Source organism: Micromonospora sp. NPDC050417, from assembly GCF_044458865.1.
Taxonomy (GTDB): domain Bacteria; phylum Actinomycetota; class Actinomycetes; order Mycobacteriales; family Micromonosporaceae; genus Micromonospora_G.
Map to the genome: position 1 here is coordinate 98,461 of NZ_JBITIH010000010.1, position 57,489 is coordinate 155,949.

General features: G+C 70.7%; 51 protein-coding genes, 2 pseudogenes and 1 riboswitch (1 of these 54 only partly in view). Of the genes and pseudogenes, 23 read left to right on the forward strand and 30 right to left on the reverse strand.

What is annotated here, in order from left to right:
* Positions 1-460, reverse strand: a 460-nt coding sequence (locus ACIBF5_RS15140) for a helix-turn-helix domain-containing protein (RefSeq protein ID WP_396811856.1), incomplete at its 3' end; no start/stop codon positions are given.
* Between the two features lie 122 nt (positions 461-582).
* Here ACIBF5_RS15140 and ACIBF5_RS15145 point away from each other — a divergent pair.
* Complete coding sequence (locus tag ACIBF5_RS15145) at positions 583-1,374, forward strand: alpha/beta fold hydrolase (protein ID WP_396812095.1); 792 nt, start codon at positions 583-585, stop codon at positions 1,372-1,374.
* Between the two features lie 61 nt (positions 1,375-1,435).
* Here ACIBF5_RS15145 and ACIBF5_RS15150 read toward each other — a convergent pair whose 3' ends face one another.
* The 4 genes from ACIBF5_RS15150 to ACIBF5_RS15165 form a co-directional block, all read right to left on the reverse strand.
* On the reverse strand, positions 1,436-2,392 hold the full coding sequence (locus ACIBF5_RS15150) for an asparaginase (protein ID WP_396811858.1): 957 nt from the start codon (positions 2,390-2,392) through the stop codon (positions 1,436-1,438).
* 46 nt (positions 2,393-2,438) lie between these two features.
* On the reverse strand, positions 2,439-3,278 hold the full coding sequence (locus ACIBF5_RS15155; RefSeq protein ID WP_396811860.1) for a 3-keto-5-aminohexanoate cleavage protein: 840 nt from the start codon (positions 3,276-3,278) through the stop codon (positions 2,439-2,441).
* An 83-nt stretch (positions 3,279-3,361) separates the two neighbouring features.
* Positions 3,362-4,474, reverse strand: coding sequence for a YgfZ/GcvT domain-containing protein (locus ACIBF5_RS15160; RefSeq protein ID WP_396811862.1), 1,113 nt, complete (start codon positions 4,472-4,474; stop codon positions 3,362-3,364).
* Between the two features lie 18 nt (positions 4,475-4,492).
* A complete protein-coding gene (locus tag ACIBF5_RS15165) occupies positions 4,493-4,918 on the reverse strand; it encodes a Fur family transcriptional regulator (RefSeq protein WP_396811864.1) in 426 nt (141 codons plus the stop codon).
* Positions 4,919-5,013: 95 nt separating this feature from the next.
* On the opposite strand from ACIBF5_RS15165, the gene ACIBF5_RS15170 reads away from it, so the two are divergent.
* The gene (locus ACIBF5_RS15170) at positions 5,014-5,871 is read left to right on the forward strand and encodes an aminotransferase class IV (protein ID WP_396811866.1); all 858 of its coding nucleotides are present in this window, start codon (positions 5,014-5,016) and stop codon (positions 5,869-5,871) included.
* 22 nt (positions 5,872-5,893) lie between these two features.
* Here ACIBF5_RS15170 and ACIBF5_RS15175 read toward each other — a convergent pair whose 3' ends face one another.
* Both ACIBF5_RS15175 and mtfM read right to left on the reverse strand, forming a co-directional pair.
* Positions 5,894-6,469 (reverse strand): FABP family protein, encoded by a 576-nt coding sequence (locus ACIBF5_RS15175; RefSeq protein WP_121162199.1) that lies wholly within the window; start codon positions 6,467-6,469, stop codon positions 5,894-5,896.
* Between the two features lie 29 nt (positions 6,470-6,498).
* Complete coding sequence (gene mtfM, locus ACIBF5_RS15180) at positions 6,499-6,603, reverse strand: small membrane protein MtfM (RefSeq protein WP_269476287.1); 105 nt, start codon at positions 6,601-6,603, stop codon at positions 6,499-6,501.
* 14 nt (positions 6,604-6,617) lie between these two features.
* On the opposite strand from mtfM, the gene ACIBF5_RS15185 reads away from it, so the two are divergent.
* Positions 6,618-6,992 carry a DsrE family protein gene (locus ACIBF5_RS15185; protein WP_396811868.1) on the forward strand — a complete coding sequence of 125 codons (375 nt, stop codon included), beginning with the start codon at positions 6,618-6,620 and terminating at the stop codon, positions 6,990-6,992.
* Positions 6,993-7,034: 42 nt separating this feature from the next.
* Here ACIBF5_RS15185 and ACIBF5_RS15190 read toward each other — a convergent pair whose 3' ends face one another.
* The 4 genes from ACIBF5_RS15190 to ACIBF5_RS15205 all read right to left on the reverse strand — a co-directional run bounded on the left by ACIBF5_RS15190 (position 7,035) and on the right by ACIBF5_RS15205 (position 9,856).
* On the reverse strand, positions 7,035-7,547 hold the full coding sequence (locus ACIBF5_RS15190; protein WP_396811871.1) for a GNAT family N-acetyltransferase: 513 nt from the start codon (positions 7,545-7,547) through the stop codon (positions 7,035-7,037).
* A gap of 4 nt (positions 7,548-7,551) precedes the next feature.
* Positions 7,552-8,361, reverse strand: coding sequence for an inositol monophosphatase family protein (locus ACIBF5_RS15195; protein ID WP_396811873.1), 810 nt, complete (start codon positions 8,359-8,361; stop codon positions 7,552-7,554).
* A gap of 86 nt (positions 8,362-8,447) precedes the next feature.
* A complete protein-coding gene (locus ACIBF5_RS15200) occupies positions 8,448-9,323 on the reverse strand; it encodes a hypothetical protein (protein ID WP_396811875.1) in 876 nt (291 codons plus the stop codon).
* A 50-nt stretch (positions 9,324-9,373) separates the two neighbouring features.
* Complete coding sequence (locus ACIBF5_RS15205) at positions 9,374-9,856, reverse strand: winged helix-turn-helix domain-containing protein (protein WP_396811877.1); 483 nt, start codon at positions 9,854-9,856, stop codon at positions 9,374-9,376.
* Positions 9,857-10,178: 322 nt separating this feature from the next.
* Here ACIBF5_RS15205 and ACIBF5_RS15210 point away from each other — a divergent pair, with 322 nt between their 5' ends.
* Positions 10,179-14,303 carry a S8 family serine peptidase gene (locus tag ACIBF5_RS15210; protein WP_396811880.1) on the forward strand — a complete coding sequence of 1,375 codons (4,125 nt, stop codon included), beginning with the start codon at positions 10,179-10,181 and terminating at the stop codon, positions 14,301-14,303.
* A gap of 117 nt (positions 14,304-14,420) precedes the next feature.
* Here the strand turns inward: ACIBF5_RS15210 and ACIBF5_RS15215 are convergent, their stop codons facing one another.
* Entirely contained in the window at positions 14,421-14,855 is a 435-nt protein-coding gene (locus ACIBF5_RS15215) for a winged helix-turn-helix domain-containing protein (protein WP_396812098.1), read from the reverse strand.
* A gap of 352 nt (positions 14,856-15,207) precedes the next feature.
* On the opposite strand from ACIBF5_RS15215, the gene ACIBF5_RS15220 reads away from it, so the two are divergent.
* Complete coding sequence (locus tag ACIBF5_RS15220; protein WP_396811882.1) at positions 15,208-19,602, forward strand: S8 family serine peptidase; 4,395 nt, start codon at positions 15,208-15,210, stop codon at positions 19,600-19,602.
* A gap of 82 nt (positions 19,603-19,684) precedes the next feature.
* Here the strand turns inward: ACIBF5_RS15220 and ACIBF5_RS15225 are convergent, their stop codons facing one another.
* From ACIBF5_RS15225 to ACIBF5_RS15255, 7 genes are all read right to left on the reverse strand, one after another.
* A complete protein-coding gene (locus tag ACIBF5_RS15225) occupies positions 19,685-20,542 on the reverse strand; it encodes an SRPBCC family protein (protein WP_396811884.1) in 858 nt (285 codons plus the stop codon).
* The gene (locus ACIBF5_RS15230; protein ID WP_396811886.1) at positions 20,535-21,092 is read right to left on the reverse strand and encodes a helix-turn-helix domain-containing protein; all 558 of its coding nucleotides are present in this window, start codon (positions 21,090-21,092) and stop codon (positions 20,535-20,537) included. Before ACIBF5_RS15230 ends, ACIBF5_RS15225 begins: the two co-directional genes overlap by 8 nt.
* Before the next feature lie 144 nt (positions 21,093-21,236).
* Positions 21,237-21,557 (reverse strand): DUF1416 domain-containing protein, encoded by a 321-nt coding sequence (locus tag ACIBF5_RS15235; RefSeq protein ID WP_396811888.1) that lies wholly within the window; start codon positions 21,555-21,557, stop codon positions 21,237-21,239.
* Between the two features lie 3 nt (positions 21,558-21,560).
* A complete protein-coding gene (locus ACIBF5_RS15240) occupies positions 21,561-22,409 on the reverse strand; it encodes a sulfurtransferase (protein ID WP_396811890.1) in 849 nt (282 codons plus the stop codon).
* Between the two features lie 166 nt (positions 22,410-22,575).
* The gene (locus tag ACIBF5_RS15245) at positions 22,576-22,653 is read right to left on the reverse strand and encodes an Ms5788A family Cys-rich leader peptide (RefSeq protein ID WP_331214547.1); all 78 of its coding nucleotides are present in this window, start codon (positions 22,651-22,653) and stop codon (positions 22,576-22,578) included.
* Positions 22,654-22,736: 83 nt separating this feature from the next.
* Positions 22,737-23,513: a DUF2993 domain-containing protein gene (locus tag ACIBF5_RS15250; RefSeq protein WP_396812100.1), complete on the reverse strand. Its 777-nt coding sequence runs from the start codon at positions 23,511-23,513 to the stop codon at positions 22,737-22,739.
* Between the two features lie 227 nt (positions 23,514-23,740).
* Positions 23,741-24,844: a hypothetical protein gene (locus ACIBF5_RS15255; RefSeq protein ID WP_396811892.1), complete on the reverse strand. Its 1,104-nt coding sequence runs from the start codon at positions 24,842-24,844 to the stop codon at positions 23,741-23,743.
* Positions 24,845-25,104: 260 nt separating this feature from the next.
* On the opposite strand from ACIBF5_RS15255, the gene ACIBF5_RS15260 reads away from it, so the two are divergent.
* From ACIBF5_RS15260 to pstB, 7 genes are all read left to right on the forward strand, one after another.
* A complete protein-coding gene (locus ACIBF5_RS15260; protein ID WP_396811894.1) occupies positions 25,105-25,827 on the forward strand; it encodes a winged-helix domain-containing protein in 723 nt (240 codons plus the stop codon).
* A 191-nt stretch (positions 25,828-26,018) separates the two neighbouring features.
* On the forward strand, positions 26,019-27,074 hold the full coding sequence (locus tag ACIBF5_RS15265) for a polysaccharide deacetylase family protein (RefSeq protein ID WP_396811896.1): 1,056 nt from the start codon (positions 26,019-26,021) through the stop codon (positions 27,072-27,074).
* Between the two features lie 108 nt (positions 27,075-27,182).
* Complete coding sequence (mshD, locus tag ACIBF5_RS15270) at positions 27,183-28,157, forward strand: mycothiol synthase (protein ID WP_396811898.1); 975 nt, start codon at positions 27,183-27,185, stop codon at positions 28,155-28,157.
* 212 nt (positions 28,158-28,369) lie between these two features.
* A complete protein-coding gene (pstS, locus tag ACIBF5_RS15275; protein ID WP_396811899.1) occupies positions 28,370-29,473 on the forward strand; it encodes a phosphate ABC transporter substrate-binding protein PstS in 1,104 nt (367 codons plus the stop codon).
* Positions 29,474-29,517: 44 nt separating this feature from the next.
* Entirely contained in the window at positions 29,518-30,618 is a 1,101-nt protein-coding gene (gene pstC / locus ACIBF5_RS15280; RefSeq protein ID WP_396811901.1) for a phosphate ABC transporter permease subunit PstC, read from the forward strand.
* A 35-nt stretch (positions 30,619-30,653) separates the two neighbouring features.
* Positions 30,654-31,697: a phosphate ABC transporter permease PstA gene (pstA, locus tag ACIBF5_RS15285; RefSeq protein WP_396812102.1), complete on the forward strand. Its 1,044-nt coding sequence runs from the start codon at positions 30,654-30,656 to the stop codon at positions 31,695-31,697.
* Positions 31,698-31,717: 20 nt separating this feature from the next.
* Entirely contained in the window at positions 31,718-32,494 is a 777-nt protein-coding gene (pstB, locus tag ACIBF5_RS15290) for a phosphate ABC transporter ATP-binding protein PstB (RefSeq protein WP_396811903.1), read from the forward strand.
* An 87-nt stretch (positions 32,495-32,581) separates the two neighbouring features.
* Here the strand turns inward: pstB and ACIBF5_RS15295 are convergent, their stop codons facing one another.
* The gene (locus tag ACIBF5_RS15295; protein ID WP_396811905.1) at positions 32,582-33,493 is read right to left on the reverse strand and encodes an NUDIX hydrolase; all 912 of its coding nucleotides are present in this window, start codon (positions 33,491-33,493) and stop codon (positions 32,582-32,584) included.
* Positions 33,494-33,570: 77 nt separating this feature from the next.
* Here ACIBF5_RS15295 and ACIBF5_RS15300 point away from each other — a divergent pair, with 77 nt between their 5' ends.
* Positions 33,571-34,539: a Gfo/Idh/MocA family protein gene (locus ACIBF5_RS15300; RefSeq protein WP_396811907.1), complete on the forward strand. Its 969-nt coding sequence runs from the start codon at positions 33,571-33,573 to the stop codon at positions 34,537-34,539.
* A gap of 78 nt (positions 34,540-34,617) precedes the next feature.
* Here ACIBF5_RS15300 and ACIBF5_RS15305 read toward each other — a convergent pair whose 3' ends face one another.
* The 3 genes from ACIBF5_RS15305 to ACIBF5_RS15315 form a co-directional block, all read right to left on the reverse strand.
* Entirely contained in the window at positions 34,618-35,631 is a 1,014-nt protein-coding gene (locus tag ACIBF5_RS15305) for an anion permease (protein WP_396811909.1), read from the reverse strand.
* Positions 35,632-35,707: 76 nt separating this feature from the next.
* The gene (locus ACIBF5_RS15310) at positions 35,708-36,334 is read right to left on the reverse strand and encodes a DUF47 domain-containing protein (RefSeq protein WP_121157402.1); all 627 of its coding nucleotides are present in this window, start codon (positions 36,332-36,334) and stop codon (positions 35,708-35,710) included.
* A 156-nt stretch (positions 36,335-36,490) separates the two neighbouring features.
* Positions 36,491-37,423, reverse strand: a complete 933-nt coding sequence (locus ACIBF5_RS15315) for a PPK2 family polyphosphate kinase (protein ID WP_396811911.1) — start codon at positions 37,421-37,423, stop codon at positions 36,491-36,493.
* Positions 37,424-37,582: 159 nt separating this feature from the next.
* Here ACIBF5_RS15315 and sigJ point away from each other — a divergent pair, with 159 nt between their 5' ends.
* Positions 37,583-38,593: an RNA polymerase sigma factor SigJ gene (gene sigJ, locus ACIBF5_RS15320; protein WP_396811913.1), complete on the forward strand. Its 1,011-nt coding sequence runs from the start codon at positions 37,583-37,585 to the stop codon at positions 38,591-38,593.
* An 11-nt stretch (positions 38,594-38,604) separates the two neighbouring features.
* Here sigJ and ACIBF5_RS15325 read toward each other — a convergent pair whose 3' ends face one another.
* On the reverse strand, positions 38,605-39,108 hold the full coding sequence (locus ACIBF5_RS15325; protein ID WP_396811915.1) for a DUF402 domain-containing protein: 504 nt from the start codon (positions 39,106-39,108) through the stop codon (positions 38,605-38,607).
* 278 nt (positions 39,109-39,386) lie between these two features.
* Between ACIBF5_RS15325 and ACIBF5_RS15330 the strand changes: the two genes are divergently transcribed.
* Positions 39,387-41,480 (forward strand): ATP-dependent DNA helicase, encoded by a 2,094-nt coding sequence (locus tag ACIBF5_RS15330; protein WP_396812104.1) that lies wholly within the window; start codon positions 39,387-39,389, stop codon positions 41,478-41,480.
* 3 nt (positions 41,481-41,483) lie between these two features.
* Here the strand turns inward: ACIBF5_RS15330 and ACIBF5_RS15335 are convergent, their stop codons facing one another.
* Positions 41,484-42,788, reverse strand: a complete 1,305-nt coding sequence (locus tag ACIBF5_RS15335) for an AI-2E family transporter (protein ID WP_396811917.1) — start codon at positions 42,786-42,788, stop codon at positions 41,484-41,486.
* A gap of 196 nt (positions 42,789-42,984) precedes the next feature.
* Here ACIBF5_RS15335 and ACIBF5_RS15340 point away from each other — a divergent pair, with 196 nt between their 5' ends.
* Complete coding sequence (locus ACIBF5_RS15340; protein WP_396811919.1) at positions 42,985-43,323, forward strand: GroES family chaperonin; 339 nt, start codon at positions 42,985-42,987, stop codon at positions 43,321-43,323.
* On the opposite strand, the gene ACIBF5_RS15345 is transcribed toward ACIBF5_RS15340, so the two are convergent.
* Entirely contained in the window at positions 43,314-44,900 is a 1,587-nt protein-coding gene (locus tag ACIBF5_RS15345) for a PrsW family intramembrane metalloprotease (RefSeq protein WP_396811921.1), read from the reverse strand. The genes ACIBF5_RS15340 and ACIBF5_RS15345 overlap by 10 nt on opposite strands.
* 129 nt (positions 44,901-45,029) lie before the next feature.
* Positions 45,030-45,147, forward strand: a riboswitch (SAM riboswitch).
* A gap of 45 nt (positions 45,148-45,192) precedes the next feature.
* Here ACIBF5_RS15345 and ACIBF5_RS15350 point away from each other — a divergent pair.
* The gene (locus tag ACIBF5_RS15350) at positions 45,193-46,464 is read left to right on the forward strand and encodes an aminotransferase class V-fold PLP-dependent enzyme (protein WP_396811923.1); all 1,272 of its coding nucleotides are present in this window, start codon (positions 45,193-45,195) and stop codon (positions 46,462-46,464) included.
* A 14-nt stretch (positions 46,465-46,478) separates the two neighbouring features.
* Here the strand turns inward: ACIBF5_RS15350 and ACIBF5_RS15355 are convergent, their stop codons facing one another.
* Positions 46,479-47,684 (reverse strand): aromatic acid exporter family protein, encoded by a 1,206-nt coding sequence (locus ACIBF5_RS15355; protein ID WP_396811924.1) that lies wholly within the window; start codon positions 47,682-47,684, stop codon positions 46,479-46,481.
* A 75-nt stretch (positions 47,685-47,759) separates the two neighbouring features.
* Here ACIBF5_RS15355 and ACIBF5_RS15360 point away from each other — a divergent pair, with 75 nt between their 5' ends.
* Complete coding sequence (locus tag ACIBF5_RS15360) at positions 47,760-48,479, forward strand: metal-dependent phosphohydrolase (protein ID WP_396811926.1); 720 nt, start codon at positions 47,760-47,762, stop codon at positions 48,477-48,479.
* On the opposite strand, the gene ACIBF5_RS15365 is transcribed toward ACIBF5_RS15360, so the two are convergent.
* Entirely contained in the window at positions 48,450-48,713 is a 264-nt protein-coding gene (locus ACIBF5_RS15365; RefSeq protein WP_396811928.1) for a DUF4031 domain-containing protein, read from the reverse strand. The genes ACIBF5_RS15360 and ACIBF5_RS15365 overlap by 30 nt on opposite strands.
* 36 nt (positions 48,714-48,749) lie before the next feature.
* Between ACIBF5_RS15365 and ACIBF5_RS15370 the strand changes: the two genes are divergently transcribed.
* Positions 48,750-50,147, forward strand: a complete 1,398-nt coding sequence (locus ACIBF5_RS15370) for an FAD-binding oxidoreductase (protein ID WP_396811929.1) — start codon at positions 48,750-48,752, stop codon at positions 50,145-50,147.
* A gap of 114 nt (positions 50,148-50,261) precedes the next feature.
* On the opposite strand, the gene ACIBF5_RS15375 is transcribed toward ACIBF5_RS15370, so the two are convergent.
* The gene (locus ACIBF5_RS15375) at positions 50,262-52,076 is read right to left on the reverse strand and encodes a glycerol-3-phosphate dehydrogenase/oxidase (RefSeq protein WP_396812106.1); all 1,815 of its coding nucleotides are present in this window, start codon (positions 52,074-52,076) and stop codon (positions 50,262-50,264) included.
* Positions 52,077-52,154: 78 nt separating this feature from the next.
* Here ACIBF5_RS15375 and ACIBF5_RS15380 point away from each other — a divergent pair, with 78 nt between their 5' ends.
* From ACIBF5_RS15380 to ACIBF5_RS15395, 4 genes and pseudogenes are all read left to right on the forward strand, one after another.
* Positions 52,155-54,617 carry a S8 family serine peptidase gene (locus ACIBF5_RS15380; RefSeq protein ID WP_396811931.1) on the forward strand — a complete coding sequence of 821 codons (2,463 nt, stop codon included), beginning with the start codon at positions 52,155-52,157 and terminating at the stop codon, positions 54,615-54,617.
* A gap of 218 nt (positions 54,618-54,835) precedes the next feature.
* Positions 54,836-55,081: pseudogene (locus ACIBF5_RS15385) on the forward strand (GNAT family N-acetyltransferase); the annotation flags it as partial.
* A 45-nt stretch (positions 55,082-55,126) separates the two neighbouring features.
* Positions 55,127-55,861 (forward strand): annotated as a pseudogene (locus ACIBF5_RS15390) (hypothetical protein); the annotation flags it as partial.
* Positions 55,862-55,963: 102 nt separating this feature from the next.
* A complete protein-coding gene (locus ACIBF5_RS15395) occupies positions 55,964-56,212 on the forward strand; it encodes a hypothetical protein (protein ID WP_396811933.1) in 249 nt (82 codons plus the stop codon).
* Between the two features lie 78 nt (positions 56,213-56,290).
* Here the strand turns inward: ACIBF5_RS15395 and groL are convergent, their stop codons facing one another.
* Positions 56,291-57,489, reverse strand: the 3' portion of a protein-coding gene (gene groL / locus ACIBF5_RS15400; protein ID WP_396811936.1) for a chaperonin GroEL. Its footprint extends 424 nt past the window's final position; the window shows 1,199 of its 1,623 coding nt (coding positions 425-1,623); its start codon lies off the right edge, out of view; the stop codon is at positions 56,291-56,293.

The window sequence follows — 57,489 nt, forward strand, 5'->3', positions numbered from 1 at the left end:
GCGTGGTGGTCGCGGGCTCCGCCGGCGTGGTGGTCGCGGGCTCCGCCGGCGTGGTGGTCGCGGGCTCCGCCGGCGTGGTGGTCGCGGGCTCCGCCGGTGTGGTGGTCTCGGCGAGGCGGGCGTTCTCTCGCCGGAACGTCTCGTAGATCTGGCTCAGCGACTGCTTCTGCGGCATGGTCAGGTCGGGGTCGGCCGCGATCGAGGCGAGCACCCCGTGCCCTTCCTTGTCGTCGAGCAGCCCGGCCCGCAGATACATGACCGGCGTCGACACCCGTAGGGCGCTGGCGAGTTGCTGGAGAACCTCCGCACTCGGCTTGCGCAGTCCACGTTCGATCTGGCTCAGGTAGGGGTTGCTCACCCCGGCCTGGTCGGCGAGCTGCCGCAGCGAGATCTTCGCGTTGCGGCGCAGGTCGCGGATGAACCCACCGACGTCGCGGGGCAGGTCCTTGGGGTTCGCCATGTCCTCGACGGTAGTTCGCGGCGCTAGCTCTTGCAAGCAAAACGCTAACAACAGTTAGCGAGGTCTCATCCCGGCCCGCTTTGCGCCCCAGGGGGCGAAGTGCGTAGCTTCCTCTGGTGCCGATGATCGAACTGAACGGGACCGCACTGGCCTACGACGACCTGGGTGACGGAAGCAGCGTCGTACTGCTGCACGCCGGCATCGCCGACCGCCGCATGTGGCGGCACCAGATAGCCGTCCTCGCCCAACACCACCGGGTCATCAGCCTGGACCTACGCGGGTACGGCGACTCCGAACTGTCCGAGCAGTCCTTCGCCCACCACGACGACGTGGTCAGTCTGCTCGACGCACTGGGCATCGAACGGGCCGCCCTGGTCGGCTGCTCGTTCGGCGGCGCGGTGGCGATCGACACCGCGCTCGCCCACCCGGACCGGGTCACGGCGCTCGCCCTCTTCGGCTCGGCGGTCTCCGGATACGAGTGGTCCGACGAAACCAACGAACTCTGGGAAAGCCTCGTCGGCGAGGTCGATGACGAGGACTTCGACGCGGCAGCCGAGGCCGAGGTGCGGTTCTGGGTCGTGGGCCCGTCTCGCCAGCCAGCCGATGTGGACCCCGCGCTGCGCGAACTCGCTCAGGAGATGGACCGCCGGGCACTCACGGCCGAGGCGGCGCTCGGCAACGTCGAGGTACGCGAACTCGACCCGCCCGCGATCGAACGGCTCGCCGAACTCCGGGTGCCGGTGCTGGTCGGGGCAGGTGCGGCCGACGTACCGGACATCCCCCGACTGGCGGACACGATCGCCGCCCAGGTGCCAGGGGCAGTCCGGCTGCCGGACGTACCCGACGCCGGACACCTGCTCCCGCTGGAACGCCCGGCCCCGGTCAACGACGCCCTGCTGCGCTTCCTCCCCTGAGAACACGTAAGGAAGGGTCCCTTGTTAACGCATAGCGTTAACAAGGGACCCTTCCTTACGTTCAGAGGGGGCGGATGGCGCCGACCGGGACGCCGCCACCGAGCAGCGGCACATCGGCCAGGTCGTCCAGCACGGGGGCGGACACGCCCAGCTTGCGCAGCGCCGTGACCAGCACCGGCATCCGCGCGCGGGCGGCCCCGTCGTCGATCTTGAGCGCCACCGCGCCGACCCCGGGCAGGGCGACGACCAGCACGCCCTCCGCCCCGACCTTGGAGAGCAATCCGGGCACCCCGGTCATCAGCAGGTTGTCCTCGGCCCCGGTGCCGGAAACCAGGTCGGGATGGGCCCGCATCGCGTCGGCGACGGTCCGCTCCACCGAACCCGGCGCCCCCGAGACAAGACGCAGGAATGCGCCGGCCAGCCCGGTCAGCGAGACCCCGAGCACCGGGGCGCCACAGCCGTCGACCCCGGTCGCCGCCACCGGCTCACCGGTGAAATCCTCGATCGCCGTACGCAGCCGCTGCTGCAACGGGTGCTCGGGCCGCCAGTACCCGTCCACCGGCCAGCCGGCGGCGAGACAGGTCAGCAGCATCCCGGTGTGCTTGCCGGAGCAGTTCATCAGGATCCGGGCCGGCCCGCCACCAGCCCGGTAGACCTCCGCCCGCGCCGCCTCACTGACCGGCAGGTCGGGAGGGCAGCGCAGAGCCGAGGCGGTGAGGCCACCGCTGCGCAACATGGCCTCGACCCGGGCCACGTGGAAGTCCTCGCCGTAGTGGCTGCCACAGACCAGTGCCAGGTCGGCCGCGTCGACCAGCCGCAGACCGGAACGGAGCATCCCGATCGCCTGCATCGGCTTGCTCGACGAACGCGGGAAGATCGGCGAACGTACGTCACCCACCGAGGAGAAGACCGCGCCGTCCGAGTCGAGGAGTACCACCGAACCCCGGTGTGTTCCCTCGACGAAACCGGACCGGACCACCTCGGCGAGCGGCTCGCCGCCCGCGTAGCTCTGTGTCATGATCCCAGAACTTAGCGAGTGGCCCAACCGCTGCCTTAAGGAGCCCTCAGGAACGAGGCGGAAGCCTCAGCAGCTCACGTACGTCCGCACTCGTCATCGGGGGGCGCTGAGCAAGTTGGGCGAAGCCGACGGCACGCGCCACCAGTTGCATGTTCGACTCCACCGGCCGGCCCTTGGCGTACGTGACGGTGTCCTCCATGCCGACCCGGAGGTGACCACCGGCGGAGAGGGAGGCGAGCATCACCGGGATCGTGCTGCGCCCGATGCCGGTGGCGGAGAACGTGGTCCCCTCCGGTAGGTCGCGCAGCGACTGACGGCACGCGACCAACGCCTCGGTGGTGCCCGGCATGCCGCCCGGCACCCCCATCACGAAGTCGACGTGCACGTGACCGCCGGCGGGCAGGCCGTACTTGTCGAGCAGCCGGCCCAGGGTGGTGAGCTGGCCCAAATCGAAGATCTCGTACTCGGGGGCGATGCCGCGCTCCTGCATCCGGGTGTGCAGCTCGACGACGAAGTCCCACCGGTTCAGAAACACGTCGTCGCCGAAGTTGACCGTCCCCATGGTGCAGGAAGCCATCTCCGGACCGGCGTCGAGCACGGCCAACCGGTCCGCCGCCGGGTCGGTCACCGCCCCACCGGTGGAGAGTTGCACGACCAGGTCGGTGTTCTCCCGTAGCGCGGCGACGGTCTCGCGCAGCCGCCCCTGGTCGAGCGTGGGCCGGGCCTGATCGTCACGGATGTGTACGTGGATCACGGCCGCGCCGAGTGCCTCGCACTCCTTCGCGGTCCGTACCAGCTCGTCCAGGGTCACCGGCAGTGCCGGGACCTCGGACTTGGTCGATTCGGCCCCGGTCGGGGCCACCGTGATCAACGTCCCTGTCGTCATGCCGGCGATCCTAACCAGGCCGTCCGTTACCCCCGCCACACCAATCGTGCCCCGCCCGTCGACGCGCCGGTGACGCGGATCGTTCAGGAGGGGTCGATCGCGGCGGCGACCCCGTCGACGACCAACTGGGCGTCGTCGGGCACGTTGCGCTTGAGCACTGCCAACGCGACCGGTCCCAGTTCGAAGTGGCGGACCGCCGTACCGACGAAACCGACCTCCCGGTCGCCGTTGCTCACCGGGGTGCCGACGGCCGGAAGCTGGTCGGAGCCGAGCCCGTCCAGGTGCAGCAGCACCAGCCGGCGCGGCGGCCGACCCAGGTTGTGCACCCGGGCGACCGTCTCCTGCCCCCGGTAGCAGCCCTTGTCCAGGTGCACGGCCGGGGCGATCAGGTCCACCTCCGCCGGGATGGTGCGGTGGTCGGTCTCGAAACCGACCCGGGGCAGCCGGGCAGCGACCCGGACCGCCTCGTACGCCCAGAGCCCGGCCAACGGCACCCCGGCGTCGGTCAGCTCAGCCACCACCCGGTCCAGTTCGGCGCGGGGCACCAGCAGGTCGACACCGAGTTCCACCCGCCGCGCCCAGCCGCCGCCCGGCAGCGGGCGTACGTCGTACCGCGTGGTCGGTCGGGGTGGCAGATCCCCGCCGGCGAACTTCGGACCCGGCACCGGCAGCGCGTCCGGCGCGTCGAGCCCGGTGACGCCGAGCGTGCCGACCGCGTCGGCGGCGCGCGGACCGACCAGGGAGAGAACGGCCCAGTCGGCGGTCGCGTCACGCGGGTCGACCCGGGTGAAGAAACGCATCTTCTCCAGGTACGTGAGTAGCCCGGCAGTGTCCCGGGGCTCGGTGTCGAGCCAGGTGGTCTCGCCGTCCTCGGCGACCATCGCGTGCTGCTCGATGTGTCCGTGCGGCGAGAGGACCAACAGTTCGCTGCCCTGCCCCGCGCGGAGGTCGGCCAGGTGCTGGGTGGTCAGGGTGTGCAGCCAACTGGCTCGTTCGACCCCGGGGACCGCGATCACACCACGGTGGGAGCGGTCGACGAGGCCCACCTCGCTGACAAGGATCCGCTGTTCCCGCATCGGGTCGCCGTAGTGGGCGGCGACCCCGCGCACGCCGGCCGTCGCGTGTTCCGGCGTCGGCTGGTCCGGCGTCTGCTCGTCCAGCACCTCGACGGCCACCGCACCCGCGATGTCGATCATTTGCTACCCCGCAGTCGACTAGTCCTGCTGTTCCCCGCACTTCCGGCAGAGACCGAAGAGTGCCACGTGCCCGACGTCGACCACGAATCCCCGTTCGCCGGTCAACTGGTCGGCGAGCGGCCGGAGCATCTCCGGGTCGATCTCGTCCACCTCACCGCAGGACCGGCACACCAGATGGACATGCTGGTCCGCACCGGCCGCGTGGTAGGTCGGGGAACCGTGCGACAGGTGCGTATGGGTAACGAGCCCGAGCCGCTCCAACAATTCCAGGGTGCGGTAGATGGTGGTGATGTTCACTCCGGCGGCGATCCCCCGGACCGCCGTGTGCACCTGCTCCGGGGTGGCGTGTCCCAGTTCGAGGACAGCCTCAAGAATCAGTTGCCGCTGCGCCGTCAGGCGCAGCCCACGGGAGCGCAGCATCTCGGCCAGCGATGATTCCGACACCCGTCGATCATAGTTCGCCCGAGCGGGCTCGGCCGACTGCGGCAATCACGGGGAGCGTCTCCCCCTCCCCCCGTACACCGCTACGCTCTGAAATCGTGTCCGGACGCCCGATCGTCGCCGTGCTGGGCCGGGGCGTGGTGCCGGCCGACGAACCGGTCGTGCGCGCCGACGACCGGGGGGTGCTGCACGGCGACGGCCTCTTCGAGACCATGCACGTACGCGGCGGTCGGCCGTGGCTGCGCAACGAACACCTGACCCGGCTCGCCAACGCCGCCGCCGCGGTCGATCTGCTGCTGCCCGACGCCACCGCGCTCGCCGCACTGCTGGACGAGATCTGTGCGCACTGGCCGGCACAGGCCGAGGGGGCACTCCGGCTGGTCTGCACCCGTGGGCCGGAGGAGGGCGGTCCCGCCACCGTCTTCGCCACCCTGTCGGAGGTCGCACCCGCGCTTCGCCTGGCCCGGACCGCCGGCGTCAGCGTCGCCACGCTGCCGCTGGGCGTACCGGCCGGGGCCCGCGCCGGGCTACCCTGGCTGCTCGCCGGGGTCAAGTCCACCTCGTACGGGGTGAGCCTGGCGGCCCGCCGTTGGGCCGCCGCGAACGGGGTCGACGACGTGCTCTGGACCTCGACCGACGGCTACGCCCTGGAGGGGCCGTCGGCCAGCCTGGTCTGGTTGGCCGGCGACACGCTCTGTACGGTGCCGCCCGCCAGCACCGGCATCCTGCCCGGGGTGACCGCCAACTGGCTGCTCGCCCACGCCGGTTCGCTCGGTTGGTCGGCCGAGGAACGCCTGGTGACCCCGGCGGAGCTGCGTGAGGCGGCCTGCGGCGGCGCCTGGTTCACCTCGTCCGTACGCGGCCTGGCGGAGGTGCGGTCGCTGGACGGCATGCCGTTGCCGCCCAGCCCGCACAGCCGAGACCTGCTCGATCTCCTGGGTTTCCCGGCGGCCTGACCTGATCGGGCCGGTGACCTGCTCAGCCGCCGACGCGGATGAGGCGGGCGGAGAGGTGGGGCACCAGGGGCTGGCCGACGGCGGCCATCTCCTGGGCGTAGAGCAGGGCACCCTCGACGATGCCGAAGAGCCGGTGACCGGCGGTGACCTCCTTCGCGGTGGAGGTGCGCACCACCGCGTCGGTGACGAGTTCGAGCCGGGTGCCGGTGACCTTGCCGACGTGCAGTTCCATGATCCCGGTCGGGGTGGTCAGCAGCGCCTCGATCTCGTCGGTCGCCCGCTCCCCGTCCATCACCGGCCGCCACCAGCCCACCTCACGGCCGGCCGGCCGGATCGGGCGGCTCTCCTCGTCGAGCAGCCAGGCCCTCGACTCGTAGCTGAGGAACGGCCGCCCGTCGTGGCTGATCTTGATTTCCTGGGCGTAGTCGAAGTCGTCGACCGTGGGATAGCCGCCGCGTCCACGTCCGCGCCAGAGTCCGACGTACGGGAGCAGGCCGAGCAGGGCCGGGTGCAGGTCCGGACCGACCCGCAGGTCGTACGTCTCCTCGAACGGGTACGGCTCGACCGGCGGCGCGTTCAGCCACGGCGGCGGTGCCATCGGATTGTCCGGGGACGTACTCTCCGCGTTCACCAGCGTCCTCTCGAAATTCGTACCGCCAGATAGACCAGGCCACCGGCAAGCAGGCCGAAGCCCGCGACCAGCAGGCTTACGAACCCAATCTCGGTAACCATGACAAGGTCATCCTATGCTGGCCGGTATGACACGCACTCTGGTCGTCAAGGCCACCGCCGGCTCCGATTCGCCGGAACGGTGCGCCCAGGCGTTCACCGTGGCCGCGACGGCTGTCGCGGCGGGAGTGGACGTGTCGCTCTGGCTCACCGGCGAGTCGAGCTGGTTCGCCCTCCCCGGGCGTGCCGCCGAGTTCGAGTTGCCGCACTCCGCACCCCTGGCCGAACTGCTGCACGTGATCCTGACCAGCGGGCGGGTCACCGTCTGCACCCAGTGCGCGGCCCGGCGGGAGATCGGTGAGACGGACGTGCTGCCCGGCGTACGGATCGCCGGGGCGGCGGCCTTCGTCGAGGAGGCAATGGCCGACGGCGCCCAGGCGCTGGTCTACTGACCCGCCACGGCGACCGGCCCGGTCCGCCACCGGCGTGCCGCCTCACCGGAGCAGGTCCCGCCGCATCGCGGTACGCGGCCAGCGGTCCAGCCCGAGTGCGGTCTCCCGGTCCCGGATCGCCCGCAGGCCGGGCGTCAGTTCGTCGTCGGTGAGGATCCGGAAGCCACACCGTTCGTAGTAGGGCGCGTTCCACGGCACCTCGACGAAGGTGGTGAGGGTCAACGCCGGCATGCCCCGCCTGGCCGCCTCGCCCGCGAGATGCTCCAGCAGCCGCCGGCCCAGGCCACGTCGGGCATGCTCCGGGTGCACCGAGATCTGTTCGACGTGCAGGTTCCCGTCGACCTCCTCGACCAGCACGTACGCGATCGGCCGGTCGGTCTGATCGGCCGTGACCCAGGCCCGACCGTCCTGCTGGTACGGGGTGAGTTCGGCCGGTGTCGGCAGGTCGTTCTCAGCGATCTCCGCCATGTCGAGGTCGTGGAACACTCGGCCGGCGGCGTACTCGATCTCCAACAGCAGGGACAGCTCGCCGATGCGGGCGGGACGGATGCGCATCAGCTCATTCTGCTGGCTTCGAGGCGAACCCGGCCTCCCGCACCAGGGCGAGGACGGCCGGCAGCAACGCCTCGCCAGCGCCGATGGTCGCGCCCGATTCGGCGGTGTGCGGGCTGCCGTCCAGGTCGGCCAGGCGGGCGCCGGCCTCCGCGGCGATGATCACGCCCGCGCTGGTGTCCCAGGGCTTGTTACTGAGCATGACAAAGGCGTCCAGCCGTCCGTGGGCGAGCCAGGCCAGGTCGATCGCGGCGGAGCCGAACATCCGTACGCGCTGGGCCTGTTCGGCGAAGGCGGCGGTGATCGCGAGCCGGTGGGCGTTCCTGCCGGTGGCGTCCTCACCGACGGCGAAGTCCCCGAGCGCGACCAGCGCCTCGCCGAGATCGCTGGTGCGGCTGGCGTGGATCCGCTCGCCGTCGCAGAACGCGCCCTGCCCGAGTGCGGCGGAGTAGCGGTTGCCGAGGAACGGCAGGTCGATCACCCCGAGTACGGAGCGCCGGCGCGCGATCAGCCCGAGCGAGACGGCGCAGAGCGGCGACCCGTGCACGAAGTTGACCGTGCCGTCGACCGGGTCGAGTGACCAGGTGAGTTCGTCACCCCCGCCACTGGTTCCTTCCTCCTCGCCGAGGAAGCCGACCTGCGGCGTACGTTCGGCCAGGAAGGCGCGGAGTTTCCGCTCGATGGCAAAGTCGACCTCGGAGGCCATGTCCCGGTCACCCTTGCCGGTCAGCACACCGGGTCGGAGGGTGCGCATCATGTCGCGGGCGAGGTCGACCGCCTCGTGCGCCACCGTGAGCAGGTCGCCGTACTCCGTCATCCCACACCTCTCCGCACCCTGCGGTCCCCACAGATGATCGAACCACGCCGCCACCGGTCGTCGCTGACGCGGGCCCACGGAGACGGTCAGGGGCAGGGGGTCGTGGTGGAGACACGGGTTCCGGTCTCGGTCAACGTCACCACGACGCCGAGCGAAGCGGTGCGGTAGGCGTAGCTGTCGGGTTGGTCGGTGACGACGGTCGCACCGGGGCCGACGACCGGACCCAGGGTGGCGCCGAGCGGGGTGGTCGGAGTGCCCGGGACGGTCACCCGGGTGGTGCGGGCGACGCCGCCGGACGGACAACGGAGCGTGGGGTTGTCGTCGGCGAACTCGGGTGCCGACAGGCCGAGCGCGGTGAGCACCCGGACGGCCTCGTCGTTGAGCACGATGCCCATGAGGGTGTTGGCGAACTCGACGTCGGGACTGGGCCGGCAGCCGGTCTCGGCGGTGAATTCGACGACGCCGGGATCGGTGACGGCGCCGGAGATGACGACGAACTCGCCAGCGTCTGCGCGCAGCGTGTGCGTGTCGGTCTCCGGGCGGTGCCGTACGCGGGCGTGGTAATCGGCCGGCAGCCGCTCGGCGATCCGGTCGAGCAGGGCCGGCGCGTCGGCTTCGGCGGTACGCAGGGTGAGGATGCCGACCAGGTTGATCCCGTCGCGCATGGGGCTGATCCGGCAGCCCGGCTCCAGTTCCTGCCCGCCGATCTCGGCGACCACCTCCGGTCCGGCGCCGCTGAGCAACCGGCCGAGGGCCCGGTTCACCACCGGCATGGCCGCGACCACGTCACGCTGCTCACGCACGGTGGGCGCGTCGGTCCGGACCGAGACATACGCGACGAGCAGCAACAACACCGCCCAACCGGCCACACCGCCCAGCAGCCGGCGCCGTCGCTTTCCGGCCGGCGGCTCCGGTGCGGGTCGGCTGTCCGGCGGGGGAGGCGGGGCCGTGTCTGTCGTCACGACCGCCATCGTGACACGGAAGCACAGGTCAAAGTACGGCCGCCAGCCGGTCAGAGTGCGGGCAGCAGGCGGTAGCCGACGCCGCGTACGGTCTGCACCTGCGGACCGCCCTCGATCCCGCGCAGCTTGCGGCGCAGTCGTTTGATCGCGGAGTGCAGGATGGCCGTGTCCCCGAGGTAGGCCCCGCCCCAGACGGAGTCGAAGAGCCGCTCGTAGGTCCAGACCATCAGCGGTGGTCCGACCAGCCGCGCGAGCAGCTCCCGCTCCAGTCGGGTCAGCGCCAGCGGCTCACCCCGCCAGGTGACGAGGTGACCGCCGGGGTCGACGAGGAGTTCGCCGATGCTCACCGGCATCGAGGACGGCAGCGTCGTCGGTGAACCGGCATTCTCTGGTGGGAACAGCGTCGCCCGGAGTTCTGCCAGGTCAGCAACGATCAGTACGCGACCGAAGTCGTCGAGCCGACGCAGTACTCTTGCCCGTACGGCCGCGTCCGTGGATACACACACCACGAGTGGCACCTCGGTCTCAGTCAACCCGAATCCTCCCCGTGCATCAGCTCGCACCAGCCAACGCGGTCGCAGCAACGGAGTCAACGGGGTGTGGGCGCCCTCCCCCATTCAATGGGCACCCTCCCAGAAACGTCAAGATGCCTACCTTCAAGCTGAATACTGCCTTAATACTGCCTACCTTTGGTCTTGATCATGGTCAAAACGCCCCTGACCATGTCATCTGGCAGGTGCGGAGTCGCTCTCCAAACTCGACACCCAACCCCGCACCCGCCGGCGGCGCCGGACATACCGGAGCAGCGTGATCGACGCTCCGGGCGAACCGTGGCGTCGCGAAGGTGGAGGAACCATGACACACCGACTGGGACGCCGAGAGGCGAGCCGGTCCAGACTCTGGCGAACACTCGCACTGGTCTCGACCGTCGTCCTCGGCGTGACGGCACAACCGGCGATGGCCACGGCAGCCGGCCCAACCGCTCCGGTCAGCCCCCAGGTGATGACCGAACTGAGCACGACAGGCAGCAGCAGCTTCCTGGTCTACCTTCGCGAACGCGCCCAGTTGGGCGACGCGGCGAAAGTACGGGACGCGGACGCCCGCGCCACCCAGGTCTACCAGCAACTCACCGGCACCGCTGCCCGTACCCAGCGCGGGCTGCTTGACGTGCTGACCAAGCGCAAGGCCCGGTACGAGGCGTTCTGGATCGCCAACGCGATCCAGGTCAAGGGCGACAAGGCGCTGGTCGACGCGATCGCGGCCCGACCCGAGGTGGAGCGGATCGAGCCGGCGCGCACGTACGAACTGGTCGAGCCGAAGTCGACCAAGGCCGCGCCGCAGGACGTGACCGGCGTCGCGTGGGGTCTCACCAACATCGGCGCCCCCCGGGTCTGGTCCGAGTACGCCGACCGGGGCGAGGGCCTCGTCATCGCCAACATCGACTCCGGCGTGCAGTTCGACCACCCGGCGCTGGTCAACTCCTACCGCGGCAACCTCGGCGACGGCACCTTCGACCACAACTACAACTGGTTCGACCCGGCCGGTGTCTGCGCCGAGCAGGCGCCCTGCGACAACCAGGGCCACGGCAGTCACACCATGGGCACGATGGTGGGCGACGACGGTGCCGGCAACCAGGTCGGCGTCGCCCCCGGTGCGAAGTGGATGGCGGCCAAGGGCTGCGAGAGCAGCAGTTGCTCGAACGAGTCGCTGATGGCCGCCGGCCAGTGGATCCTCGCCCCGACCGACCTCAACGGCGAGAACCCCCGGCCGGACCTGCGTCCCGACATCGTGAACAACTCCTGGGGCGGTGACCAGAACGACCTCTGGTACCAGCAGACCATCGCCGCCTGGCGGGCCGCCGGCATCTTCCCCACCTTCGCCGCCGGCAACGACGGCGAGTTCGGCTGCAACACGGCGAACTCCCCCGGCGACAACCCCGGGGCGTACGCGGTCGGCGCGTACGACGTCGACAACAACATCGCCGAGTTCTCCAGCCGAGGACCGTCCCTGGTGGACGGCCAGCCGAACCCGAACATCGCGGCGCCCGGGGTCGACATCATCTCCACCCTCCCCGGCAGCGAGTACGGCATCATGAGCGGCACCTCGATGGCAGCACCGCACCTCTCCGGCGCGGTGGCCCTGGTCTGGTCGGCGGCACCGGTGCTGCGCGGCGACGTGGCCGCCACGGAGAAGCTGCTCGACGAGACCGCGACCGACGTCGAGTCGCTGAGCTGCGGCGGAACCGCGGCCGACAACAACAACTTCGGCGAGGGCAGGCTCGACGTGTTCAAGGCGGTCGAGACCGCGCCACGCGGCCCGGCCACCAAGATCACCGGTGTGGTCAGCGACGCCGGCAGCGGCGCACCGGTCACCGGCGCCTCGGTCCGGGTGGAGGGCCGCACCGCTCTCACCGACCAACTCGGCCACTACACCCTGCCGGTCGTCACCGGAACGTACCCGGTCACCGTCGAGGCGTACGGCTTCGCCAGCAAGAACGCGACGGTGGTCGCCACCGGAAGCACCGTGACCCAGGACTTCGCGTTGTCCGCGCGACCCATGGTGACCCTCTCCGGAAAGGTCACCGACGGCTCCGGCCAGGGCTGGCCGCTCTACGCCCGGATCGAGGTCGCCGGTCGTCCCGGCGGGCCGGTCTTCACCGACCCGGCCACCGGCCGCTACTCGGTCACCGTGCCGAGCGGCGGAACACAGCGGCTCACCACGACCGCCGTCTCCGCCGGCTACCGGAGCGTCTCCACCGAGGTCACGGTGGCGAACCGGGCCAAGACCACGAACATCGCCGTCCCGACGGCGGTCTCCTGCGACCTGCCCGGCTACACCGCCGGCGTCGGCCGGACCGTGCTCTCGGAGGGCTTCGACGGCACCGGCACCCCGGCCGGCTGGTCGGTGGTCAACCGGGCCGACACCGGCTGGGCCTTCGACAATCCGCGCAACCGGCAGAACCTGACCGGCGGCACCGGCGGCTTCGCGATCGCCGACAGCGACGGCTTCGGCTTCGGGCACACCCAGGACACCGACCTGGTCAGCCCGATCCTCGACCTCAGCACGGTCAACGCGCCCGTCCTCCGCTTCGCCAGCGACCTGTACGTGGCCGGCAACGGCGACGCGGCCAGCATCGACGTCTCGACCAACGGTGGCGCCACCTGGGTCGGTGTCGCGATGCAGGAGGTCTCCCGGCGCGGCCCGGCGGCCGAGGAGGTGCCCCTGCCCGCCCTCGCCAACCAGGCGAGCGCGCAGATCCGGTTCCGCTACCGGGGCGACTACTCGTGGTGGTGGCAGCTCGACGACATCCAGGTGGTCGATCGCAGTTGCACCCCGGTCCCCGGTGGTCTGGTCACCGGTTTCACGTCCGACGCCAACACCGGCGCCGGGGTGAACGGGGTCGCGGTCAGCAGTCCGGACCGGCCGGCCGAGCGGGCCGTCTCGGCGGCCACCCCGGAGGACCGCAACGCCCCGGACGGGTTCTACTCGTTCTTCTCCACCCTGGTCGACGGCAAGCACTCCTTCGTGGCGAGCGCGGCGCCGTACCAGGACCGGAAGAAGACCAGCACGATCACCGACGGCGGCACGCGTCGGGTCGACTTCGACCTGAAGATCGGCCGGATCGCGCTGAACACCACCGAGATCAAGAGCACCCAGCCGTACGGCAGCAGCCGTAACGCCGAGGTCACGGTCACCAACACCGGCAGCGCCCCGATCACCGTCGAGGTGCTGGAACGCGACGGCGGCTTCGCCACACTCGCCACCGGCAAGGGTGCCCCGCTGACCGAGTACGCGGTGCCGAAGGTCAGCGCCGGCATGTCGTTCGGCACCGCGAAGCCGTTGACGTCGGTGGGTCGTACCGGGGTGGCGGCGCCCCTGGACGACTCGTGGAGCCGGATCGCGGACATGCCGGCACCGGTGTACGACAACTCAGCCGCCCTGCTCGGTGGCAAGGTCTACTCGGTCGGCGGCGGATCGACGGACCGGGAGGAGAAGCGGGAGGCGTACGTCTACGACCCGGCCACCAACGCCTGGCAGACCCTGCCCGACATGCCACACAGCCGCTACAAGCCGGCCACCGCAGCGGTGAACGGCAAGCTGTACGTCTTCGGTGGCTGGACCACCGAGGGCGAGACGGAGACCACGGTCGACGTCTTCGACCCGGCCACCGGCGGATGGCAGACCCTGCCCGGGGTGACCAACCCGGCAGCGCGGGCGGCGGGCACCGCGTCCGTGGTCGAGGGAAGGGTGTACCTGGTCGGTGGCTGCCTGGACTTCCTCTGTAACGCCAGCGCCGACGTGGTCGCGTTCGACCCGGCGAGCAACACGTTCCGGGTGAAGGCCGCCTACCCGCACGAGATCGCCTGGCAGTCCTGCGGTGCGATCGGGGCCCGGATCTACTGCGCCGGTGGCTTCAACCACGACGCCACCTACACCGCGGGCTACGCGTACGACCCGGACGCCGACAGGTGGAGCCCGATCGCCGACCTGCCGGTCGACCTCTGGGCCTCGCAGTACTCGGTGGCGGGCGGCCGGCTGGTGCTGGCCGGCGGTGTCATCGACGAGGGCCAGACGCTCACCAACCGGACCATCGGCTACGACCCGGCGGCGAACACCTGGCAGGACCTGCCGAACACGCTGGTCCCCCGGGCCCGGGGTGCCGGCGCATGCGGCGGCTTCAAGGTCGGTGGCGCGGAGTTCGCGCCGTTCGCCGGCGCGGAGTCGGAGCGGATGACCGGGCTCGGGCTCTGCGACGAGAGTGGTGAGCTGTCCTGGCTGACCGTCACGCCGAGCCGGTTCACGCTGGCCCCCGGCGCGTCGAAGGCGCTCACGCTGCGGATCAGCGCGACGGCCCCGAACGGTGTCCCCCAGCCGGGCACCTACCAGGCCCAGCTTGCGGTGCGGACGGACACCCCGTACGCCGTGCCGACGCTCGGCGTCACGCTGGACGCGCAGCCCAGGGGCAACCAGGGCCACTAGCCGGCCCGCGCCCGACGCCACAGGTGGCCGTCGCACTCCCCACCGGGTGCGGCGGCCACCGCCGTTTCCGCCGGTGCCGCAACGAGCGGCCGAAGCTCACCCGGTACGGCCGGTGCCTCACCCGGTACGGCCGAAGGCGAGGCGGTAGCCCACACCGCGTACGGTCTGCACCTGCGGGCCGCCGTCGACCGCGCGCAGCTTTCGACGCAGTCGTTTGACCGCCGAGTGCAGGATCGCCGTGTCGCCGAGGTACGCGCCGCCCCAGACCGAGCCGAAGAGCCGCTCGTAGGTCCAGACGCCGACCGGTGGAGTGGCCAGCCGGGCCAGCAACTCCCGTTCCAACCGGGTCAGTGCCAGTGGCTCACCCCGCCAGGTAACCAGGTGACCGCCAGGGTCGACGCTGAGTTCTCCCAGGTTGACCGGCTCCAGCCCGGCGCCCGGCTCTGTGGTCGCGGTGGGAAAGAGCATCGCTCGCAGTTCCGACAGGTCCGCACAGATCACCACGGTGCCGAAGTCGTCGAGTCGACGGACGACCCGTTCCCGTACCGCCACGTCGGTCGAGACGCACACGACGAGCGGAACCTCGTTATTGGACACCCGCACCCTCCCCGTCTGCCGCGTGCGCACAAGCCAAGCCCCTTTGATCGACCGAGTCAACAACGACACTCACCGATGTCCTGAACTCGCACCGCGTCGCCCGCATCTCGACCAGTTACTGCCTGAATACTGGCTGAGAACTTCCATTGATCACTACCGCTATATCACCAGAGCATGACTCCTAGCCGATGTGGGGGCTGCTCTGCGTATCCAACGAAGCCCCCACGCGCGCTACGTGGTGCCGGACAACCCGACGCCACGGCAGGCGCCCCGAACCGATCGGGGCGCCGTCAGTGGGGAGGAAGAGATGTCACACCGACCAGGGAGCCGATCAAGACTTTGGCGGTCATTCGCCATCGTCTCGGCTGTCGTCCTCGGGATCACCGCTCAGCCGGCGCTCGCCGTCGCGGCGCCCGCAGCCGGCGCGGCGGTCGACCCGCAGGTGCTTCGCGAGCTGAGCACCAACGGCAGCACCAACTTCACCGTGTACCTGCGGGAGAAGGCCAACCTCAGCACCGCAGCCTCGATCGGGGACGCGGATGCGCGGGCGGCCAAGGTGTACGAGCAGCTCACCGGCACCGCCACGCGTACCCAGCGCGACCTGCGGGCCGAACTGGACGACCGCAAGGCCAGCTACAAGGCGTTCTGGATCGCCAACGCGCTCCAGGTCGCCTCCGGCAACCAGGCGCTGGTGAACGCCATCGCCGCCCGCCCCGAGGTCGAGCGGATCGCGCCGACCCGGACCTACGAGCTGGTCAAGCCGACCCCGGCCGACCCCGCCGGAGCGGGCACCAACGCCGTGGAGTGGAACATCGAGAACATCCAGGCCCCCCGGGTCTGGAACGAACTCGGTGTACGCGGCGAGACCGTGGTGGTGGCGAACATCGACACCGGCGCCCAGTACGACCACCCGGCCCTGGTCGGCAAGTACCGGGGCAACCTCGGTGGTGGCAACTTCGACCACAACTACAACTTCTTCGACCCGGCCAACATCTGCGCCGGCGACACCCCCTGTGACAACAACGGCCACGGCACCCACACCATGGGCACCATGGTCGGCGACGACGGCGGCGCCAACCAGATCGGCGTCGCCCCCGGTGCGAAGTGGATCGCGGCCAAGGGCTGCGAGACCAACGGCTGCTCCGAGGCCTCGCTGCTCGCCTCCGGTCAGTGGGTCCTCGCGCCGACCGACTCCAACGGCCAGAACCCTCGGCCGGATCTGCGCCCCGACATCGTGAACAACTCCTGGGGCGGCGGCCGCGGTGACTCGTGGTACGAGCAGACCGTGGCGGCGTGGCGGGCGGCGGGGATCTTCCCCAGCTTCTCCGCTGGCAACGACGGCGAGGCCGGCTGCAACAGCACGGAGAACCCCGGCGACTACCCCAACGTGTACGGCGTCGGCTCCTACGACTCCGGCAACAACATCTCCAGCTTCTCCGGTCGGGGCACGTCCTCCATCGACGGCTCGATCAAGCCGAACATCTCGGCTCCGGGCAGCAACGTCCGGTCGAGCATTCCCGGCAACGGCTACTCGTCGTTCAACGGCACCTCGATGGCGGCACCGCACGTCTCCGGCGCGGTAGCGCTGGTCTGGTCGGCGGCACCCGCCCTCCGTGGCGACGTCGCCGCGACCGAGGAGCTGCTCGACGACACGGCCACCAATGTGGAGGCGCTCGCCTGCGGCGGCACCATCGACGACAACAACGTCTTCGGTGAGGGCCGGCTCAACGCGTACGAGGCCGTCTTCAACGCCCCTCGGGGCGGCGCGGGTGAGGTCACCGGCACGGTGACCGAGGCCGACGGCGGCGAGCCGATCGCCAGCGCGACCGTCAGCGCCGGTTCGCGTACCGCCACCACCGGCACCGATGGCAAGTACACCCTGCGGCTGCCGGTCGGCGACGCCACGCTGACCATCGCCGCGTTCGGGTTCCACACCCAGACCGCGACCGTCACGGTGCCGGACGGTACCTCGGTGACGAAGAACTTCGCCCTCGTCGGGGCGCAGTTGGTCACGGTCTCCGGGAAGGTCTCCGACGGCTCCGGCCACGGCTGGCCGCTCTACGCCAAGATCGAGGTGGCCGGTCGGCCCGGCGGGCCGGTCTTCACCGACCCGTTCACCGGCCGCTACTCGTTCACCGTGCCGGGCAACGCCACCTACGCGGTCACCACGACCGCCAAGACCGCCGGCTACGCCCCGGTGACCAGCGAACTCGCCCTCGCGGGAGCGGCGAAGACGCTGGACGTCGCGGTGCCGGTCGCGGCGGCCTGCCAGGCGCCCGGCTACTCGGCCAACCTCGGTGCTCCGCTGCTCTCGGAGAGCTTCGACACCGAGGAGACGCCGGCCGGTTGGTCCCTGGTCAACCGCACCGACGACGGCGGCTGGGAGTTCGACGACCCGGGCAACCGGGGCAACCAGACCGGTGGTTCCGGCAACTTCGCCATCATCGACAGCGACATCCTGGGCGTGGGCAACACCCAGGACGCCGACCTGCGTACCCCGACCCTGAACCTGACCGGGATCGCCGCGCCGGTGTTGAAGTTCAACAGCGACTGGCGGTCGGTCGGCAGTGACAGCGCGGACATCGACGTCTCCACCGACGGCGGTGCCACCTGGGCCAACGTCTGGCACCAGACCGCCAGCCGGCGTGGCCCGCGGGTGGAGGAGATCCCGCTGACCGGGCTCGCCGGGGCGGCCACCGCCCAGGTCCGGTTCCGGTTCAACGGCACCTTCGCCTGGTGGTGGGAGCTCGACAACGTACAGGTCGTCAACCGGATCTGCACCCCGCTCCCGGGTGGCCTGGTGGCCGGCTTCACCACCGACTCCAACACCGGTGCCGCGCTCAACGGCGTCACCGTGACCAGCGGCGACGTCCCGGCGGACAAGGGTGTCTCGGCGGCGACGGCGGACGACCCGAACATCGGTGACGGCTTCTACTCGTTCTTCTCCAGCGTGACCGGGACCCACCCGTTCACCGCCACCAAGGCGCCGTACCGCGCGGTGACGAAGAACATCGCGGTGGCCGCCGACAACGTCAAGCGGGGCGACTTCGCCCTCAAGGCGGGCCGGCTCACGGTCAGCCCGCCGCAGATCGAGTCGCACCAGCCGTACGGCAGCACCCGCAGCGCCAAGGTCACCGTCACCAACACCGGCAACGCGCCGGCCGAGATCGAGGTGCTGGAGCGGGACGGGACGTTCGACCTCCTGTCCCAGCAGGGCGCGGCCCTGAACGAATACAAGGTGAAGGGGCTCAGCACGGCCCAGAACGGGGTCGCGTACGGTCTCGCCGGTAACTCGGCGGCGGCTGCTCCCGCGATCGACCCCGCCTGGACCCGGGTCGCCAACACCCCGGCCGCGGTCTTCGACAACGCCGCCGCCGTGATCGACGGAAAGGTCTACTCCGTCGGTGGCGGCACCTCCAGCGGTAACGAGAGGAAGACCTGGGTCCTGGACCCGGAGACCAATGCGTGGAGCACCCTCGCCGACATGCCGACCGCCCGCTCGAAGGCGTCCGCGGCGGCCGTCGGTGGCAAGCTCTACGTGATCGGTGGCTGGAGCGCCAGCGGCGCCCCGGTCGCTTCGGTCGACGTCTTCGACCCGGCGACGGGTGCCTGGAGCACCGTGGCCGGCGCCACCAACCCGGCGCCGCGTGCGGCAGCCGGTACGGCGATCGTCGACGGCAAGGTCTACCTGGTGGGCGGCTGCGCCGACGGCACCTGCACCAGCTCGAAGAACACGGTGATCTTCGACCCGGCCAGCGGCACCTTCAGCACCGGCGCGGACTACCCGATCGCCGTCGGCTGGATGTCCTGTGGCGGCATCGGCGGCGCGGTCTACTGCGGCGGTGGTGCGGCGGGCACGACGACGTTCACCGACGCCTTCGTGTACGACCCGGCCGGCGACGCCTGGTCGGCCCTGCCGGACCTGCCGATCGACCTGTGGGGCGCGCAGTACGCCGCCGCCGGTGGCCTGCTGGTCATCGCCGGTGGTGTGACCGCCAACTCCAGCACCATCACCAACCGGTCGATCGCGTACGACCCGGCCACCGGTGCATGGCAGAACCTGCCGAACGCGGCGTTCACCCGCTACCGGGGTGCCGGCGCGTGTGGTGCGTACAAGGTCGGTGGTTCGCCGAGTTCGTTCGTCGGCTCCGTGGAGACCGAGTACCTCGGTGGCCTTGAGCTCTGTGACGAGTCCGGTGGCGACGTCTCCTGGCTCTCCACCGCTCCGGCGACCCTCACCCTCGCCCCGGGCGCCTCGAAGCAGGTGACGGTCACCCTGACCGCCACCGCGGAGGCCGGCGTCCTCCAGCCCGGTACGTACACCGCCGAGCTGGGCATCGGTTCGGACACCCCGTACCCGGTCGAGGCCGTGTCGGTGGAGATGAACGTGTCTCCGCCGAACGGTTGGGGCAAGGTCCAGGGCACGGTGATCGGCGAGAGCTGCTCCGGCACGGACGTACCGGTCAAGGCGACGATACGGGCGAACCTGAACGGCAACCCGGCCACCGGCTACACCCTCTCCTCCGACTCGGCCGGTGCCTACGGGCTCTGGCTGCCGAAGGGGAAGTACGACCTGATCGTCGCGAAGGACGGCTGGATTCCCGAGGTGCAGCGCATCACCATCTCGGCCGGCTTCGTCTCGACTATCAGCTTCAACCTGGATCCGGTGACGCCCTGCGACACCCGGGTCGGCGGGATCTGATCCCGCCGCACTGACCCGCTGTTGATCCACGGTGGCCGCCGTGCTCTCGCGAGCACGGCGGCCACCGCCTTTTCCTCGCGCCTCAGGCGGTGGGGAGTTCGATGGGGGGCCAGATCGGGGACCAGTCGGACAGCTCGTGGTAGCGGCGCAGCTCGGCGACGCCGCTGAGCCAGCCGAGCCAGCCGCTGTACGGGGGCCGGCTGGTGTCGAACCCGCTCTGCACGAAGGTGAGGCGAGTCCTGCCGTCGGACTCCTCCAACTCCCAGGTGGTGACCCCCGCCTCGGCCCAGTCGATCGACATCCGTCGGTCCGGCTCCAGGTCGATGATCTTCCCGGCGTATCCGTGCTCCAGTTCCAGACCACCCATGGCGAACCGACCGCCGACATGCGGCTCGATCCCGACCGGGTAGCCGAACCAGGTGGTCACCTGATCGGACTCGACCAGCGAGCGGAAGACCGCCGAGGGTTCGGCGCCGATCAGGAACTCCCCACGCAGTTCGGGAGAGGTGAAGTCGACCTTCGAGGTGAGTTCCCGGCCAGCGAGGTGGTCGGCCAGGTTCGCGATCGACAGCGCCCAGTACGTCTGGAGCACACCGCGTACGGTGTTGCCGGCCGTCGCCTCCGCGATCGAGAAGTGGGTCTGGGAGAGGTCCAGCAGGGTCACCTCGTCACTCTCCTCGGTCAGCCGGATCTCCACCGTGGTCTCCTCGCCGTCGAGCAGCCAGGAGAAGCGCAGGGTGTGGTCGTCGAGGTGGAGCAACCGCTGGTGGGGTGCGTCGCCCTCCGGGGTGTAGCGGCCCCAGAACTCGTACCGGTCCGGCAGCTCGACCTCGGCGTGCTCGGCAAGCCAGGTACGCAGTGCGCCAGCGTCGGTCAGCGCCCGGTGGACCTCCTTGCGCGCTGCGGGAATCCGTGCCTGGAGCTGCAACGACTCACTCATGCTCTTCTCCCTTGGGATAACAGGCGACAGCGAGTTTGAACGCGTCACCCTCGGCGCCGCCGTAGCGGCTGAACAGGTCCTGCAACGCCGTCTGCAGGTCGGTCATGAACTGTTGGCGGTGCTCGGCCGGAACCCGGATCTCGCCGGACACGCCGATCGACGGCAGCTCCGGCCTGGTCCGGTCGAGCGCGGCGACGTCGGCCTGGACCTCCTCCGTCAGGTCGAGCAGGTAACCGAGGCTGAGCTCGTCCCGGGTGGCGCGCAGTCCGATCCGGCCGACCAGCCTCGGTGAGAGCCAGTAGGAGCGGGCGGTGGCCTGGTAGATGCCCTCGTGGATGCCACGCACCCGGCGCTCGGCGACCTGGGTCACCAGGCCGGCGTCGACCAGCCGTTTGACGTGGTAGTAGACCCGCTGCGGGGTCTGGTCGAGGCGGGCCCCGACCTCGGTGCAGGTGTCGGGTTCGGCGAGCTGCCGCAGCACCTCGATGCGCTGCGGCTTGAGCAGGGCTTCGGCCTGCTCAAGCTGTTCCAGGTACAGGACTTCTCTCATGGCAAAACTATTTTTTACGTAAAGGAGGAACTTGTCAATCGCCCACGGCGAACCCGTCGACCTGGCGGGAAGATCTGCCGACGGAAAAGCGGATCGCCGCCCAGGCCGGTTGGCCCGAGCGGCGATCCGCTTCGCTGTGCTGGGTCAGGCGACCGTGACGCCGACCTCGTTGACGCCCCGGCCGGCGGTGACGAGGATGTCACCGTTGCCGTGCCGGGACAGTGCCCGCAGGGTCCAGGTGCCCGGCGCGGCGAAGAAACGGAACTGCCCCTCCGGGGAGGTCACCACCTCGGCGGTGAACTCGCCGGTGGAGTCGAGCAGCCGGACGTACGCGCCCGGAACGGCGTCGCCGGAGTCTGCCCGGACGACACCGGTGATGACGGTTTCCCGGTTCAGATCCAGGCCGGCCGGCAGCGGGGCCGACTGGTCAGGAGCCGCGCAACCGGCGGCGGTGGGAGCGGTCATGGCTCAGGCCCTCCCCGGTTCGTCGCCGAGCACGATCGGCACACCGATCAGCGAGCCGTACTCGGTCCAGGAACCGTCGTAGTTCTTGACGTTCTGGTGCCCGAGCAGTTCCTTGAGAACGAACCAGGTGTGCGACGAGCGCTCACCGATCCGGCAGTACGCGACGGTGTCGAGGCTGTCGTCCAACCCGGCATCACCGTAGATCTTGCGCAGCTCGTCGTCGGACTTGAAGGTGCCGTCCTCGTTCGCCGCCTTGGACCACGGGACGTTCACCGCGGTCGGGATGTGGCCGGCCCGCTGGGACTGCTCCTGCGGCAGGTGCGCCGGGGCGAGCAGGCGTCCGGCGTACTCGTCGGGGGACCGGACGTCGACCAGGTTCTTGACCCCGATGGCGGCGACCGCCTCGTCGCGGAAGGCACGGATGCTCAGGTCCGGTTCCTCCGCCACGTACTGGGTGGCGGGGCGGATGACCTGGTCCGAAACGAGCGGCCGGCCGTCCAGCTCCCACTTCTTGCGACCGCCGTCGAGCAGCTTCACGTCGCGGTGGCCGTAGAGCTTGAAGTACCAGTACGCGTACGCCGCGAACCAGTTGTTGTTGCCGCCGTAGAGCACGACGATGTCGTCGTTGGCGACGCCCCGCTCGGAGAGGAGCGCCTCGAACTGGGACTTGTTCACCGCGTCGCGGCGCACCGGGTCCTGCAGGTCCTTGCGCCAGTCCAGCTTGATCGCTCCGGCGATGTGGCCGCCGTCGTAGGCGGTGGTGTCCTCGTCGACTTCGACGAAGACCACGCCCGGGGTGTCGAGGTTCTTCTCGGCCCAGTCGGCCGAGACGAGTGCGGTGTCGCGACTCATCAGATCACTCCAAGGTCTTGGATGATGGATTGGTGAGCCTGCGCGGGTATCGAAGGATTTCGTCGCACCACGCGCGGGACCCATAGCGAGAGGATCACGGGTTTGTGCGACGGCGCCGCTGCCGGGCGTGGGGAAAATCAGAGGGTACGCAAAAGCAGCTCCGCCGTCAGATGACGGAGCGACACAGGCAGGTGGCCACGCGGCACAGGTCGACCGCGCGCCGTTTGGTGAGGAGCGTCCCCATGGGCTGGGAGCTTACCAGCCGGAGATAAACGCGTCACCAGTCAACCACGATCCGGGATCGCACCGAGCAGGCCCGACCAGCGGTCAGTTGATCGGTACGTCCTTCGCGGTGGCCCGGACGGACAGCCCCTGAGGCAGTGGCCGGACCTCCTGCACCTGAAGGTTGAACGGCAACTCCGGCAGTGGCAGCCGGATCGCGATCTGGCGGACGTACTCCTGTACGGCCAGGCGCGCCACCGGGATGTCGGGCAGGCCCTGCACGTCCAGGTCGCTGAAGCTGAGCGCCACCTCGGCACCCTCGACCTTGAGGTTCGCGGCGCCGGCGACCGTGAACGCCTGGCCCAGCACCTCGACCGGGGCGGTCACCATCAGCTTGCCGCCGTCCTCCTTGAGCTGGAGACCGGGCTGATTGATCAGCTTCAGCACGCTGTCGTACGCGATGGTCGCGGTCCCGTCGACGGTGCCGGCCGTGACCCGCCCCTGCCCGGTACGGAGCGTGTTGATCGACGCGCTGATGTCCTGCGCGTCGATGTGCAACTCCGGCAGGCGTACGGTCTCGGCGTTGGCGACCGGCGCCTCCACGTCACGGAGCACGACCACGATCGACTGGTAGTTGCCGGCGATCACCTGGCTCAGGAACGGGAACCCGTGGACGCTCACGTCCGGCGGGCCGGCCTTGATCCCCTCGCGGGTGATCTCCTGACTGATTCTGGTACCGATCTCCCGCTCGGCGAAGCCGACCGCGTACCGGTCGGCCACGACAAGGCCGACGAGCAGCACCAACAGCAGGATCAGCAGGCCGATGAGCAGTTTGCGGCCACGCCGACGCGGACGCTCGCCCGTCCGGTGCGATCGGGGCAACCGCCGGGGGTAGCCCTCGTCCTGTGCCGGATAACTGTCTGCCACGCCACCCGCCTTCGCCTACCGGACCGGCGGTGCCACCGATCGGGGAACCGTTACGTACCCGGCCCGCGCGAACCTCAACCCGGGCGAGGACATGATCCCCTACGCCCGATTTTCCCGCCCTCCTCCCTCCCTCGGCGGATCACGCCGAAGAAAGGAGGAACCACCTAGAAGGGAACAAAGAGCTACAGGAAGAAAACGCTCATCGCGTACGCGGCCGGCGCGGCCAGGGCGAATCCGCCGAGCGGACCCTGCATGTGCCGGGCCACCCACATGGTCGGCGGCTCACCCGCCATCAGTCGACCGGCTTCCGAGTAACCGACACCGAGGTCCGCCAGGACGGCGGCGGTCGCCGCGACCAACCCGACGACCGCACCGCTGGTCGGGGTGAAGCCGACGACGTATCCGCCGATCACACCGCTGGCCAGGGTGCCGAGCATCGCTCCCAGGACCACCCCCGCCGCACCCCGGGGCACCTGTGGCGCCAGCCGGGGCCAGGGCAGTACCGCGTCGGTGAGCCGGGCGACCACGAGCGCCACTCCGCTGCCGCCGAGACAGACGAAGATCGCCTGGGTGCCGATCGGCAGCCGGCTGAGCACGATCAGGCTCGCGAACGCGACCACACCGATCACCACCAGAAGGGTGGCGCCGAGCGACTCGGTCACCTGGGCGCGGTCGGTTCGGCGGACAAGTTGGCCGAGCACGCCGACCACGAACCCGGCCACCGCCACGTAGCCGACCGGCCCGAGTGCCGCGACCTGCGGCAGGATCGCCGCAGCGTCGGCACCGGCGGCGACCGCCACGGCGACCCCGGCGACCAGCGGCAGGGCGGGCGGACGCATCGCCATGGTCCAGGCCAGGATGTAGAGCAGTTGCACTCCGAACACCACGAGCGCGAACGGGATCCGCGCCCCTGGGCCGGAGGTCTGCGCACCGAAGACCAGCCCCAGGCCGAGCAGGCCGGCGAAGCCGGCGATCGCCAGCGCGAGCGGGCGGCGGATCGGGACGGGCTCGAACTCCTCCTCGTCCGACTCGTCGTCGATCTCCGGGTCCAGGCCGCTGCCAGGGACCGGATCGTCGGCACCGCGCTTGCCGCGCAGGCGCCGCCGGCCGGCCTCGGGCTCCCGTTGTTCGTCCGCCGTGACGGGCGGCTCGTCGAAGGGCATGCCGGACGGGCCGGGCGCCGGCGGGTAGCCGCGGTGGGGGCCGGACGGTGGTCCGGCCGGTCCGCCACGGGGCCCGTCGGCCCAGGAATCGCGACCGGTCTCGGGTGACGTCGAGGGGAACACGCACTGATCGTGCCAGATCGGGCCGCTGACGCACGGATTCTGGTTTCGGTCGTGTAAAAACCTCCCCCATTGAGGTTGAGAACACAGCCAAAGAGGCAATCGTCCGGGATCGCCGTCCGTCGGATCCGTTAAGCTCGGTCCTTACCCCGCCCCGTCAGCGACGCCGGGACCGACACCATTAACCAGTGGCTCAAGCCGGCCCTGATCCGGAGCGCCACTGGCCACCGCGCGGCGATGCGCCGCCGGGACGGAGGTGATGTGTGGAGATCCTGTTGCTGGTCACCGCGCGCGCAGGCGAGCCATCGGCCGTGCTGCCCGCCCTCGACCTGCTCCCCCACTCGATTCGCACCGCGCCACGGGACGTCCGCACGCTCGTAGCCGGGCCCAGCCCGGACGCCGTACTGGTGGACGCCCGCTCGGAACTGAGCGAGGCCCGTGCCACCTGTCGCATGCTGCACGCCACCGGTCTGGGAGTACCGCTGGTCGCGGTGGTCACCGAGGCTGGCCTGATCGCGCTCAACGCCGACTGGGGTGTGGACGACGTGATCCTCGCCAGCGCCGGTCCCGCCGAGGTCGAGGCGCGGTTGCGGCTCGCCGTGGGGCGGCTCACCAACGCGATCGCCGGTGCCGGTGGCCAGATCCGGGCCGGCGAGCTGTCGATCGACCCGGACACCTACGCCGCGAAGCTGAAGGGTCGGCCGCTCGACCTCACCTACAAGGAGTTCGAGCTGCTGAAGTTCCTCGCCCAGCACCCCGGTCGGGTCTTCACCCGGGACCAGCTGCTGCGCGAGGTCTGGGGCTACGACTACTTCGGCGGCACCCGTACGGTCGACGTGCACGTACGGCGGCTGCGGGCCAAGCTCGGCTCCGAGTACGAGTCGATGATCGGTACGGTCCGCCAGGTCGGTTACAAGTTCGTCGTACCGCCCTCGTCCCGCTCCCTGCCGGAGTCGGAGCCGGCGGCGGCGACGGTCTCGCTCTGACCCTTCCCGGGCTCCATTCGTTCCTTCCTGTTCCATCTTCGACCGACAAACACCACCCGGTGACCGCCGGGTGGCGTTTGTCGTGCCCATGTCACCATTCCTCCTAAATGGTAGAAACGGTCATTTAAGCGGCATTTAGTACGTACGCTGAGTTCCCAGGTACAGCGGCAAGGGGGACGGCAGTGGCACCGATGCGTGGCCGCGGAGGATCGATCGGCCAAGGCGGACGTCAGCGATCCTTCCTGTCCAACCCGGCCAACCTCTCCCTGATCATGGTCCTCACCCTCGCCGCCGGCTCGATCCTCGGTGGGGTCTACGTCCTCGGCCGCGCGCTCAGCCCATCCGAACAGACGCAGAACCCGCTCAGCGCCTCAGCCCCGCCCGACAGCAGCCCCACCCACGCGTCCGCACCGAGCAACCCAGCCACCGCCTCCCCGTCGGCCACCTCCCCCTCGCCGACCCCGACGGAATCGGCCCGGGAGGCGGCACCCGCCGACGACCGCCCCCGGCTCGCCCTCGAACGGGGCGGCCCGTACGGTGCTCGACTCACCTCCGGCTCGGCCGACGTGGCACTCACCTTCGACGACGGGCCGGACCCGAGCTATACCCAGCAGGTCCTCGACCTACTGGCCGAATACCAGATCAAGGCGACCTTCTGCATGGTCGGCGAACAGGTCGCCGCCCACCCCGACCTGGTACGGGCGATCGCGGCAGCCGGTCACACCCTGTGCAACCACTCCTGGTCACACGACCTGACCCTGGGCAGCCGGTCCCGTACGGCGATCCGGTCCGACCTGTCCCGGACCAACGCCGCCATTCGTGCCGCCGTACCCGGCGCCCGCATCCTCTACTTCCGCCAGCCCGGCGGTGCCTGGACCTCCAACGTCGTCGGCGCCGCCTGGGAACTCGGCATGACCTCACTGCACTGGGCCGTGGATCCACGGGACTGGACGCGGCCGGGTGCCGGCAACATCGCGTCGACCGTCACGGCAGGCGTACGCGCCGGCTCGATCGTGCTCATGCACGACTCCGGCGGCAACCGGCAACAGACCGTGAACGCACTGCACACCATCCTGCCCAACCTGCTGCGCCGGTTCGAACTGTCGTCCCTGCCGACCGGAATGCCCGAGACCAGCGCCGACAACACCGGTGCCACAGAGTCGGGCGAGCCCCGGCTCGACACCTCGGACCGCACGCACGCCCCGTCGGCGACGGCCACCGAACCGACCGGCCCGGCCGTCCGATGACCCGGTCGGACCGGCCGCCCCGGACCGACTCCCGGACGGGTGGTGATGTCGCCCTCGGAACGCGAACGCGATCCGGTCGAGGCGGTAGTGGCGGGATAACGTAGCGAAGTGACCACGGCAGCCCCAGAGGTAACCCGCATCGACCGCCTCGCACCGGGGCAGATCAGCGACATCCTGGCGCTTGTCCGGGCCGCTGACCTGGCCGATGGCGCACACCCTCTCTCTGAGCACGTGATGCTTCGGCTCCGCTCGGAGGATCCCACCCCGGTCGACCACCTCGTCCTGCGCGACCGCACCGGCGTACCGGTCGGATACGCCCAGCTCGACCGGACCGGTGACCCGGCCGGCGCCGAAGCGGAACTGGCCGTACACCCGCAACACCGCCGGCAGGGGCTCGGCCGGGCACTGGTTGACGCCGCAGTCGCCCGCAGCGGCGGCGCCGACCTGCGCATCTGGGCGCACGGCGACCACCCGTCGGCCGCCGCGCTCGCGCTGGACCTGGGCTTCGCCCGCGACCGGGTGCTGTGGCAGTTCCGCCGACCGCTCGGCGGGAGCAGCACCGGGCCGGGCCTGCCGCCGGGTGTCGTACTGCGCGCGTTCCAGCCCGGTCAGGATGACGAGGCGTGGCTCGCGGTGAACCGGCGTGCCTTCGCCGATCATCCCGAACAGGGCCGTTGGACCGCGGCCGACCTGACCGTACGGATGGCTGAGCCGTGGTTCGATCCGGCCGGTTTCCTGCTCGCGGTCGAGGAGTCGACCGGCCGCCTGCTCGGCTTCCACTGGACGAAGGTGCACGCCCAGCCGGGTCCGGCCGACACGCGTGGCGAGCGGGACGCCACCGAACAAGGCGGGATCCACACCAAGCCGATGGGCGAGGTGTACGTCGTCGGGGTCGACCCGAAGGCACACGGCCTCGGCCTCGGCAAGGCGCTGACCTGGGCCGGCCTGCACCACCTAGGTAACCGTGGGTTGACCCGGGTGATGCTCTACGTAGACGAGTCCAACGTCGCGGCGGTGGCCCTCTACACGCGACTCGGCTTCTCCCGGTGGACAACGCACGTCCAGTACCGACGCACCCCATAACAGGCATAGCGAACTCCGGCCCCTCGGTTCACGGAACGGACAACTCGCCCTCAGCTCCGGTCCATCTGACCGGCCGCACCTGTTCACCCTTCGTTCACTCGCGTCCGGCAAACCGGCTACCTGGCACTTCTAACTTGCCTAGTAGCCGGTGGATAGCCGGCTCCCGGGGCAGAGTTCCCGGCGCTCCGTCCATGTGAAGGGAAACCCCTCAGGTGAAGCTCCAGCGGCACGGCATTCTTGCCTGCCTCGCTCTGACTGCGGCACTTGCACTCAGTGCGTGCGGCTCGGACAACAACGAGCCCGCCGAGCCCTCGGCCTCCGGGTCTGCCGCCGCGGCCGAATGCGCCACCGGCACGATCAACGCGCAGGGTTCCTCCGCGCAGAAGAACGCCGTTGCCGAATGGGTCAAGGCCTACCAGCAGCAGTGCACCGGCGTAACCATCAACTACGAACCTTCCGGTTCCGGCGCGGGCATCCAGGCCTTCATCGCCGGCACCGCCGACTTTGCGGGCTCGGACTCGGCGCTCAAGGAAGACGAGCAGCCGAAGGCCGACGCCAAGTGCCCGTCGGGCAAGGCCATCCACCTGCCGATGGTCATCGGCCCGGTGGCGATCGCCTACAACCTGCCCGGTGTTGACGGCCTGCAGCTCAAGCCGGCCACCCTGGCGCAGATCTTCGCCGGCAAGGTCACCAAGTGGGACGACGCCGCGATCAAGGCCGACAACCCGAGCGCGACCCTGCCGTCGACCGCGATCCAGGCCGTGCACCGCTCGGACGAGTCGGGCACGACCGACAACTTCACCGCCTTCCTGAGCAAGACCGCCGAGGCCGACTGGACCTTCGGCAAGGCCAAGGCGTGGAAGGCCCCGGGCGGCACCGGCGCCAAGGGCTCGGACGGCGTCGCCGCCCTGGTCAAGCAGACCGCCGGCACCATCGGCTACGTCGAGCTCTCGTTCGCCGAGAACTCCTCGCTCAGCACTGCCAAGGTCGCCAACGGCGCCGGCGAGTTCGTCGCGCTGAACGCCGAGTCGGCCGGCAAGACCATCGCCAGCGCCGAGGTCACCGGCCAGGGCGACGACCTGAAGCTGTCGATCGACTACAACACCAAGGAGGCCGGGGCCTACCCGATCGTCCTGGTGACCTACGAGATCGTCTGCAACAAGGGCCTCGCGGCTGACAAGCTCGCGCTGGTCAAGGGCTTCCTCGGACACGCGGCCAGCAGCGCCGGTCAGGCCGACCTGGCCGACCTGGGCTACGCCCCGCTGCCGGAGTCGGTCCGCACCAAGGTCGAGGCCGCAGTCAAGAGCATCGCCTGACCCGGTAATCCAGCCCCCGGAAACCACACGGAGCGAGCGAGCAGATGGGTGAAACCCCTCCCCGCTCGGCCGACGCCAGCACCGGCGGATCGGGCGTGACGACGAGTCACGGCCGACCCGCCGGTGCTTCGGCGCAATCGGCCGAGTATCCAGCGATACCGTCCCACCGGGCCTCCCTCGACGGCCCCGGAATGGGCGGCGGCGGCGCGCTTCCCCGGCGCCGGGCGTTCGGTGCCGAACAGGCATTCCGCGTGCTGACCCTGGCCGCGGGCACGATGGTGCTGGTCATCATCGTGGCGATCGCCATCTTCCTGGTCAGCAAGGCGATCCCGGCGCTACAGGCCAACCACGAGAACTTCTTCACGTACAAGAACTGGGCGCCCAACGAGGGCGAGCCGCGTTTCGGCATCGCCGCGCTGGCCTTCGGCACCGTGCTCAGCGCGGTGATCGCGCTGCTGCTCGCGGTACCGGTGGCGCTCGGCATCGCGCTCTACCTCTCGCACTACGCCCACCGGCGGATCGCCACCACGCTGGGCTTCCTCATCGACCTGCTCGCCGCCGTACCCAGCGTGGTCTTCGGTCTCTGGGGACGCGACGTGTTCAGCGGGCCGGTCACCGAGTTCTCCGTGTGGCTCAACAAATACTTCAGCTGGATCCCGCTCTTCGGCGGAGAGGGACCGTTCGGCCGCGCCATCATCCTCGGCTCCCTGGTGCTGGCGATCATGGTGTTGCCGATCGTCACCTCGCTCTCCCGTGAGGTCTTCACCCAGACCCCCACCGCCAACGAGGAGGCCGCCCTCGCCCTGGGCGCCACCAAGTGGGAGATGATCCGCACCTCGGTGCTGCCGTACGGCCGGCCGGGTGTGGTCGCCGCGGTCATGCTCGGGCTGGGCCGCGCGCTCGGCGAGACGATCGCCCTGGCGATGACCCTCGGCGCCGGTTTCGCCATCTCGTTCAACCTGATCCAGTCCGGCGGCAACTCGATCGCGGCCAACATCGCCAACGGATTCAGTGAGTCCAACGACATCGGCCGGGGTGCCCTGATCGCCTCCGGTCTGGTCCTGTTCGCGATCACGCTGGTGGTCAACATGACCGCCCGGGTGATCCTCAACCGCCGCCGCGAGTTCACCGAGGGGGCAGCGTGAGCACATCGACACTGGCCGGCCCCAGCAACACCAGCGTGGACCTGCGCGGCCAGCGGCTGCCGAAATGGGCGCCGGTCGGCATCGCCGTACTCGCACTGGTCCTCGCGGGTGTCGTCGTCTTCGGCGCCGGCATCGGGAACTGGGTGCTGGTAGTCGCCCTCGGCGCCGTGTTCTACCTCGTCGGCCTCTACCTGGCGGCACGTAACGTCGAGGGACGGCGGGCGGCCAACAACCGTGCCTGGAGTGCTCTGATCCACTCCGCGTTCGTACTCGCCGTACTCCCGCTCAGCTCCGTGGTCTGGACGCTGGTCTCCAAGGGAGTCGCGCGGCTGGACGGCAACTTCTTCGGCACGTCGATGAACAACATCGGCGCCCGGGACCCGGAGGGTGGCGCCTACCACGCCATCATCGGCACGCTGGAGCAGGTCGGCATCGCCACCCTGATCACCGTGCCGCTCGGCATCGCCGGTGCGATCTACATCGTCGAGTACGGACGGGGCCGGTTCGCCAACACCATCCGCTTCTTCGTCGACGTGATGACCGGCATCCCATCCATCGTCGCCGGTCTGTTCATCCTCGCGTTCTGGGTGCTGATCGTCTCCCCGCACCTCAGTGCCGACGGTCGGCCGGGCTACTCCGGCTTCGCCGCCGCGCTGGCCCTGAGCGTGCTGATGCTGCCGACCATCGTCCGGTCGACCGAGGAGATGCTCCGGCTGGTGCCGGCGCCGCTGCGTGAGGGTTCGTACGCCCTCGGCATCCCGAAGTGGAAGACGATCCTCAAGATCGTTGTACCGACCGCTCTTCCCGGCATCGTCACGGGCGTGATGCTCGCCATCGCCCGCGCTGCCGGTGAGACCGCGCCGGTGCTACTGGTCGCGGGCGGCACCGCGGCGATCAACTTCAACCCGTTCGAGAACAACCAGTCGTCGCTCTCGCTCTTCGTCTACGGCCAGGCCACCGACTCGGTGAAGTACTCCGCCGACCGGGCCTGGACCGCCGCGCTGACCCTGGTGGCACTCGTGCTGGTCCTCACCATCGCGGCGAAGCTGCTCGCTCGCCGTAGCCAGATCTCCCGATGAACCCCGGAGGAGCAATCACCATGGCAAAGCGTGTCGAGGCGGAGGGCGTCACCGCGTACTACGGGTCGTTCAAGGCGATCGAGAACATCAACCTCACCGTCGAACCGAAGACCGTCACCGCCCTGATCGGGCCGTCGGGCTGCGGCAAGTCGACCTTCCTGCGCTCGATCAACCGCATGCACGAGGTACTGCCGGGTGCCCGGGTCGACGGGAAGCTGACCATCGACGGCCAGGACATCTACGACCACGACGTCGACGTGACCGCGGTACGGCGGATGATCGGGATGGTCTTCCAGCGCCCGAACCCGTTCCCCACCATGTCGATCTTCGACAACGTCGTCGCCGGGCTGAAGCTCAACGGCGTACGGAAGAAGTCGGTGCTGGAGGACGCGGCCGAGAAGGCGCTTCGCTCGGCCAACCTCTGGGACGAGGTGAAGGACCGCCTGGGCAAGCCGGGCGCCGGCCTCTCCGGTGGCCAGCAGCAGCGGCTCTGCATCGCCCGGACGATCGCGGTCGAACCTCAGGTCGTGCTGATGGACGAGCCCTGCTCGGCGCTCGACCCGATCTCCACGCTGGCGATCGAAGATCTGATGTTCAAGCTGAAGGACAGCTACACGATCATCATCGTGACGCACAACATGCAGCAGGCGGCCCGGGTCTCGGACCGTACCGCCTTCTTCTCGATCGAGCAGACCGGTGACCCCGGCCGCCTGATCGAATACGACTACACCCAGAAGATCTTCAGCAACCCGAGCGTCAAGAAGACCGAGGACTACATCACCGGTCGCTTCGGCTGACCGGCAGCGCCCTCAGCGGTCTTCCGGCGACCTGACCTGGTCGCCGGAAGACCGCTTTTTGGTTGTCTGTCACCCGGGACTGGACGGTCAGCGGAGCAGGAACCGCCCGGTGCCGTCCGGGGCCAGTTCCAGTCGGGGCAGCACCGGGGTCGCGACGTCCCGGGCCGACGCGGCGGCCGGCACCCCGGCCAGCGCCCCGCACGCGGCAACCTCGGTCAGCGTGACCCGGGTCGGCGGCAGCATCGCGATCTCGCCGGCGTCGGCGCGGGTCACCGCGTCGGTCGGCCGGATCCACATGGTGTGGTCGGCCTCTCCGCTGACATCGCGGGTCCGCTGCCCCCGGGGCAGCAGGGCGACGAAGAAGTACGTGTCGAAGCGGCGCGGCTCGAACTCCGGGGTGATCCACCGTGCCCAGGGCAGCAGCAGGTCCGCCCGGAGCGTCAACCGGCGCTCGCGCAGCAGGTCGGCGAAGCTGATCCGCCGCTCGACCAGCGCCTGTCTCGCGGCCTCCCAGTCGTCGCCGCTGACATCGCCCACGATCGTCCCGGGGCCCGGCCCGGCGAGCAGCACCCCCGCCTCCTCGAAGACCTCCCGCGCGGCGGCGCAGAGCACCGCCTGGGCGGCCTGCGGCGCCAGCCCCAACCGGTCACCCCAACTGTCGGCGGACGGGCCGGACCAGTCGAGTGGCACCCGCGAGTCGGACGGGTCGACGCCGCCACCGGGGAAGGCGTACATCCCGCCGAAGGTCATCGCGGCGAGCCGGCGGATGACGTACACCTCGAAGTCGGCACCGGCGACGGCCGGGCGGCCGTCCACGGTCACCGCGCCCGACGGCGCAGGCAGCCCAGGGTCCGGCCGGGTCGTGGTGGGTTCCGGACGGAGCAACAGTACGGTCGCGGCCACCCGGGGCGTCGCCGGGACCGCGCCCGTGGCGTAGAACCGGCGGGCATGCTCGACCAGCGGCTCCGGCGCGGCGAACCCACCGCTGTCGATCGTCATGCCGCCGAGCCTAGTGGGAGATCTTGACGGGTGGACGTGCTGGCCGGGACCGATCCGGGCTCGGCTAGCGTGCTGCCATGACACGTTGGGGCATCCTGGCCACGGGCCACATCGCCGCCCGGTTCGTCGAGGACCTGCGGCTGCTACCGGACGCCGAGGTCGTCGCGGTCGGCTCCCGATCCGTAGACGCGGCCCGGCTCTTCGCCGACCACCACGACATCCCCCGAGCTTATGGATCATGGGCGGAACTCGCCGCCGACGACGAGGTGGACGTGGTGTACGTCGCCACCCCGCACGCCGCCCACTTCGACGCCACCATGACCTGCCTCGAAGCCGGTCGGGCGGTGCTCTGCGAGAAGCCGTTCACCCTGGACCTGGCGACCAGCACCACCCTGATCGAGACCGCCCGGGCACGGGACGTCTTCCTGATGGAAGCCATGTGGATGCGCTGCAACCCCACGGTGCTCCGGGTGCTGGACCTGATCGCCGAGGGCGCGATCGGCTCGGTGACCGCCATACAGGCCGCGTTCGGGGTCAGCGGGCCGTTCCCGCCCGAGCACCGGATGCGGGCCAAGTCGCTGGGCGGTGGCGCTCTGCTCGACCTCGGGGTCTACCCGATCAGCCTGGCCCACGTGGTGCTCGGCCGGCCCGACCACGTCCGGTCCTGGGCGAAGATCAGTCCGGAGGGTGTGGACGAGAACACCGGCATCATCTTCGGGTACGACTCCGGCGCGGTCGCGTCGCTCAGCTGCGGCATGGTCGGCGAGACGCCGCTGACCGGGACGATCACCGGCACCACCGGCCGGATCGAACTCTCCACGCCGTTCTTCCGGCCGGCGGGGGCGACCGTGTACCGGGCCGGGGCCGAGCCGGAACTCCTGCCGGCCGAGTTGGTCGGCAACGGCTACCAGTACGAGGCGGCCGAGGTGCAGCGCTGCCTGGCCGCCGGGCTGAAGGAGAGCCCACTGGTGCCGCACGCGGTCACGCTCGACGTGATGGACCTGCTGGACGGCATCCGCACCCAGATCGGCGTCACCTACCCCTGACGTCGGTTGCCCGCCGAACGTTAGGAAGGGCCCCTTCTTATACAGAAAACGATAAGAAGGGGCCCTTCCTTTCGCGGGTCAGAAGAGGGGGCGGACGACGAAGTAGCAGATCCCGGCGATCGCGGCGGCAGCCGGGAAGGTCAGGATCCACGCGGTGACGATGTTGCCGGCTACTCCCCACCGGACCGCGGAGAGCTTCTTGGTCGCCCCGACACCCATGATCGCCGAAGTGATGGTGTGGGTGGTGGAGATCGGCAACCCGAGCCGGGAGGTGGTGAAGAGCACGATGCTCGCCACCGTCTCGGCCGCGAAGCCCTCCGGCGGGCCGAGGTCGATGATCTTCCGGCCGAGGGTACGGATGATCCGCCAGCCGCCCGCGTACGTGCCGAGCGCCAGCACGGTCGCCGAGGTCCAGAAGACCCACTCCGGGATGTGCGTCTTGCTGTCCTGGTAGCCCCCGGCGAAGAGGGCCAGTACCACGATGCCCATGGTCTTGGCGGCGTCCTGCATGCCGTGGCCGATCGACATCGCCATCGCCGAGGCGGTCTGGGCCCAGCGGAAGCCCCGGTTCAGCTTCGCCGGGTTACCCCGTCGGAAGATCCACATCACCGCCAGCATCATCAGCGCGCCGAGCCCGAACCCGACCAGCGGCGAGGCCACCATCGGGACGACCACCTTGATCAGGATGCCGTCCCAGAGCACGGTGCCGCCGACGCCGAAGAGGGTGGCGCAGAGGGTCGCCCCGACCAGCCCACCGAAGAGCGCGTGCGAGGACGACGAGGGGATGCCGAAGTACCAGGTCAGCAGGTTCCAGCAGATGGCGCCGAGCACTCCGGCGAAGACCACGCCGAGGCTGGCGAGTCCGGGTGGCAGCTCGACCAGGCCGTCGCCGACCGTCTTGGCCACGTTGCCGCCGAGGTGGGCACCGATGAAGTTGCCGACGGCCGCCATCGCCAGCGCGACGCGGGGGGTGAGCGCGCGGGTGGAGATGCTGGTCGCGATCGCGTTCGCGGCGTCGTGGAAACCGTTGGTGTAGTCGAAGAACATGGCCACGGCGATCACCGCGAGTACGGCGATGAGTTCCGGGGTCACGCGCTGACCCCAACCCACGTACGGACCATCGGAGGGGGCGCCTGCGGAGGCGCGATGGTTCGTTCGATCACCGGGATCAGGACTCCTTGACCGCGATGGTCTCGACGGTGTTGGCAACATGCTCGAAGGCGTCGCAGGCCGCCTCCAGTTCGTCGGCGACCTCCTTCATCTTCAGCACGGTCAGTGCGTCGTACTCGCCGGAGAAGAGCCGGACCAGCAGCATCCGGTACGCCTGGTCGCCGTCGTTCTCAAGCCGGTTGCACTCGATCCAGTAGTCCTCAAGGTCGCGCATCGACCGGAGCCGGGGCATCGCCTCGGCGGTCAGCCGCGCCTGCTGGTCCAGGACGTTGACCAGCTCGTGCATTTCCCGGGGCAGGGAGGGGAGCTTGGTCAGGCCGTAGAGGTAGAGCAGGTTGCCGACCGCCTCCAGGTGGTCCATCACGTCGTCCAGCAGCGAACCGAGCCGGTAGATGTCCTCCCGGTCGAAGGGCGTGATGAAGGTGGAGTTGATCTTCTTGTACAGCTCGTGGGTGATCTGGTCGCTGTCATGCTCGACCTCGGTGAGTCGCTCGCTCACCGACTGCACGTCGACGCCGGGCAGAGCCAGCTCGTTCAGCAGCTCGGTGCCCCGCACCAGGTTCTGCGCGGCTCTGGTGAAGAGCTCGTAAAAGGCGCCCTCGGTAGGGCGAAAGGAAAACTTCACGGCACGGACCTCGTCGCGTCGTCGGTGGGGGTGGCGGGCGTCAACGGACCTCGAAGCTGGACGTCAGCGGTACCTGCCTTGGGGAATGCTAGGAAACGACAAAATCCCGCAACCGGCGGCCCACCCCTGGCCAGGTCCGATTCACTTTTCGTTTACCTACTGTTCACCTTGGCTCGACGGTGCCGACACCGGAACGTACCGGTCCGGCTGCCGGTCGAGCAGCCGACGCCGCTCCAGATCCAGATCGAAGGTCGGCTCCGGGTAGGTCAACCCCAGCCCCTCGAAGGTCTCCCGCAACAGGTTCGCCACCGCCCAGTCGCGATACCACTTCCGGTTCGCGGGCACCACGAACCACGGCGCCAGCGCCGTGTCACAGCGGGCCAGCACCTCCGCGTACGCGGCCTGGTAGTCGACCCAACGTGCCCGGGTGTCCACGTCCGCCGGCTCGTACTTCCAGTGCTTGTGCGGATCGGCGAGCCGCCGCAGCAGCCGGTCGAGCTGCTCCTCGTACGAGATGTGCAGGAAGACCTTGAGCAGGGTCACCCCAGCCTCGGCCAACTCCTCCTCGAACTCGTTGATCTCGCCGTACCGGGCCCGCCAGACCTGCTCGGGCACCAGCGACTCGACCCGTGGCACCAGGACGTCCTCGTAATGTGATCGATTGAACACGCCGACATACCCCGGTGGCGGCAACGCCCGCCGGATCCGCCAGAGGAAGGGGTGGGCGCGCTCCTCCTCGGTCGGCCGCACGAACGACCTGATCTGCAACCCCAGTGGGTTCATCGTGCCGGCCACCCGCCGGATGGTGCCGTCCTTGCCGCCCGCGTCCATCGCCTGGAGCACCAGCAGCACCCTGCGTCCGGCCGCCGGCTCGACCTTCGCCGAGGCGAAGAGCATCTCCTGCTGCCGCCCCAACTCCGTCCCGATCGCCGCCACCTGGGACCTGGCCCAGCTCTTCGGCGCGGCGCCGACCACCCCCACCGAGGGCAAACCCGGTGTCGTACGGGGGTCGATCGCGGCCAGATCCACCCCCGCCCCGCCGCCCGGCACCCGGAGCAACTCGCGGAGGGAGCCCCTGGACCCACTCATTCCGGCACCTTGTCGCATCCACTCATCCCCCGATCATCGCCGAACATCCGGCCCGCTGCCCGGCGCGTCACACTTCATTGGCCCAGCGAACCTGGCGGGCGGAGAATTCGACCGGAACCGATCCGCTGCGTGCGCGGCGGTGGGGAAGACGATCAGGGGGTGGGCAAGGGCGTGCGTGACCTGGCGACCGAGTTCGAGGCCGAACGCGATCATCTGATGGCGGTGGCGTACCGGATGCTCGGCAGCCGGGCCGACGCCGAGGACGCGGTGCAGGAGACCTGGCTGCGCTACGCCCGAACCCTCGCCGACCCGGCCGCCCGCGCCGAGATCCGCGAACTCCGCGCCTGGCTCACCACCGCCACCGGCCGGATCTGCCTCGACCTGCTCCGCTCGGCACGGGTCCGCCGTGAGGCGTACCCCGGTCAGTGGCTGCCCGAGCCGGTGGTGAGCCGGCTACCCGACCTGCCCGGCCTGCCCCGCCCCGCCACCGCCACGACGCCGACCGAGGCGGGCGGCTTCGCCCCCGACCCGGCGGAACGCGCCGCGCTGCGCGACGAGGTCGGCATCGCGCTGCTGGTGGTGCTGGAACGCCTCACCCCCGAGCAGCGGGTCGCGTTCGTCCTGCACGACGTCTTCGCCGTACCGTTCGCCGAGATCGCCACCGTGCTGCACAGCACACCCATCGCCGCCCGGCAGCTCGCCTCCCGGGCCCGGCGCGCGGTCGCCGAGGGCGGCGCCCGCCACACCGCCGACCTGGCCGAGCAGCACCGGGTGCTCGCGGCCTTCATCGCCGCCACCGAATCGGGTGACCTGGAGCGGCTGGTGACGGTACTCGCGCCGGACGTGGTCTTCGTCGGCGACAGTGGTGGGCACCTGCCCGCAGCCCGCAACCCGGTGGTCGGCGTACTCAAGGTGGCCCGACTCACCCTCGGCCTGCTCGACCGGACCGTCCGTGCCGTCGATGCCCGGACCCGACCGGTACTGGTCAACGGCACCCTGGGGCTCCAGGTCGAAGGGGACTACCGGGGACGTGGAAGGTTGCGGATGGTGACCTGGTACACGATCGCCGACGGTCGGATCACCGGCATCTTCCACCAGCTCAACCCGGAGAAGCTGAGCCGGGTGACGGAGCTGGGGCCGGACGCACCGAGCTGGCCTCCCCGCCCCTGAGCCCGGCGGACTCAGACCACCAGGGCCAGCCACTTCCGGTACGCCGACGCGAACGGTTCCGTGCCGTCGCCGAGCGCGTCGTAGAGCCACTCCGCCGCCGCCTCGGCCTGCACGACCACGTCCTCCGGGTAACCGAACCGGATCCGGTGCTCGGCGAACTCGTCCTCGTCTCGCAACTCCACCAAGCCGCTGGTCCGCCGCCGGACCACGTCCAGGTCGAGGTCGATCAAGTGGACCGTGTCACCCTCCCAGCGGGCCGGGCTGGCGATGTCGCAGTAGACCTCACTCGTCCTCGGCGGCGGGTTGAACATGCCGGTCCACCAGCCGGAATGCGGCACCAGCAGGACGAAGGGAATCTGCTCCACCGAGGGGCGGCCGTGGTAGACCGACTCGGTCCCGGCGGTCACCCCGAGCCAGATGCCCAGGTCGTCCTCGGCGAGCCGGCGGGCGGGGTAGTCCCGGTGTGCGGTGCCGTCGTACTTCCGGTAGACGACCCGGACCACATCGCTCGACATTCCCGCACCCTAGCCGATCCCGACCACCCGGCGCCCTCACCAGGTACGCCGAAAGGAAGGGCCCCTTGTTATCGGATTCGGTAGTACAAGGGCCCCTTCCTAACCGAGTACGAACCGAGGTGCGTGGTCCTGTCGGGACGGCCAGGTACGGTCCTACGGTGACCGCGCCGACCACCGCCAACGACACCGACGACTCTGGGAGCGCCGGAGCCACCGGCCCGGCACCGGCACCGGCACCGAAGCGTCGGCGACGCGGCGGGCGGCCGAGTACCGACGATCTGCTCGCCGCCGCGGTCGGGGCGGTGCCCGGCGGCTCCGCCCGACCGGGGCAGCAGCTGATGGCCTCGGCGATCGAACGGAGCATCGAGACCGGAGAGCACCTGCTGGTCCAGGCGGGGACCGGCACCGGCAAGTCGCTCGCCTACCTCGCCCCGGCGCTCACCGTCGACGGGCCGGTGGTGGTCTCCACCGCCACCCTCGCCCTCCAGTCCCAGCTGGTCGACCACGACCTGCCCCGGCTGGCCGACGCGGTCGAGCCGGTCCTCGGTCGGCGGCCCACCTTCGCCGTGCTCAAGGGTCGGCACCACTACCTCTGCCTGGCCCGGCTGGACAACTCCACTGAGGACGAGCCGGAGGACACCCTCTTCGACGCCCCGAGCCGGGGCGGCGGAGGAGGAGGCATGAAGTGGCTCGGCGAGGCTGGCCGGCTCGGCAAGCAGGTCGAACGACTGCGCGACTGGGCGGAGCGGACCGAGACCGGTGACCGGGACGAACTGGACCCCGGCGTCGACGACCAGGCCTGGCGGTTGGTCTCCATGCCGGCCCGCGAGTGCGTCGGGGCCGGGCGGTGCCCGTACGGGCCGGAGTGCTTCGCCGAGGCGTCCCGGGTGCGGGCCCGAGAGGCCGACATCGTGGTCACGAACCACAGCCTGCTCGCCGTTGACCTGCTCAACGACCGGCACATCGTGCCGCCGCACAAGCTGCTGGTAGTCGACGAGGCGCACGAACTCGCCGACCGGGTCTCCTCGGCCTCCCAGGCCGAACTCGTACCCGAGCTGATCGACCGGGCCGCCCGGCGGGCTCGACCGCTGCTGACCCCGGAGATCGCCGAGACACTCACCGCGGCCGGCGACGCGCTCGCGGTCGGGCTGGCCGAGGTCCCGGCCGGACGGATCACCGCAGGGCTCCCCAACCCGCTGCGGGAAGCGTGCACGCTGCTCGACTCGGCCACCCGTCAGGCCCTGGAGCGGATCGGCGAGATCAAGGCCGACGACCCCGATCCGGTACGCAAGCAGCAGGCGAAGGCCGTGCTGGACGACCTTTCACGTACCTCGCAGCGGCTGCTGGAGGAGGACGACTACGACGTCGCCTGGGTGGAGAAGTCGGACGGTCCCGGTGCGGGACGACGGGCCCTGGTCGTCGCCCCGCTCTCGGTGGCCGGAATGCTCGCGAACGAGCTGTACGACGAACGTACCGTCGTGGTGACCTCGGCCACCCTGACCCTCGGCGGCCGGTTCGACACCGTCGCCAAGGCCCTCGGGCTCGGTCCGGTGGTCACGGAGCCACCGTCGCCGGCAGCCGCCGCCCTGGCTACCTCGACGGCCCGGAGCGTCCCGACGGGAAAGACCGGACCGACGGGAAAGACCGGCCCGGCCCCGAAGGCTGCCCCTGCCGGCGACGCGGGTGAGGGTGAGTCCGGTTCGGGTTGGCGGTCGCTCGACGTCGGCTCGCCGTTCGACTACGCCCGCCAGGGCATCCTGTACGTCGCCGCGCACCTGCCCCGACCGGCCGCCTCCGGGCTCCCCGACGCGGCCGGTGCCGAACTGCTCGACCTGGTCGGCGCGCTCGGTGGGCGTACCCTCGGGCTCTTCTCCTCTCGGCGGGCCGCCCAGCAGGCCGCGGAGCTGCTCCGGGCGAAGACCGACCTGCCGGTGCTGCTCCAGGGCGAGGAGTCGCTGCCGCTGCTGGTCCGCCGGTTCCGGGAGGACCGGGCGAGTTGCCTGTTCGGGGTGATGTCGCTCTGGCAGGGCGTCGACGTGCCGGGTGACGCGTGCCAACTGGTGGTGATCGACCGGTTGCCGTTCCCCCGCCCCGACGAACCACTGGCGGCGGCGCGAGCGGCGGCGGTGGACGCCTCCGGCGGCTCCGGCTTCGCGGCGGTCAGCGTCCCGATCGCGGCGGTACGGCTGGCCCAGGGCGTCGGTCGGCTGATCCGCTCGACCGGCGACAAGGGTGTGGTCGCGGTCCTCGACTCGCGGCTGGAGACCGCCCGGGGCTACGGCGCGTTCCTGCGCCGGTCGCTGCCACCGTTCTGGTACACCACCCGCCCCGAGGTGGCCCGGGGCGCGCTGCAACGCCTCGGCAAGGAGTAGCGGTCAGGGCGCGGTCGAGGCGACCACGACCGCGTCCGGTGGCACCTCGGGCGGGCGGCGGTGAGCCAGCCGGCGTACGGCGGTGTTGAGGACCGCGATCAGTGGTACGGCAACCAGCGCGCCGACGATCCCGGCGAGCACCACCCCGGCGGCGATGCCGACGATCACCGCGAGCGGGTGGATCGCCACCGCCCGTCCCATGATCAACGGTTGCAGGATGTGTCCCTCGATCTGCTGCACGCCGATCACCACGCCGAGGATGATCGCCGCGGTGACCGGTCCACTGTCCACGAGCGCGACCAGCACCGCGACCGCACCGGAAAGGGCCGCGCCGACGATCGGGATGAATGCGCCGAGGAACACCAGGGCGGCGAGCGGGAACGCGAACGGCACGTCGAAGATGACCAGGAAGATGCCGATGCCGACGGCGTCGATGAAGGCGACCAGCACGGTGGCCCGTACGTAGGCGACCAGAGTGGTCCACGAGGCCCGCCCGGCGTCGTCGATCCGCCAGCGCGCGTTCACCGGGAGCAACCGGACCAGAAAACGCCAGATCTTGCCCCCGTCGCGGAGGAAGAAGAACGTGGCGAAGAGCACCAGCAGGGCACCGGTGAGCAGCTCGAAGAGGGTGGTCGCGGTGGAGAGGGCGCCACTGGTGAGCGCCTGGGTGTTCTCGTCAATCCACTTCTGTGCCTCGTCGATGTACGAGTTGAGCTGATTGTCCGACAGGTGCAGCGGACCGGTGCGGAGCCAGTCCTGGATCTGCCGGATGCCCTCGGAGGCGTTCTTGCTCAGCTCCGGGACCCCGCCGATGAACTCGGTCACCACCCGGGTCAGCGTGCCGACCACGGCCGCGATGCCGCCGACCAGCACCAGTGCGGTCGCCAGCGAACGGGGGAACCGGGCCCGGAGCAACCAGCCCACGGCTGGGGCGAGCAGGGCGGAGAGCAGCAATGCGATGGCCAACGGGATGATGACGATCCGGATCGTACCGATCACCTTGAGTAGCGCGTAGGTGACCAGGCCGATCGCCAGGAGTCGCCACGACCACGCTCCCGCGATCCGCAGCGCCCTCGGCACCTCCGCGTCGTCGCGGCTGGTGGTCGAGGAATGCACCGAGGCGGCCTGCTCCTCGACGACCGGAGACCAGGGCGGCGCCACCTCTTCCCGGGGCGGCTCAGGCACCGGCCGCTCCTGTCCGGCAGCTAGGTGCTCACCGGCCGCCCGCCTCGCCCGGACCGAAGCCCGGCCGGACTCGTACGCGCGGCGGGCACTCGCCCGCAGCTGCTCGAAGCGGCTCAAGCGCACCTCCTAGCCATCAGACCAGCTCCCAGCCGGAAAGCGGCCCCGTCTACGGTAACCGCAGTGACGAGACCGGAACGTTCCGTTCCAGCCCTGATTTCTCCCCCAAGTATTGCCCCGACCGGCAGTCCGGTACGCCCACGCGCGGCCGTGACCTCGGCCTCCGCCGCCGCCGGTTCGGCCGCACGGTAGCGTTCCGGTCGTGACCGCCGATCCAGACCTCGACAACGGAATACCGATCCGCCTGCTGCACGACCGCGTCCTGGTGCGCCTGGAGGGCAGTGAGGGCGAGCGGCGATCGAGCGCCGGCATCGTCATCCCGGCGACCGCGTCGATGGGCCGCCGACTCGCCTGGGCGACCGCGGTGGGGGTCGGCCCCAACGTACGGGCGATCGTCTCCGGCGACCGGGTCCTCTACGACCCGGACGACCGTTCCGAGGTGGAGCTCCACGGTCGCGAGTACGTCCTGCTGCGTGAACGCGACGTGCACGCGGTCGCCGCCCAGCGGGTCGACACCGACTCCACCGGCCTCTACCTGTAACCACCCGGCGGCGGACCGTACGGCCCGTGACCGGCTGACGGCGGCTGCCCGTACCCGGGCGGGACCGACGGACCGTAACCGGGCGGCGGACCGTAACCGGGCGGCGGCGTGTAACCCGACGGCGGACCGTAACCGGGCGGCGGCGTGTAACCCGACGGCGGACCGTATGCGGGAGGCGGACCGTAACCGGGCGGTGTCGCAGTGACCAGGACCACCGGGATCGGCACCACCGGCTCGTCCGACGCGGCCACCGTGCGCGGCGACCCGTCGGGGAAGGTCAGGTGGTAGTTCACCCCGTCCCAGCGGGCCAGCGGCGCCTGCGGATCCCGGCCCACGAAGACCTGCCGGTAGGCGGTGATCTGGTGGAGCAACGCCCACTCCTCCTGGGCCGTACGCGCCACGTCGGCCGGCTTGGTGTCCAGGCCGCGCAGCATCCCGTCGCGGAGCAGCGCGAGCCGGGTGGCGGAGAGCTGGAAACCACGCATCGCCTTCAACCCCGGCTCACCGGCCACCCGCCGAGCCCACCGCCGGGCCGAGTGGCGTCGGCCGAGAGACCCCAACGCGGCCACCTCCGGCGGACTGATCCAACCGGCCCGTACGTAGTCGGGCAACCTCCGCTCGGTGAGCCGCCCCTCCCAGCCTCGCAGCCAGACCGCCAGCCCGACCATGCCGAGGAAGATGGGCACCATCACGCCGACGTAGCCGTAGAGCACGATCAGGTTCTGCCCGAGCGCCGCTGCCAGCGACGGCATCAGGTTCCAGGTGCCGTGCAGCATCATCGCCGCCAGCAGGCCGGCCAGCGGGGCGAAGACCCGGATCCGCTTGTCCGCGCTACGGGCCGCGATACCCAGGCCGATCCCGGTCATCGAGGTGAAGAGCGGGTGGGCGAAGCCGGTGAGCAGGATACGCACAATGAAGATCGCGAAGACGTTCTGCACCCCGGTCGCCGGACCGTACTGATCGGCGCCGGCGGCGTAGCCGTACCCGCCGAGGTAGAGGATGTTCTCCACCATGGCGAAACCGACCGCCGAGAGTCCGCAGTAGACGATGCCGTCGGTGATGCCGGACCACTCACGGCGGAACAACAGCAACAGCAGGAGTGGACCAAGCGCCTTCGTCAGCTCCTCGACGAAGGGTGCACCGAGCACCGACACCAGCGAGTCGGGCAGCCCCCAACGAGCGAACTGATCGGCGGTGAGCTCGTTGACCTGCAACGAGGCGGCGGTGGCGACAAAGGCACCCCAGGCGAAGCTGAGGCCGAGGAAAAGCATCGGCTCGGGCTCGTACCGGTCGAGCCAGAGGAAGCAGGCGATCAACACCGGCACCGGCAGGATCGCCGCGGCCAGGCCGATGAGGAAAGCCTGGAGGCCGAGACTGTCACCGAGCCTGATCGCCATGAAGACCGCGCAGCCGGCGATCAGCAGGATCACCACGGCCCACACCAACACCCGCCGCCAGGTCGACCCCCGGCTGGTGATCTTCGCCACCGGCGGCGGCACGGTGCCTGCCGCCCCGTTCGGCGCGGCAGGCGGAATCAGCGGCGGTTGGGGAGTGCCACCGGGCGGGGTGTCGGCCATGCCGCCCAGCGTAGCCATCCGCGACCCACTACCCGGACCGCATCCGGGGCGGATATGCTGCCGATCAGGTCACGAGTGCCAGCGACCAACGTCCACAGCCACGATCCGCGACCGGCGACCGCCGGACCAGATCGAGCAGGTGGACGAAGCCCCAGCTTGCTGGCCGGCAACCCTCGTCGAGTTCGCGGTGGGGTGCCCTGGGTGATGACCGGGCCCAGCTCGACCCCGTGCTGGGCAAGCGCGGGCCCCATCCTCAGCAACCGGGGTCCCCGGACTGCCGGAGGTCATACCCATGCATCCCGCTCTCGTCACCCTCCCCTCACCCGCCACGTCGCCGGCACCGACCGCCCCCGCCGCCGGACCGCTCGACGTGTTCGGCGTCCCCGACCTGGTGAACCTCGACTACGCCGCCACCGCACCGTGCGCCCGCGTCGCGGCGGACGCGGTGACCGAACTGCTGCCCTGGTACGGCAGCGTGCACCGGGGCGCCGGGGGCCTGTCGCAGAAGAGCACCCTCGCCTACGAGCGGGCCCGGCAGACGATCGGCGACTTCCTCGGCACCCGGGCCGAGGACGAAGTGATCTTCACCCGGAACACCACCGACGCCCTCAACCTGCTGGCCCGCGCCGTACCGGCCGGGACGACGGTGGTCACCTTCGGCGGCGAACACCACGCCAACCTGCTGCCCTGGCCGAACACGGTACGGCTGCCGGTCCCCGAGTCACCCGACGCGGCGATCCGGGCACTCGCCGAAGCACTGCGGGAACTGCGCCGCGGCAGCGACCGGGCCGCCCCGATCCTGGTCGCGGTCACCGGCGCCAGCAACGTCACCGGAGAACGCTGGCCGGTGGAGGAACTCGCCGCGATGGCCCACCGGCACGGCGCCCGGATCGCCGTCGACGCCGCCCAGCTCGCTCCGCACGCCCCGGTGGACATCGCCGCCTCGGGCATCGACTACGTGGCGGTCTCCGGACACAAGCTCTACGCCCCGTTCGGTGCCGGGGTGCTCGCCGGGCGGTCCGACTGGCTCGACGCGGCGACGCCGTACCTGCTCGGCGGCGGCGCCACCCTCGGCGTCGGCAGCGCCACCCACGACGTGCGCTGGGCGACCGGACCGGCGCGACACGAGGCCGGTACGCCGAACCTCTTCGGCGCGGTCGCCCTGGCCGCCGTCTGCACCGCCCTGGAGGAGGCGGACCGAGCCGAACTGCACACCCGGGAGCAGAAGCTGCTCGCCCGGTTGCGGGCCGGGCTGGACGCCCTGCCGGACGTCGTCGAGCTGCGTACCTTCGGTGCCGACGCCCCCCGGGTCGGCATCGTCTCGTTCGTGGTCGCCGGCCGGGACTCCGCCGACGTCGCCACCGAGCTGTCCCGGCGCCACGCGATCGGGCTCCGCGACGGCCTGTTCTGCGCCCACCCCCTCGCCCGGCGACTCCTCACCGAGGCGGCTGGCCGCAGCGGTCGCACCGACCTGCCACCCACCGCGTTGCGCGCGAGCATCGGCCTGGGCAGCACCGCCGACCACGTCGACCGCCTCCTCGACGCCCTGGCCGATCTGGGCTGACCGGCACCGGATGGTCAGTGGGCCGCCGGGCGGGCGGCGTGGGTCGGTCCGGCCTGCGGGCTCACCGCCCGACGGACCAGTCGGTTCGCCTCGGTCCGCTCCAGCCCGGTGGCCCGGAGCACGTCACTGGCGGTGGTACGAACCTGGGCGATCACCACGCTGCCGGAGAACCCGACACCCTCGTTGTACGCCCGCCCAGCCGCAGTGACCGCACGCAGCACCCGCTCCCGGGCCGCCTCCGGCTCCAACCCCGCACCGAGTTCCTGGTGCAGCAGCCGGACCGCGTCGGCAAGCTGACGCACCGCGGAGGCCATCGCGGCCGGGATCGGCTCGTCGTCCTCCAGGGCGGTCACCGCCCGCCGTACCAGCACCCCACTGTTGTGTACGGCGTGGTTGATGTACTCGGCGCTCTCCGCGTACCGGGTCAGCGCCCGACGCCGGTTCCACCGGGCAGGGGCGAGGGTGGCCGTCTCTCGTCCGCCCTCCAGCGCGTCCTGGAGGCCGTCCATGTACTCCTCCACCCGGCGCAGTCGCTCCAGGGCTGTCGACGCCCGGTGGGGATCGTGCTCGGCAAGGGCGTCCGCGGTGACGGTCAACTGCTCGGCCAGGGTCTCCAGCGCGGGTCTGGCCGCCCGGTCCACGATCCGCAGCGGGTTGAGCGGCAGCAGCAACGCCACCACGGCGAGCCCCACCCCACCGCCGATGAGCGCGTCGATGACCCGGGGGAACTCGGGGTCCATCATCGGCTTCGGCGGCAACGCGACCAGCAGTACCGCGGTGGCCGCCGCCTGGGTCACCACGGCGACGCTGCCACCGAGGAAGATGGTGACGATGATGGAGAGGGTGACGATCACGCCGAGCTGCCACGCTCCGTGGCCAACCAGGATCACCAGCAGGTCGCCGATTCCGATCCCGACGGCGACTCCGAGGATCAGCTCGATGGTCCGGCGCAGTCGCTGGCCGAGTGAGGAGGCCAGGGTCCCGACCGCCGAGATCGGCGCGAAGACCGGGTCGGGGTTGCCGAGAATGTCGTGCGAGACGAACCAGGCCAGCAACGCCGCCACACCGGCTTGGAGGGCGAGCACGAAGTTGGCCCGGACGGCCTGCACCCGATCATGCACCGTGGTCTTCGAACGTTCGCTCAGTTCGCTCACCACATGGTTGACCCGCTCACTGTCAAGGTCTGCCGCTGAGCGGACCTTGTTCCGGGCGGACTCCATGGCCGGGACTACCCGGCGGACCCGGGCGCAATCCTGCCCAGGAGCACGGATTCCGGCCGATTCGGCGCCGAGTCGATGACCGGCCTGATCGAGCGCTGGTGCGTGGCGGCCCGGGGAGCGGGCGCCACCGAGACCGAGGCGGCACTCACCGCCGCCGGTGCGGAACTGCTGCGCCGGTGGCGGGAGCCGCACCGGCACTACCACACCGTCGACCACCTGTGCGCCGTACTCGACGTGATCGACGCCGAGACGGAACGACCGACCGGGACGGATCGGTTCGCGGACGCCGGCCGGTCCGGCGCCGACCTTGTCCGGCTCGCCGCCTGGTGCCACGACGCGATCTACGACCCTCGGTCACCGGGAGACGCGAACGAACGGGCCAGCGCAGCCCTCGCCGCCGAACTGCTGACCGGGCTCGGCCTACCGGCCGACGCGGTGGCCGAGGTCGTACGCCTGGTGCTGCTCACCGCCGGACACCGGGTCGAGGCAACCGACCGGAACGGTTCACTGCTCTGCGACGCCGACCTCGCCATCCTCGCCGCCCCCACCGGCCGCTACGACGAGTACGCCGCCGCGATCCGCCGGGAGTACGCACACGTACCCGACGCACTGTTCCGGACGGGACGGGCGGCCGTACTGCGGAACCTCCTCGACCTGCCGACCCGGTACCGGCTGCCCGACCTGGCCGCCCGGTGGGACGGCCCGGCCCGCGACAACCTCACCCGCGAACTGGCTCGCCTCGACCCGGGACCCGCCGGCGGCCGGTCAGCCGGCGAGGTGCTTCGGGAGACGTAGGTTCGCCGCGCGGAGCAGGCGGGCGATCTCCCGGCTGGGTACCACCCGCGCGCCGAGCCAGACCGCCATCGCGAACCGCTCCTCCGGCAGGTCGTAGTGGTCCCGGTCGAACGCCCGGCGCGGCGAACCGAGCATCTCCGCGAAGGCGTGCAGCTCGGCGTAGGACACGTCGCTGACCAGGTGCGACCAGAGCCGGTTGCGGGCGGGCCAGGCGGGCGGGTCGACGTACACCATGGCCGTCACGGTAGTCCGGCGGCTAGCCTGCCACCCATGGCCGGCTCCCTGATCGACGACCTTCGCGCCACCCTCGGTACGGCCGCCGTACTGACCGACCCCGACCTGCTCCGTGGTTACCAGCGCGACGAGGCGGACCTCTGCGAGTCGGCGCCCCCCTCGGTGGTGGTACGCCCTCGGAGCACCGCCGAAGTGGTCGAGGTGGTACGGCTCGCGGCGGCGCACGGCGTACCGGTCGTCCCGCAGGGAGCCAGGACCGGGCTGGCCGGTGGAGCCAACACGAGCGAGGGAGCGTTGGTGCTCGCCACCAGCGCGATGGACCGGATCCTGGAGATCGACCCCGTGAACCGGATCGCGGTGCTGCAACCGGGCGTGGTCAACGCCACCCTCGCCGCCGAGGTCGCCAAGCACGGGCTGCGTTACCCGCCCGACCCGGGCTCCTGGGAGTCCTCCACCATCGGCGGCAACGTCTCCACGAACGCCGGTGGCATGTGCTGCGTGAAGTACGGCGTGACCACCGAGTACGTCCTCGGCCTGGAGGTGGTGCTCGCCTCGGGTGAGGTGCTGCGCACCGGTCGGCGTACCGCCAAGGGGGTGGCCGGCTACGACCTCACCCGACTCTTCGTCGGTTCGGAGGGAACCCTCGGGGTGATCACCGAGATCACCGTCTCGCTCCGCCCCGCGCCGGAGGAGTCGCTGACCATGGTCGCGGTCTTCCCGTCGATCGCCACGGCCGGTGCGGCGGTGGCCGAGATCTCGGCCCAGGGGCTCTCGCCGAGCCTGCTGGAGTTGCTGGACCAGACCCACCTGCGGGCGATCGAGGCGTACCGGCCGATGGGACTCCGTACGGATGCGCGGGCGCTGCTGCTCGCGGCGGTCGACACCGGCTCACGGGCCCCGGCCGACCTGGCCCAGCTCGCCGCTGCGTGCACCGCGACCGGCGCCGACGAGGTCTTCACCGCCACCGACCCGGTCGAGGCGGCGGCGCTGCTCCAGGCCCGCCGGTTGGCCCACCCGGCGATGGAACGGTTCGCCGCCGAGGCGTTCCCGGCCGGTAACGGTGGGCTCTTCCTCGACGACGTGGCCGTGCCGCGCAGCCGGCTGGCCGCCCTCCTGGACGGCATCGAGCGGATCGCCGCCGAGGAGGAGGTGCTGATCGGGGTGGTCGGGCATGCCGGGGACGGCAACATGCACCCGCTGATCGTGGTCGACCGGGCGGACCCGGTCAGCATGGCTCGCAGCCAGCGGGCCTTCGACGCGATCATGGAGCTGGCCCTGGCCCTCGGCGGCACCTGCACCGGCGAGCACGGGGTCGGGCTGCTCAAACGCGACTGGCTGGCCCGCGAGATCGGCCCGGTCGGCGTACGGGTCCATCAGGCGATCAAGGCCGCCCTCGACCCCACCGGCCTCTTCAACCCAGGCAAGGTCATCTAGCCCGGTCGGCGGGACCCGCCCGCCGGGGCGGGGCGGGGCACCCACGGTCAGTGCGAGAGTTCCGCCCCGGCGACATCGGCACCCACGGTCGGCGCGGCGCGGCGGAACCCTCGGTCAGTGCGGCAGTTCCGCCCCGGCGACATCGGCGCCCACGCCCCGGTCGGCGGCAAAGCCCCGCACGTCGGACACGCCGAGCCGGGCCGCATCGGCGGTGGCGTCGTCGGGCATCCGCTGCGACTGCCGTTCCGCCTCGACCCGGGCCAGGTAGTGCTCCACCTCACGGGCCCGGACCTGGGCGTCCCAGCCGAGGACCCGACCCATGACCTCGGCGGCGTGTTCGGCCGACTCGGTTCCCCGGTGCGCGGTCTCGAACGAGATCCGGGTCCGTCGGGTCAGTACGTCGTCCAGGTGCAGCGCCCCCTCGGCGCTGGCCGCGTACGCGACCTCGGCCGCCAGGTACTCGGGCGCGCCGGTGAGCGGTGCGGCGAGCAGTGGATCGGCCGCGATCAGGGCCAGCAGGTCGACGGTGAGGGTGCCGTACCGCTCCAGGAGGTGCTCCACCACCCCGACCTGGACCCCGTGCCGGCGGGCCAGGTCGGCCCGGTCCCGCCACATCGGCGGGAATCCGTCCGCGCCGAGCAGCGGCAGGTCGGCGGTACGCGACGGGCGGGCGTTGCCGAGCCGGCGAGCCGCCCGGTCGACCACGTCACTGGCCATCACCCGGTACGTCGTGTACTTCCCGCCGGCCACCAACAGCAGCCCGAGCATCGGCTCGACCACCGCGTGCTCCCGGGAGAGCTTCGAGGTGGAGTCCGCCTCACCGGAGAGCAGTGGGCGCAGCCCGGCGTACACGCCCTCGATGTCGGAGGTGGTCAACGGCCGGTCGAGCACGGTGTTGACCTGCTCCAGCAGGTAGTCGATGTCGCGGGCGGAGGCCGCCGGGTGAGCCCGGTCGAGAGTCCAGTCGGTGTCCGTGGTGCCGATGATCCAGTGGCCGCCCCAGGGGAGCACGAAGAGCACCGAGGTGGCGGTCCGCAGGATCAGCCCGGCCTCACCGGTGATCGCCGAACGCGGCACCACCAGGTGCACGCCCTTGGAGGAGCGCACCCGCAGCCCCGGGCGGGCGCCGATGTCGCCGAGCATCCGCGACATGTCGTCACTCCACACCCCGGTCGCGGCGATGACCGTACGGGCGCTCACCTCGAACTCGGCGTCCGGCGAACCGGGCCGCGCCTCCATGTCGCGTACCCGTACCCCGGTCACCTCGCGGGCCTGCCGGATCAGGCCGACGGCGCGGGTGCTGGTCACCACGGCCGCGCCGAGACTCGCCGCCGTCCGGGCCAGGGTGACCACCAGGCGGGCGTCGTCGACCTGGCCGTCGTAGTAGCGGATCGCACCGGCGACCGCGTCGGCACGCAGACTCGGGAAGAGCCGGCGGGCGCCCTCACGGGTCAGGTGGCGGTGCAGCGGCATGCCCCGGCCACCGCCGAAGACACCGGCGAACGCGTCGTACGCGGCCACCCCTGCCCCGTAGTACGAGCGCCGCCAGGCCCGTGCGGGCAGCGCCGCCGGGCCGGCTCCTGCGGGGAGCGGGACCAGGATCGGCACCGGTCGGACCAGGTGCGGCGCGAGCCGGGTGGCGAGCAGGCCACGTTCGGTCAGCGCCTCGTGCACCAGCCCGAATTCGAGCTGTTCGAGGTAGCGCAGCCCGCCGTGGATGAGCTTGCTGGAGCGGCTGGAGGTGCCGGCGGCGTAGTCACGCGCCTCGACCAGCGCCACCCGAAGCCCACGCGAAGCGGCGTCGAGGGCGGCGCCCGCGCCGGTCACCCCGCCACCGATCACGAGTACGTCGAACCGCTCGCCCCGCAGGCGGCGCAGATCCGCCGCGCGGCGGGCCGGAGAGAGTTGGCCGGCTTCGTACCGGGAGATGTTCGGATCACGCACCTGTCCACGTTAACCGCATCCGGTGAACAGTTCGCGCCCTCGGTGCGTCGTACTGTTTCCGGCATGCAGGTCGGACCCGCGCAGCCCGCCGACGAACCACCTCCCCCGCCGCCGCACGCCCCACCGGTTCATCCCGCACCCGTCGCGACCGGCGGTGGACCATGGCCGGTCGTCGCGGCCGGTGGTGGGCCATGGCCGGTCGTCGCGGCGGTGCTGATCGGCTGCTGGGCGGTCACGGTCACGGTCGGCGCCCAGCTCACCGGCTGGTCCATCGAACAGTTGCTGCTGGTCGGCGGGGTCTCACTGCCGGCGTGGGTGTGGCCGGTCACCGGGTTGGCGAACGCCGTGCTGGTCGGCGTACCGGCCGGGCTGCTCGCCCTCCTCCCCCGTTCCGCGACCGTCCGGGCGACCGGGCGGGTCTGGCTGGTCGGCGCGCTCGCGCTCGGCGTCTTCGGCCTGCTTCGGGCGATCCCCCTGGCCCACCAGGAGGGCTACCTGGCGGCCCTCACCGTGGTCGCCGCGCTGGCGGCGACACTCGTACGTCGACGCGCCCGCCGCCCCGACCCGCCGGAACGGGAACCCGGCCTGATCGGCACCGGGCTGGCGATCGCCGCCGGGCTGGCCCTGCTCCTGCCCTGGCTCTGGCTCGGCGCCCTCGGCGGCCCGCTGGAGAGCGCACTGGCACTCACCTCCGCCGCCACCCTCGGCTGGTTCGCCACCGCACTGCTCGACCAGGACTTCTGGGCCCGGTACGAACGCCACGCCGACGGCCGTCCCGCCGGTGCGGCCCGACTCGTGCTGCTCGGCGGCCTGGTCGCGGGTGTCGCACTGCTCCTCGTCGCAGGCGGGACCGGGCCCAGCGGCAGCCAACTCGCCGCGATGCTCGTCCTCCCCCCGGCCGGTTTCACCGTCGCCGCCCTCCGCCGGATCGGTCACCGGGCCGGCTCGGCGCCGACCGGTTGGCTGGTCGCACTCGCCGCAGTCGGCCCGCTGGCCCTGGTGGACCCGGATGAGATCTCGATCCTGCTCGCCACCACCCGGGACGTGCCGTACTGGACGGCAATCGCCGCCGCCGCCTCGCTCGCCATCGCCCTGTTCGCCGGGCTCGGCTACGGCCTCGTGTTCGGCCGGGTACGGGCCGCGGTCCCACGCCGTGCGGTGGCGGCGACCGTCACGGTGGTGCTGATGCTCGCCGCTGGGGGCGTCTACCTGGGCCTCGGCCAGCCGGGCTGGTACGGGGAACGACTCTTCGTGGTGTTGAAGGAACAGGCGTCCCTGGACGACCTGATGGCCGGACCCACCGGACCGACCGGGCAGCACGACCGGGTACGCGAGGTCCACCGTCGGCTCGTCGACACCGCGCTTCGTTCCCAGGCGGACCTGCGCCACGAACTCGACCGCTGGAGGCTGACGTACCGGCCCTACTACCTGGTCAACGCGATCGAGGTGACCGGCGGACCGGTCGTACGCGGGTGGCTCTCCCGCCGCGACGACGTCGACCGCGTACTGCTCAGCCAGGACCTGCGGCCACTGCCCGCGCCCGCGCCGACCCACCACAGTGGCGGTACGGCGCCGTCCGTACCGTCCTGGAACCTCACCCAGATCGGCGCGGACCAGGTCTGGGCACAGCTACGGGTGGACGGGTCCGGGATCGTGGTCGGCAGCTCGGACTCCGGTGTGGACGGTCATCACCCGGCCCTCGCCGACGGCTTCCGGGGCGGCGACGACTCCTGGTACGACCCGTGGAACGGCACCCGTTTCCCGAGCGACAACGGCGGCCACGGTACGCACACCCTCGCCTCGGCCGTCGGCGGCGAGAACGTCGGCGTCGCCCCCGGGGCGAGCTGGATCGGCTGCGTCAACCTCGACCGCAATCTCGGCAACCCCGCCCACTACCTGGACTGCCTCCAGTTCATGCTGGCCCCCTTCCCCACCGGCGGCGACCCGTTCACCGACGGCCGGCCGGATCGGGCCCCGCAGGTGCTGACCAACTCGTGGGGCTGTCCCCCGGTCGAGGGCTGTGATTCCGACGCGCTCCGCCCGGCCACCGCCGCCTTCGCCGCCGCCGGGATCTTCTTCACCGCCGCCGCCGGCAACACCGGTCCCCGCTGCGCCTCCATCGACGACCCGCCGGCGCCGTACGCCGATGTGTTCACCGTTGGCGCGGTGGACCGGGACCGGCGAGTCGCCCCCTTCTCCAGCCGGGGCCCGGCGACCGGCGGTGCCGCGAAACCCGACCTCGTCGCGCCCGGCGCCGACGTCCTCTCGGCGATGCCGGGTGGCGGGTACGCGACCCTCAGCGGCACCTCGATGGCGACCCCGCACGTGGCCGGCGTGGTGGCGTTGATGTGGTCGGCCAACCCGGCGCTCGTCGGCGACCTGGACCGCACCAGGCAGATCCTGCGCGACACCGCCACCCCGGTCCCACCCCCCGCCGGGAACCCCACCCCCTGCGGTCCCGACACCAACTCCACCGGCGCCGGCATCCTCGACGCCTCCGCCGCCGTCCACACCGCCCTGGGGTAAGGAAGGGCCCCTTGTTATCGCTTTTTGTATAGGAAGGGCCCCTTCCTAACCGGTCGGCGGGAACGGTCCGGACACCGGGTGAGGGCCGCGATGTCTTAGGGTCGGCAGTCGTGGATCACGATTTTTCGATCATCGAGCTGACCGAGGACGACGTACCCGCGGTAGTGACCCTCTGCGGTGAGGCACTGGACCTGCCGGACGACGCGGCGGAGGCTGCGGTGATCGTCGCCCGGCTGCGCGACACCACCACCCTCCCGGGTGCGACAACCCGGCGCCGTACGGTCGGTTTTGTCGCCGTCGTGGGTCCCACCACCGTCGGTGTGGTGCTCGGCTCGATCGCCCACCGTGACCCGTCGCTCGGCCACGTGGACCTGATCGCGGTGCATCCGACCCACCGCCGCCAGGGGATCGGGCGGGCGCTGCTGGCTCGGATCGAGGGTGCGCTCTCCGGGCTCGGCGCCGGTGAGGTGCTGCTCGCGGGCAATCCCCCGCACTACGCCTGGCCTGGCATCGACGTGCGTTACACCCCGGCGGTCTGCGCCGCGATGGCGCTTGGCTACGAGCAGGAGAACATCGCCTGGAACATGACGGCGGACCTGTCGTACGACGCGTCGCCCGCGTTGCGCAGCACCTCGGCGGCCGAGCGGCGCCTCGCCGACAAGGGCATCACGGTACGTCGGGCGGAGCCTGACGATGCCGCCATGCTGGTGGAGTTCGCCCGGGAGACGTTCGGCGTGGCCTGGGGTGGCGAGGTGGCCGACTCGATCGGCAGGGGCGGTGCCGGCTGCCACATCGCGGTACGAGACCGCGTTCCGGCCACTGTCGACAGTGCTGCGATGACGTCGGGCGTCGCAGACACGACGGACGACGGGAACGGACCGGACCACGGGAACGGGCCGCACGACGGGAACGGACCGGACCACGGGGGCCCGGCCGCCAACGGGGACGGCCCAGTATCCGGTGGTGAGTCCACCTCCCCGGGCGCCGGCACGTCGGCGGTAGAGGTGCTCGGGTTCGCCGCGTACGGCTCGTCCCGGCCGAGCTGGTTCGGCCCGATGGGTACGGCGCCGGCAGCGCAGGGTCTGGGCATCGGCGGGGTGCTGTTGCGTCGTTGTCTGGCCGATCAGCGTGCGGCTGGGCACGAGCGTGCCGAGATCGGTTGGGTTGGGCCAGTGCCGTTCTATGCCAGCAACTCGGGGGCCCGGATCGAGCGGGTCTTTTTCCTCTACCGCAAGCAGCTCTAACGAAATGACCCGAAAGGGGCGAATAGGAGATATCCGTTTATAGTGCCGTTTCTCAGCACTGTCCCTCGCCTGCCTCCTACCGTTTGGGCAAAGGAGGAAATCATGGCGAAGGACGACGAACCGACTGACGATCTCCCTGCGAGCGCCTGGGCTCGGATGGCCGCAGAGATCCCTGCCGAAACGCCGGTACATCGCCTCGACTATGGCGACGCGGACCAGCGGGCCGAGATGGATGGACCGGGCGAGCTGTCGTCCGACGAACCACTGGAAATGGTCGACGCCCCGATCCAGATCAAAAGGCCGTTCTCCCGCGCTGACAAGCAACGCAATCAGCGACGTCTGCCGACCTGACGCGGACAACGAAGGGGGCAGACCGACGACAAAGGGGCGGACCGCTCGCGCGGCCCGCCCCTTCGGGAGTGTCTGGACTCAGAAGTCCATGTCCCCGCCGCCCGGCGCAGCCGCCGGGGCCGGGTTCTTCTCCGGCTTGTCCGCCACCACTGCCTCGGTGGTCAGGAACAGGGCCGCGATCGAGGCCGCGTTCTGCAGCGCCGACCGGGTCACCTTGGCCGGGTCGATGATGCCGGCCTTGAGCAGGTCGACGTACTCACCGTTCGCGGCGTTCAGGCCGTGGCCGGCCTCCAGGTTGCGCACCTTCTCCACCACGACGCCACCCTCGAGGCCGGCGTTGACGGCGATCTGGCGCAGCGGGGCGTCCAGCGCGATCTTGACGATCGTCGCACCGGTCGCCTCGTCACCCGCGAGGTCCAGCTTGTCGAAGGCGGTCTTGCCGGCCTGCACCAGCGCGACGCCACCACCGGGGACGATGCCCTCCTCGACGGCCGCCTTCGCGTTGCGAACGGCGTCCTCGATGCGGTGCTTGCGCTCCTTGAGCTCGACCTCGGTGGCCGCGCCAACCTTGATCACCGCAACACCGCCGGCCAGCTTGGCCAGGCGCTCCTGCAGCTTCTCGCGGTCGTAGTCGGAGTCGCTCTTCTCGATCTCGGCACGGATCTGGTTGACCCGACCCTGGATCTGGTCGGCGTCACCGGCACCGTCGACGATCGTGGTCTCGTCCTTGGTCACCACGACCTTGCGGGCGCGGCCCAGCATGTCGAGGCCGATGCCGTCGAGCTTGAGGCCCAGCTCCTCGCTGATGACCGCACCACCGGCGAGGATCGCGATGTCGGTCAGCATGGCCTTGCGACGGTCACCGAAGCCCGGAGCCTTGACGGCGACGGACTTGAAGGTGCCCCGAACCTTGTTGACGATGAGGGTGGCCAGCGCCTCGCCCTCGACGTCCTCGGAGATGATCAGCAGCGGCTTGCCCGACTGCATGACCTTCTCCAGGATCGGCAGCAGGTCCTTCACCGAAGCGATCTTGCTGTTGACGATCAGGATGTAGGGGTCGTCGAGGACGGCCTCCATCCGCTCCGGGTCGGTCCAGAAGTAGGGCGAGATGTAGCCCTTGTCGAAGCGCATACCCTCGGTGAGCTCAAGCTCAAGCCCGAAGGTGTTGCTCTCCTCGACGGTGATGACGCCTTCCTTGCCGACCTTGTCCATCGCCTCGGCGATGATCTCGCCGACGGTGGTGTCACCGGCGGAGATCGACGCGGTCGAGGCGATCT

Coding starts and splice junctions, on each gene's coding strand:
- ACIBF5_RS15230 (WP_396811886.1), bottom strand. CDS start 21,092: ATGAGAGAAGTCCTGTACCTGGAACAGCTTGAGCAGGCCGAAGCCCTG.
- ACIBF5_RS15160 (WP_396811862.1), bottom strand. CDS start 4,474: ATGATCGACATCGCGGGTGCGGTGGCCGTCGAGGTGCTGGACGAGCAG.
- ACIBF5_RS15195 (WP_396811873.1), bottom strand. CDS start 8,361: ATGACGGAGTACGGCGACCTGCTCACGGTGGCGCACGAGGCGGTCGAC.
- ACIBF5_RS15175 (WP_121162199.1), bottom strand. CDS start 6,469: ATGGCACCGCCGCCGTGGCTGAACGCGCCGCCGGTCGAGCCGTACCCG.
- ACIBF5_RS15145 (WP_396812095.1), top strand. CDS start 583: ATGATCGAACTGAACGGGACCGCACTGGCCTACGACGACCTGGGTGAC.
- ACIBF5_RS15355 (WP_396811924.1), bottom strand. CDS start 47,684: ATGGAGTCCGCCCGGAACAAGGTCCGCTCAGCGGCAGACCTTGACAGT.
- ACIBF5_RS15360 (WP_396811926.1), top strand. CDS start 47,760: ATGACCGGCCTGATCGAGCGCTGGTGCGTGGCGGCCCGGGGAGCGGGC.
- ACIBF5_RS15190 (WP_396811871.1), bottom strand. CDS start 7,547: ATGCGCATCCGTCCCGCCCGCATCGGCGAGCTGTCCCTGCTGTTGGAG.
- ACIBF5_RS15345 (WP_396811921.1), bottom strand. CDS start 44,900: ATGGCCGACACCCCGCCCGGTGGCACTCCCCAACCGCCGCTGATTCCG.
- ACIBF5_RS15185 (WP_396811868.1), top strand. CDS start 6,618: ATGCTGGCCGGTATGACACGCACTCTGGTCGTCAAGGCCACCGCCGGC.
- ACIBF5_RS15225 (WP_396811884.1), bottom strand. CDS start 20,542: ATGAGTGAGTCGTTGCAGCTCCAGGCACGGATTCCCGCAGCGCGCAAG.
- ACIBF5_RS15315 (WP_396811911.1), bottom strand. CDS start 37,423: ATGAGTGGGTCCAGGGGCTCCCTCCGCGAGTTGCTCCGGGTGCCGGGC.
- pstB (WP_396811903.1), top strand. CDS start 31,718: ATGGCAAAGCGTGTCGAGGCGGAGGGCGTCACCGCGTACTACGGGTCG.
- ACIBF5_RS15295 (WP_396811905.1), bottom strand. CDS start 33,493: ATGACGATCGACAGCGGTGGGTTCGCCGCGCCGGAGCCGCTGGTCGAG.
- ACIBF5_RS15210 (WP_396811880.1), top strand. CDS start 10,179: ATGACACACCGACTGGGACGCCGAGAGGCGAGCCGGTCCAGACTCTGG.
- ACIBF5_RS15265 (WP_396811896.1), top strand. CDS start 26,019: ATGCGTGGCCGCGGAGGATCGATCGGCCAAGGCGGACGTCAGCGATCC.
- ACIBF5_RS15235 (WP_396811888.1), bottom strand. CDS start 21,557: ATGACCGCTCCCACCGCCGCCGGTTGCGCGGCTCCTGACCAGTCGGCC.
- ACIBF5_RS15220 (WP_396811882.1), top strand. CDS start 15,208: ATGTCACACCGACCAGGGAGCCGATCAAGACTTTGGCGGTCATTCGCC.
- ACIBF5_RS15350 (WP_396811923.1), top strand. CDS start 45,193: ATGCATCCCGCTCTCGTCACCCTCCCCTCACCCGCCACGTCGCCGGCA.
- ACIBF5_RS15300 (WP_396811907.1), top strand. CDS start 33,571: ATGACACGTTGGGGCATCCTGGCCACGGGCCACATCGCCGCCCGGTTC.
- ACIBF5_RS15155 (WP_396811860.1), bottom strand. CDS start 3,278: ATGACGACAGGGACGTTGATCACGGTGGCCCCGACCGGGGCCGAATCG.
- ACIBF5_RS15380 (WP_396811931.1), top strand. CDS start 52,155: ATGCAGGTCGGACCCGCGCAGCCCGCCGACGAACCACCTCCCCCGCCG.
- ACIBF5_RS15150 (WP_396811858.1), bottom strand. CDS start 2,392: ATGACACAGAGCTACGCGGGCGGCGAGCCGCTCGCCGAGGTGGTCCGG.
- ACIBF5_RS15325 (WP_396811915.1), bottom strand. CDS start 39,108: ATGTCGAGCGATGTGGTCCGGGTCGTCTACCGGAAGTACGACGGCACC.
- ACIBF5_RS15370 (WP_396811929.1), top strand. CDS start 48,750: ATGGCCGGCTCCCTGATCGACGACCTTCGCGCCACCCTCGGTACGGCC.
- ACIBF5_RS15395 (WP_396811933.1), top strand. CDS start 55,964: ATGGCGAAGGACGACGAACCGACTGACGATCTCCCTGCGAGCGCCTGG.
- ACIBF5_RS15240 (WP_396811890.1), bottom strand. CDS start 22,409: ATGAGTCGCGACACCGCACTCGTCTCGGCCGACTGGGCCGAGAAGAAC.
- ACIBF5_RS15365 (WP_396811928.1), bottom strand. CDS start 48,713: ATGGTGTACGTCGACCCGCCCGCCTGGCCCGCCCGCAACCGGCTCTGG.
- pstC (WP_396811901.1), top strand. CDS start 29,518: ATGGGTGAAACCCCTCCCCGCTCGGCCGACGCCAGCACCGGCGGATCG.
- mtfM (WP_269476287.1), bottom strand. CDS start 6,603: ATGGTTACCGAGATTGGGTTCGTAAGCCTGCTGGTCGCGGGCTTCGGC.
- ACIBF5_RS15245 (WP_331214547.1), bottom strand. CDS start 22,653: ATGGGGACGCTCCTCACCAAACGGCGCGCGGTCGACCTGTGCCGCGTG.